We start from the raw sequence: 56,989 nt of genomic DNA, 5'->3' as shown, positions 1-56,989 counted from the left end.
GCTCGGTCCCGGGCCCCTCGCAGGTGACGAGGGGGGCGACGTACCGGGGAGCGGCAGGCGGGGGCGGCGGGTCCGACGGCGGACGCATCGGCTCGGCGTCGGGTACGGAGTCGACGGCCTCGGGCATCTTCTGCTCCAGCCGGTGCCGCAGGAACCCCACGGCGCACCGGACCCCGTCCTGCGGCAGATTGCTGCTCAGCACACGGCGCAACTCGCCCCCGGAGACCCCGCGCCGCAGCCACTCCACCGTCTGCGCGAGGAGCGAACGAGCCTCGGCGACACCGAGGCGGAGCCCGTGGCTCGCGTGCCGCAGCGACAACAACACCCGTTCGGCTTCGACTTCTTCGGCAGTCAGCGGTTCCGGCGTCCGTGCCGCGTCAGCGTCGGGGGCTTCGGTGGGTGGGTGGGAAGAGTTCTCCTCCCGTTCTTCGTCCACCGGTAGTTGATGACCGACGGTCCGACCCCTCGGCCGACCGGCGGTCGGATACCGCGCACTCGGAGACGGCGCGGCAGCGGCATCGAGACCCGCGTCGCACCACAGCCCGAGGACCTCGGCCTCGGCCAACGGCACGTTGGCGAACAACTGCTGCGTCGCCCAACGCCCCCGCTCTCCGCAGACCCGCCGCTCATGCACGAACCCGCACATGACCAACTGCTCCTTGACCCGCTGGAACGCCCGCCCCTTGATGCCCAGCTTCCGGGCGTGCTCGGACAGAGCCAGATCTGTGCCGCCGTCCGGCAACCCCTGAACGTAAAGAATCAGAACCTTCGCGTCACTGCACAGACGCGGATGACGCACGACATCGTGCGAAGCCTTCGTGTAGCGCCGAGACGGCGCGATAGCATGCCAAAGCATCCCGGTGGGACCTGTGCTTTCCACTAGTTGGGTGAAGGCCCTCGGCTCGGTGCTGTGAACACCACCGGGGGCCGCCCCATGTGCGGGTACACACAGAGCGTGATGACGCGATCACGGTACCGCAGCCGGGAAGGCGCAAGGACCAAAAGGCGGAACACCCCACCCGACCAGGTGACTTACTGGTTCCGTGGGCACATGCGCGACGACGACCACCCACCCGGAACGCACCCCACGCGTCCCTTGCTCCTCCTGGACGTGGACGGCGTGCTGAACTCCTTCGACGAGCTTCTGGGCGGGAAGCCGTAGCGATTCCAGCGCGTGCGGAACACGGTCCGTGCGGGCGGAGATCGCGTGCCGCTACCGCGCCCTGGCGTACGTTCGGACCCATGACGTGCACCCTGAGATCCCGGCCGGTGGCCCAGTGAGTGGCTGGTGGGCCTACCTGGAGGAACGGACCCGCCATGAGGTGGATGCCGACGTGCTGCGCGACCGTCGGCTGTCGGCGGTCAAGTCCGTCTGGCTGGCGCTGCGCCCGCTGGGGGTCGGCCTGCACGAGGCCGAGTTGGTGGTCCAGGAGCGCTATGAGGCTCTGGGCGACCGGGTGCGGTACACGCCGCCCGATCCGCTGGACCTCCCCTCGCTCGCAGCCCGGGTCGCAGCTCTTCCCGGCCGAGTGGCCGCGGTGGAGGCGGTGTGGGACGGCGACACCGTGCACGGCTGGTTCGTGGACCTGGTCGCGGTCCTGGACGCTCCGGAGGGAGAGAGCCGCCTCGCGACCGTCTACCACCGCTCTGACAGCCCTCCTCCTGCCATTGCCGCCGCCGAGGCCGGGCGGGCGCTGGCCGGCCACCTTCAGGTGCCCTTCCACTTCGCTTCTCCGGACGACCCGGATGACCAGGCCCCGCGCTGGAGGGCGAGCCAACGGTTGGCGGAAGGGCCATGAGAGGGCACCGGGTCGCCCCCGCCGTCACTTCCGCCAGAACAGGTGATGCGTCATGCCGCTCGGACTCGGAACGACCTCCAGGTGGTACCGGTCGAGCAGCTCGTCGGGCGACTCCCACAGGCGCAGGCCGGTCCCCAGCTTCACCGGTGCGACCGCCACGTGCAGGGTGTCGACCAGGCCCGCGTCGAGGAACTCACGGATCGTGGTGACGCCGCCGCCGAGCCGCACGTCCTTGCCGCCGGCCGCTTCCCGCGCCCGGTCGAGGACCGACGCCGGTTCGCCGTCCACGAAGTGGAACGTGGTGTCCGACAGCGTGAGCGACGGGCGCTCGTGGTGGGTCATCACGAACACCGGGGTGTGGAAGGGGGGTTCCTCGCCCCACCAGCCCTGCCACTCGTGGTTCTCCCAAGGCCCGCGCTGGGGGCCGAACTTGTTGCGGCCCATGATCTCCGCGCCGATGTTGTGGGCGAAGTCCCGCGTGAGGTAATCGTCCAGGCCCCGGCTGCCGCCCGGCTCCGTGCGGTTCGGCCAGCTCGCCGTCGCCCCGGCCCAGGAGAAAAGCCGCTCGGGGTCGACGTGACCGAACGGCCGTTCCAGCGACTGTTCCTCACCGGCCGCGATGCCGTCGCTGGAGACGGTGAAGTTCTGGACTTTCAGCAGCTGAGTCACGGGCTTCTCCTGCTTGTGTTCGGTCAACGACGGTGGTGTGACCCCATGGAGAGGGAAAACTCATCGGTCGGGGGGCAGAGCTCAGCTCAGCTCAGCTGAGCTCAGCTCAGCTCAGCTCAACTCAGCTCAACTCACTTCACGTCACCTCACCACACCGTCCGCGCATCAGCGATCCAGGAGAGTCCTCGTGAGCGATCAGTCCGGCCGCCCCGCCCACAAGCCGTTCCTGTACGTCGTCGTCTGCGCGGCCGGGGTCGCCCGTGACGCCGACCGTCTGTTCGCCGCCGCGCAGGACGCCGGGTGGGAGGTGGGCGTCATCGCCACCCCGCAGGGGCTCGGCTTCCTCGACGCGGCGGCCGTCGAGGCGCGGACCGGGTATCCGATCCGCTCCGGCTGGCGCGCCCCGGGCGACCCCCGCCCGTTCCCGGACCCGGATGCCATCGCCGTCGCGCCCGCCACGTTCAACACCGTCAACAAGTGGGCGGCCGGGATCTCGGACACCCTGGCCCTCGGCATCCTCTGCGAGGCGTACGGGCTCGGCGTCCCCATCGCCGTCCTCCCGGCCGTGAACTCCTCCCTCGCCGCGCACCCCGCGTACGTCGAGAGCCTGCGGAGGCTGCGCGGCATGGGCGTCCTCGTCAGCCACCGCACCCCGCACACGCCCAAGTCCGGTGAGGCGGCGCCCTTCCCCTGGGAGGACGCCCTGGAGCTGCTCGCGCCCGTGCTCTCCGCGCATACCTGAGCGGCGATCCGGTGGACGCCGGGCGGCGGGCTCGGCCGGCACGCCGCCCCGTCCCCTCCCGCGTACGCGAACCGAACGACCAGGGCGATTTTCGGCCAGGGCGGCCAGTGCGGCGAGGCCGGCCACGGCGCTGGCTCGTGTGATCACCCCGTCCTACCTGCCCGATACCCGCCCGATACCCGCCCGCACGGCTTACGGCCTCGGCCCCCCGGCGGATTTTCGCCGCCCGATAAGGTAATGGCCGGATAAAGAGATCGCCAAGTGCGCGCACCGCCGCGCGTCTCGGGAGGAAGTCATGGGAACCCGCCGCACGTCACTGCCCGGAGTGGGCGCTCAGTACGACTTCACGACCGAGACGGGCCAGCACATCTCGGTCGTCGTCCACCACGACGGCCGCCGGTTCATCGGGTTCTACGAACAGGACGACCCTGATTCGTGCCAACTCTCCGTCCCCCTGACGACGTCCGAGGCCACCGCGCTCGCGCACCTCATCGATCCGGCGCCCATCGACGCCGTACGGACCGATGGCATCGACCTCGTCACCGAGCACATCCCGCTCGGGTCCCGCTCCCCGTACGGCGGGCGGCTGCTGGGGGAGACGCGGGCACGGACACGGACCGGGGCGTCCATCGTGGCGGTGCTGCGCACCCACAGCGCGCACCCGTCGCCGGAACCGGATTTTCGACTGGCCATCGGGGACACACTCGTCGCCGTCGGTACGCGTGAGGGCGTCGACGCGCTCTCCGAAATCATTGCGGAGGGCTGACCGTGCACGACACGACTGCGTTGCTGGTGGAGCTGGGAGCCGTCATCCTCGGGCTGGGGCTCCTGGGACGGCTCGCCGGGCGGATAGGCCTCTCCCCGATCCCGCTCTACCTCCTCGCCGGGCTGGCGTTCGGACACGGCGGGCTGATTCCGCTCAAGGCCAGCGAAGAGTTCACCATGGTGGGCGCCGAGATCGGCGTCATCCTGCTGCTTCTCCTGCTGGGGCTCGAATACAGCGCGTCCGAGCTGGTCACCAGTCTGAAGACGCAGTATCCGTCCGGCGCCGTGGACTTCGTGCTCAACGCGACGCCCGGCGCCGTCGCGGCGCTGATCCTCGGCTGGGGCCCCGTGGGTGCGGTCGCGCTCGCCGGTGTCACCTGGATCTCGTCGTCCGGGGTGATCGCCAAGGTCATGACCGACCTCGGTCGGCTCGGCAACCGCGAGACACCCGTCATCCTCGGCGTCCTCGTCATGGAGGACCTGGCGATGGCGGTGTACCTGCCGCTGCTCACCGCCATGCTCGCCGGGGTCAGCCTGGCCGGCGGCAGCCTCGCGCTGGTGATCGCGCTGGGGGCCGTCGGATTCGTCCTCTACCTGGCGCTCCGACACGGCCGTCTGATCAGCCGCGCGGTCTCCTCCGACAACCCGGAGATGCTGCTCCTGGTCGTCCTCGGCCTCACCGTCCTGGTCGCCGGTGTCGCCCAGCAGCTCCAGGTGTCGGCGGCCGTCGGCGCGTTCCTCGTCGGCATCGCGCTCTCCGGCGAGGTCGCCGAGGGCGCCCGCAAGCTGCTCACCCCGCTGCGGGACCTGTTCGCCGCCGTGTTCTTCGTCTTCTTCGGGCTCTCCACGAACCCGGCCGACATCCCGCCGGTGCTGCTGCCCGCGGCCCTGCTGGCCATCGTCACCACCTTCACCAAGATCGCCACCGGCTACTACGCGGCCCGGCGCGCCGGGATCGGCTCGCGCGGCCGCTGGCGGGCGGGCGGCACCCTCGTCGCGCGCGGTGAGTTCTCCATCGTTATCGCCGGTCTGGCCGTGGCCACCGAGCCGCGCATCGGCCCCATCGCCACCGCGTACGTCCTGATCCTCGTCATCCTCGGCCCGCTCACCGCCCGGTGGACGCAGCCCCTCGCGGCGAGGATCGAGGCCCGTCGCGGCGGCGGCGACGGGAAGAGCAAGGGCGTGAGCGGCGCGGAGAAGGAGCCCGTCGCGAAGTCCGCTCCCGAGCGCCGGCTGCCGTCGCACGACGACCTCACCCCCGAACCGGCGGTCGAGACGCGCACGCGCGAGTAGCCGCCTTACGGCCCTGCCGCTCGCGGCCCACGGCGAAGCCCCCGGACACCCTCACCGTCACCGTGTCCGGGGGCTTCGGCGTTTCCGGGGGCTTCGTGGGGAAAGCGCCCCGCGCCCCGCTGTCAACATCTACACGCCTGTAGAGTTACATCCGTTCCGGCCCCGGCTCCGGCTCCGACCGCGGTTCCGGTTCCGGTTCCGGATTCGCACCGCAACGTAGGGAGACGTCATGGCTCTGTGGGATCGCATCAAGGAATCCGCGTCGTCGATGCAGACGCAGCTGGAGGCGAAGAAGAACGACCTGAAGTCGGGGTCGTTCCGGGACGCGAGCATGGCCATGTGCGCCCTCGTCGCCGCCGCCGACGGTTCCATCGACCCGTCGGAGCGTCAGCGCGTCGCGACACTCATCTCGACCAACGACGTCCTGCGGAACTTCCCCGCGGACGACCTGCAGCGCCGCTTCAACGGCTACGTCGACCAGCTCACCACCGACTTCGCGTTCGGCAAGGTCAGCGTCCTCCAGGAGATCGCCAAGGCGAAGAAGAAGCCGACCGAGGCCCGTGCCGTGGTCCAGATCGGCATCGTCATCGGCGGCGCCGACGGTGACTTCGACCCGTCCGAGCAGGCCGTCGTGCGGGAGGCGTGCTTCGCGCTCGACCTGCCGCCGCACGAGTTCGACCTGTAGGGCCCACCAGGACCGCCGGTGCGGTCACGTGGGCAGGCCGACCACCGGCCCACGTCCCCTCCCCACCGGCAGGCCGGGGGTGCGTCACCCCCCTGAGCACCCCCGGCCACATCTTCCGTCCCCCGCCCCCAGCCCCTCCCCGGGCGGCCGTCACAGCTCCTTGGCCGGCCAGTCCAGCAGCCGGGCCCCGATGACCGCCGTCTGCAGGCTGTAGCGGTGCACCGGGTCCGAAGGGTCGGACCCGGTCAACTGGTGGATACGCTCCAGGCGGTACGTCAGCGCCCGCACGCTCAGCGCCAGTCGGCGGGCGGTCTCGGCGGCGACACAACCCGCGTCGAAGTAGACAGCCAGGGTGTTCAGCAGCGGTTCCGCGCCGCCCCGCGCCTTCTGGAGCGGGCCCAGCTCGCTGCGCACCAGATCGGCCATCGCCTGCCGGTCCCGGGTCAGCACCGGGTAGACCATGAGGTCCGAGGCGTACAGCACGGGGTCGTCCATCCCCATCCGGTCCGCCAGGTCGAGGGCTTGCAACGCCTCGTCGTACGAGTGGACCACCCCGCCGGGACCCTTGTGCGGGCGGCCCACCGCGACCTGGCCGCCGTCCGTCGCCGCGTGCGCCTGCTTGGCGAAGTAGCGCAGGACGTCGGGCTGACTGCCCGGTGCGATGCAGACGATCCGGCCGTCCTTCGTCGTCAGCAGGATCTTGCGACCGCTGAACCGCGCCAGCAGCGCCGCCTCCACGCTGCGCGGCACCACGTCCGTCTCCGTGTACGCCTCCGGGCCGGACGCCACAGCCACCGCGTGCGCCCGGGAAAGCCGCAGGCCGAAGCGGGTCGCCCGCTCCGCGAGGCGCACCAGATCGCTGCGCCCGTAGAGCAGGTCGTCGATGAACTCCCGGCGCGCCGCCTCCTCCCGCCTGACGGTGAGCCGCTGGGCACGCTCGAAGCCCTCCGCGAACGCGTCGACCGCCTGCTCCACGGCGGCCAGGACGGCGTCGATCGTGGCAGGGGAGTTTCCGGCAGCTCCGCGCGGCCAGGCCTCTCGGGTCTGCGCCAGATGCATCGTCACCAGAGCGCGGAGTTGATGCCCCGCGTCCGCCGCAGCACGGCCCAGCGCACGACGAGCTTCCAGTTCATCCCGGGTCAAGCGACGGCCGGTGAGGGCGACTTCGCCCAGAATGTAGGCATAATTGCCCAACATTTCCTCGGGAATCCTCAGCTCGGCCACGCACTCTCCTTCAGCCTTGCACCAGTCTCGTCATTTCCTCAACGCACACGGGGCGGTGCCGGTGCCCGGCATTAGTGAAGCGTAAAGATTGCCGAGTTCCGGCAGTGCACTGGGCCGGTACCGGATGGCACGATCAGGTCAGCAACAACACGGGGGAAGCACGGGGGAGCAAGGGAAACGGGGCGGGACGGAAGCCCCTCCCGGAGCCCGAAGCCCGGAGCCCGGTTCCCGGGCCGTCCACGGGGGATCAGGGACGGCCCGGGAACCGGAATCCGGAATGCGGCGGCGGGAGCCCTGAGGGGGCGTCCCGGCCGCCGCGGCAGGCTCGGACAACGCCGCGGCGCCGGGCCCCGCCACCCGACCGCCGGGCGACCGATCGCCGCCCCCGTGCCGAAGGACACGGACGCGCACCGCCTCAGGGCCCGTGCGCAGAACCGCAGGGGGTGCGACCGATCGGCGAGTTCCTGAGCGCGGCACTCGGATTCCCCGCCGTCGTCTTCGGCGCCGCTCTGGTGGTCGTCGTCTGCTTCTGGCGGCTGGTGCTCGCCGGGGCCGCCGGCCACGACACCTTCGACGCGGACCTCGACACCGGCCCGGCCGGTCTCGGCGGCGTCCCCGTCCCCGTCCCCGTCCCAGTCCCCGTCTCCGTCTCCGTCTCCCTGCTGGTCGTCTTCGCCTGGTTCGGCAGCGTGACCGGCACGGTCCTGCCGCACCGGAGCGACACCGGCAGCACCACCCGCGCCGTGCTCACCATCGCCGTACTCGCCGGGTCGCCGCTCCTCGCCTGGGCGGCCGTCCGCCTCCTCGTCCACCGCTTCCGCCGGTACTTCCCGGCGGAACCTCCGCCATCGCAGCTGGACTTCGTCGGCAGCTGCCCATAAACAGCGATCGTCGGCGTCATGTCCCGTACGCCGTGGGCGAGGTCGCCCGGACCGGCAACGACGACCTGGTACGAGGGATCTCCGAATGTCTCGCGCTAGCGAGCGGCCCCCAGGGACCGGCGGGCGGACCCCAGGGCCCGGCGGGCGGCACGCATGCGGCAGCGGGAGGCACGCAGGGGCCGGTGGGAGGACCCCAGGGCCCGGCCGGCGCTCTCAACGGCCGGGCGGTTCCGAACCACCTTGCGAAGATCGCCAACTCCCAACGCTGAGCGGGGAGACCGAGCCGGAAGGATCACGGCATGCTGGGTTTCGTGCCTCCACTTCCTCAGCAGCCGGGACGCCCGCCGTCGGCCGGCCACATGATCGTCTGCGGTGACGACGCCCTGGCGCGCCGGCTCGCCGTGGAGCTGCGCTACGTCTACGGGGAACGGGTCACCCTGCTCCTGCCCCCGGGCCGGGACGCGAACAGCCCGGAGACGCCGCTGACCCAACGGGGGCGCGCGGCGGCCCTGTTCGGCCGGATGTCGGCGGCGATGAACCGCGCGGGCAACGGCAACGGGGCGGCCGGGGGCGGCAACGGAACGGCCGGGGGCGGCAGTGGCGACACCAACGCCGGGGTCGAGGCCGTCCGCATCATGGAGGCCCCCGAACCGTCCGACGACGTACTGGAGGAGGCGGGCGTCGACCGGGCCGCCGCCCTCGCGCTCGTCTACGACGACGACGAGCGCAACATCCGCGCCGCCCTGACCGCCCGCCGCCTCAACCCCCGTCTGCGGCTGGTGATCCGGCTCTACAACCGCAAGCTCGGGCTCCATCTGGAGGAGCTGCTCGACCAGGCGGCGGCCGTCGCCATGCCCGGCATCGACCCGGCGCTGCTGGACGCCTCCACCACCGTCCTGTCCGACGCCGACACCGCCGCCCCGGCCCTCGCCGCCACCGCCCTCACCGGCAGCAGCAAGATCATCCAGGCCGAGGGGCTGCTCCTGCGCGCCGCCGAACGCCCGCCGCCGAGCCCCGGCGAGACGGCCGACCCCGGCCTGTGCACCCTCGCCCTGCTCTCCTCCACCACCAACGACCCGGCGGGCGCGGAGGGTTCGGACAGCAGTGGCGACGAGGCCCCGCAACTGCTGCCCGACGAGAGCGCCGTCGCCGCCGCGACCGGCCGGGGCACGGTGGTCCTCGAAGCGGTCAGCCGGGCCGACCCGGCCCGTCCGGCCACCCGGATGGGCGGCAGGGGCGCCCCGCTCTCGCAGGTCTTCTCCCGCAGGCTGCGCTGGTCGGCCCTCGGCGTCGCGGCCGCCGCACTCGCCCTGGTGATCGCCTCGGTCCTGACCACCAAGGACACCGCGATCCACTCCACCTACCTGACCCTGCTCGACCTGCTGGGCATGAACGACCCGGCGGAGAAAGCGCCGCCGGCCCGCCAGATCATCCAGCTCCTCTCCGGCATCGCCGGGCTGCTCCTGCTCCCGCTGCTGCTCGCCGCCGTGCTGGAGGCGTTCGGCACCCTGCGCACCGCCTCCTCGCTGCGCCGCCCACCGCGCGGTCTGTTGGGGCACGTGGTGCTGCTGGGGCTCGGCAAGATCGGCACGCGCGTCCTCGTACAGCTCCGCGAACTCGACGTCCCCGTGGTCGTCGTCGAGGAGGACCCCAACGCGCGCGGCATCCCGCTGGCGCGCTCCCTGCACGTGCCGACCGTCATCGGCGACGTCACCCAGGAAGGCGTCCTGGAGGCGGCCAAGATCCGCCGTGCCCGCGCCCTCCTCGCCCTCACCAGCATCGACACCACGAACCTGGAAGCGGCGCTGTACGCCCGCTCGGTGAAGCCGGACCTCAGGGTCGCGCTGCGGCTGTACGACGACGAGTTCGCCACCGCCGTCTACCGCACCCTGCGCACCGCGCACCCCGGGGCCCTGACCCGCTCCCGCTCCGTCTCCCACCTGGCCGCCCCGGCCTTCGCCGGCGCCATGATGGGCCGCCAGATCCTCGGCGCGATCCCGGTCGAGCGCAAGGTCATGCTGTTCGCGGCCCTGGAGGTGGCGGGGCACCCGCAGCTGGAGGGTCACACGGTCGAGCAGGCCTTCCGCGCGGGCGCCTGGCGGGTCCTGGCCATCGACGCCACCCCGCCGGCCGACCGGACCCCGGACCTCGCCGCGATCCCGCCGTACGGCCTGGAGGGCGACGCGGCCGCCCCGCCCTCCGGCCTGGTCTGGGACCTGCACCCCGGCTACCTCCTGCGCGCCACGGACCGGGTGGTGATCGCCGCCACCCGCCGGGGGCTCGCGGAGCTGCTGCGACGGCAGCGGACGGTGGCCCCGAGACGGTAGGAGCCCCGGGCCGGCAGGGGGCGGCGGGGGACGTCGGGCGGCAGGGGCCCGACGCCGCCCGGCTACCAGGACCCGGAACCCGGCTACCGGCACCCGGTAACCGGCTACCGGAACGCGCCCATCGCCTCCCGTACCTCGTCCAGCGTGGCCTCCGCCAGTGCGTTCGCCCGCTCGTTGCCCGCGCGGAGCACCGACCGTACGTACGTCAGGTCCTTCGCGTACTCCGCCCGCCGGGCCCGGAACGGGGCCAGATGGCCGTTGACCGCGTCGGTCACCGTCCGCTTGAGAGCGGCGGCTCCGCCGTCACCGATTCCCGCCGCGACCTCGTGCGGGTCCCGCTCCAGGCAGAGGGCGGCCAGCAGCACCAGGGACGAGACGTTGGGGCGGGCGTCGGGGTCGTAGGTGATGTGCCGGTCGGCGTCCGTGGTCGCGCCCTTGATGAGCCGGGCCGTCTCGTCGGCGGTGGCGCCGAGCGGGACGGAGTTGGCCCGGCTCTTGCTCATCTTCGTACCGTCCGTGCCGAGCAGCAGGGGCGCGGCGGAGAGCATGATGTCCGGTTCCTGGAAGACGTCGCCGTACCGCTCGTTGAAGCGGCGGGCGATCGTCCGGGTGACCTCCAGGTGGGGCGCCTGGTCCCGGCCGACCGGAACGAGGTTTCCCTTGCAGGACAGGATGTCGGCGGCCTGGTGGACCGGGTAGGTGAGCATCAGCCCGCTGACCGTGGACTGCCGTGAGTGCGTGATCTCGTCCTTGACCGTGGGGTTGCGGTTCAGCTCCGCGACGGAGACGAGGCTGAGGAAGGGCAGCATGAGCTGGTTGAGCGCGGGGACGGCGCTGTGGCAGAAAACGGTGGACCGGGCGGGGTCGATACCGAGGGCCAGATAGTCCAGGAGCAGCCCGTCGGTGTACTCCCCCAGCCGCTCCGCGGTGTCCCGGTCGGTGATCACCTGGTAGTCGGGGATGAGGACCAGGACGTCCACGCCGAGGTTCTGGAGGCAGACCCGGTTGAGCAGGGAGCCGAAGTAGTGGCCGAGGTGGAGGGGCCCGGTGGGGCGGTCCCCGGTGAGGACCCGGAAGCTGCCGGGGTCCTGCGCGATGCGGCGCTCGAGCTCGGTGCTGTGGGGCTCGGTGCTGTAGAGCTCGTGGCTGTGGAGCGGCTCGGCGCTCCGGGGCTCGGAGCTGTGGGGCTCGGAGCTGTGGGGCTCGGCGGTGGTCGTGCTCATGGTGGGTGTCTCTCCTCGCGTGAGTGATACGTGAGGGACGGCCCCGCCGGTGAGCGCCGCTGCGCTTCGTCTCCGTGTCCGCGCCGTACGAGAACGCTTTACGGGGGCAGCGAAAAGGGCCGTCCATATCGAACGGCCCTGGTTCCGTGCAGATGCGGTGGCCGCTCCTAGGAGGAGCGCCACCAGTTTCGGCACAGGACGGAGGTCATGGGCCGAGTGTAGCGGCCATGGGCGGTACGGAGGAGAGGGGCGCGGGGCCGCGGGGAAACAGGCAGGAATAGGCAGGAGGGGGGTCCCGTTGTAGGGTGTAGTTCAACGTTCAACCAAATCGGTCAGGGCTTCGAGACAGAGCTTCGGAACGGAGCTCGGAACCACGGCCGGCACTCAGGAAGGCGGACGCCATGCAGTTCGGGATCTTCACCGTCGGGGACGTCACGACCGACCCGACCACCGGCCGGACCCCCACCGAGAACGAGCGGATCAAGGCGACCCTGGCCATCGCGCAGAAGGTCGAGGAGGTCGGTCTGGACGTCTTCGCGACCGGTGAGCACCACAACCCGCCGTTCGTCCCGTCCTCCCCGACGACCACCCTCGGCTACATCGCCGCCCGCACCGAGAACCTGATCCTGTCCACGTCCACCACGCTGATCACCACCAACGACCCGGTGAAGATCGCCGAGGACTACGCCACCCTCCAGCACCTCGCGGACGGCCGCGTCGACCTGATGATGGGCCGGGGCAACACCGGGCCGGTCTACCCCTGGTTCGGCAAGGACATCCGCCAGGGCATCCCGATGGCGATCGAGAACTACGCCCTGCTGCACAAGCTGTGGCGCGAGGACGTCGTGGACTGGGAGGGCAAGTTCCGTACGCCGCTCCAGTCCTTCACCGCCACCCCGCGCCCGCTGGACGGCGTCCCGCCGTTCGTCTGGCACGGCTCCATCCGCTCCCCCGAGATCGCCGAGCAGGCCGCTTACTACGGCGACGGCTTCTTCCACAACAACATCTTCTGGCCCATGGAGCACACGAGGAAGATGGTCGACCTCTACCGGCGCCGCTACGCCCACTACGGGCACGGCACCGCCGACCAGGCCATCGTCGGACTCGGCGGTCAGGTGTTCATGCGCAAGAACTCGCAGGACGCGGTACGGGAGTTCCGCCCGTACTTCGACAACGCGCCGGTCTACGGCCACGGCCCCTCCCTGGAGGACTTCACTCGTGAGACCCCGCTGACCGTGGGCTCCCCGCAGGAGGTCATCGAGCGGACGCTGGGGTTCCGGGACGCGGTCGGCGACTACCAGCGCCAGCTGTTCCTGATGGACCACGCGGGGCTCCCGCTGAAGACGGTCCTGGAGCAGCTCGACATCCTCGGCGAGGAAGTCGTGCCGGTGCTGCGCAAGGAGTTCGCCAACCTGCGGCCGGCCGGAGTGCCGGAGTCCGCGCCCGTCCACCCGGCGGTCGCCGCCGCCCGAGCCTCTGGAAAGGAGGGCTGACCCCGATGTTCGCCACCACCCCCCTGCGCATCGTCGCCGTCTCGGCCGGGCTCAGCCAGCCGTCCTCCACCCGGCTGCTGGCCGACCGGCTGGCCGCCGCCGCCCGCGAGCGCCTCGCGGCCGAGCAGGACCGGAACGTCGAGGTCCAGGTCATCGAGGTCCGCGACCTCGCCGTGGACATCGCCCACCACCTGCTCAGCGGCTTCCCCTCGGCCACGCTGCGGGAAGCGATCGACGCGGTGACGGAGGCCGACGGGCTGATCGCCGTGACGCCGGTGTTCACCGCCTCGTACTCCGGCCTGTTCAAGTTGTTCTTCGACCTGATCGACAACACCGCGCTGACCGGCAAGCCCGTGGTGATCGCCGCGACGGGCGGGACGGCCCGGCACTCGCTGGTCCTGGAGCACGCGCTGCGCCCGCTCTTCGCCTATCTGCGGGCCGTCACCGTGCCCACCTCCGTCTACGCGGCCTCGGAGGACTGGGGCTCCTCGGGCGACGAGTACACCGAGGGCCTGCCGTCCCGGATCCGGCGCGCCGGCGGCGAGCTGGCCTCCGCGGTCCTGGGCCGTACGGTCTCCGGCGCCTCCCGGGCCCCGGGCCTGGACGACGGGGAGGACGCGGTCGTCCCGTTCGAGCAGCAGCTCGCGGACCTGCGGCTGGACTGATGCCGTGGGGGTGGTTCACCCCGAACCGCCCCCGCTTGTCCGATGTGACTACAGTGAGATCGAACGCTGTACAAGCGGGACAGAACAGACCGCACCGTAGGGACTCACCGGGCTGTACCGAGCTGGAAGCAGGCAGATATGGGCAGGATCGTTGTGGGCGTCGACGGCTCCGACTCCTCGATCAAGGCGCTGCACTGGGCGGTGCGCCAGGCCGAGCTGACCGGCGCCTCGGTGGAGGCCGTGAACAGCTGGGAGTACCCCGCCACCAGCTGGGCGTCGATGATGCCGGGCATGCCGGAGGACTTCGACCCGCAGGCCCTGGCCACCGTCTCCCTCACCGAGGCGCTGGAGGAGGCCCTCGGCGCCGAGGGGGCCGCCGCGGTCACCAAGGTCGTGGTCATCGGCAATCCGGCCCAGGCCCTGCTCGACCGCACCCAGGGCGCCGACCTGCTCGTCGTGGGAGCCCGCGGCCACACCGGCCTGAAGGCCACCCTGCTCGGCTCGGTCAGCCTCCACGTCACCCAGCACGCGCCGTGCCCGGTGACGGTCGTACGCGACTGAGACGTCTCCCCGGCCGTACGCGTCCGAGCCGCACCTCCGGCCGCACACGACCAGGCCGTACCTCCGACCGTTACGCGCCGCACCTCCGGCCGCACACGACCAGGCCGTACCTCCGACCGTTACGCGTCCGAGCAGCACCTCCGGCCGTAAGCGACCGAGCCGCACCTCCGCCCGTACGTGTCCGAGCCGACTCAGCGGTCGCAGGCGTCCGAGCCCACTCAGCGGTCGCAGGCGTCCGAGCCGACTCAGCGGCCGTACGCGTCCGAGCCGTCCCCCCGGTCAGGAGACGGAGGGGCCGTTGTCAGTGGCTACTCCTATCGTGTGGTCATGACCCCTGCTCTCTTCGGGCGCGACCACCCCGCAGGCGTTCTCCGCTCGGAGATCGCCCGGGCCACGGGCAGCCACGGCGGTCTCGTGCTGGTCACCGGCGAGGCCGGAATCGGCAAGAGCACGCTCGTCACCGACGCCGCCCACGAGGCACGGCGGCGCGGAGCGCTGGTGGTCGGAGGCTCCTGCTGGGACTCGGACAACACCCCCGGCTACTGGCCCTGGGTCCAGATCCTGCGCGGCCTGCGCCGGTCCGCCACCGTAGCCGAGTGGGCAGCGGCCCAGGAGGCGTCGGACGGCCGGCTCGCCGCGCTCCTCGGCGACCCGGTCAGGGTCGCCATGGGCGGTACGGACGGCCCCAGCATGCCTCCGGCTCCGGCTCCGGGACCTCCCCCGGGCGCCGCCGGTGGTCCGGGCCCCGACGGGGCGCACGGCGGCGGGCCCGGCGCGGAAACGGGCACGACCCCGCCGGGCGACGGTTCGCCGGAGGGGGCCGAGGCCTTCGGACTCTTCGACGCGGTGACCACGGCCCTCGTCACGGTCTCCCAGAGCCGGCCGCTGGTGGTCGTCCTCGACGATCTGCACAGCGCCGACCCGGCCTCCCTGCGCCTGCTCGAATTCGCCGCCCAGCACGCCTGGTTCGAGCGGCTGCTGCTGATCGGCACCTACCGGGACGTCGAGGTGGAGGCCCCCGGGCACCCGCTCCAGCAGCTGATCCTGCCGCTGGTCTCGCGCGCCGCCGCGACCCTCACCCTGACCGGCCTCGGCCGGGACGAAGTGGGGGCGCTGATGACGGTGACGACGGGCCGCGAGCCCACACCGCGGCTGGTCGACGAGGTCCACCGGCGCACCGGCGGCAACCCCTTCTTCGTCGAGCAGACCGCCCGGCTCTGGCACAGCGGGAGCCCGGTGTCCACCATTCCGCCCGGCGTGCGGGAAGCGGTCCGCCGGCGGCTCGCCCTGCTGCCCGAGCCCGTCGTCTCCCTGCTGACCAGCGCCGCCCTGCTCGGCCGGGAATTCGGCCGTCAGGTCCTGGCCGTGGTGCACAGCGCGCCGGTCCCCCACGTGGACCGGCTGCTGGAGCCCGCCGTCGTCGCCCGTGTCGTCGTCCCCCGCCCCTCCGGGCAGTACGCCTTCGCCCACGACCTGCTGCGCGAGACGCTGTACGCCTCGCTGGACGAGGCCGAGGGCCGTGAACGCCACGCCGCCGCCGTACGGTCCCTGGACGCGCACGGCGGCCTCGACGACGCGGTACGGCCCGGCGACCTCGCCCGGCACGCCCACCTCGCCGGCGAGGCCCTGGACCGCGACCGCCGGATCGACCTCCTGCTGGCGGCCGCCCGGGACGCCTCGGGACGCCTCGCCGACGAGGAGGCCTTCGGCCACTACCGACGGGCCCTCGCGGTGGCCGGGGCGGACCCGGCGGGTGCGGAGGGCCGGAGTCCGGACCTCCGGCGTGCCGCGCTGATCGGTCTCGACCTCGCAGGACAGCTCCGGCACGCGGGGGAGACGGCCGAGGCGGAGCGGCTGCTGGACCGGTCGGTCGCCCTGGCCCGGGAGCTGGGCGAACCGGAACTGCTGGCCCGGGTGGCGATCACCATCCACCGGGACGGGTCCTTCGGCGGCCACGGCGGGGCCACGATGGGCCTCCTCGCCGAGGCACACCGCGGGATCACCGGCAAGGAGGGCCAGGAGGGGCTCTCCGACGACCGGCTCGCCCAGGAACTGGCCATCCACATCATGGCGCTGGCCCGGAGCGGCTCGGACGACGAGGCGCTCGCCTTCTCGCTCTGGGCGCGCCACGACTCCGTGTGGGGTCTCGGCTCGGCGGTGGAGCGGCTCGGGCTGACCGACGAGATGACCGTCGTCGGCCGGCGCACCCAGCACCAGGACATGGAACTGAACGCGACGTCCATGCGCTGGGTGACGCTGCTGGAGCTGGGCGACCCGGCCTTCCTCGACCAGTACCGGGCGTTCGTCCGGCTCGCCGAGCTGACCGAGCTGCCCCGGTTCGCCCTCGGGGTCGCCGTCGACACCAGCCTGATCGCCTCCCTGCAGGGCCGGTTCGCCGAGGCGTCCACCGCGCTGGAGGACGACGCGCTCAACCAGGAGAACAGCGACCACGCTTCCTTCGGCTTCATGGGGTACCACCTGCGCTGGGCGATGCACCTGCTCCGGGGCCACTTCGCCGAGGCCGAGGAGACCCTCGGCGAGCTCCCGGGCTCCGGGTATCCCTATCCCGGGCTGCTGGAAGCGGTCACCGCGGCGGAGCAGGGCGACGCCGCTCCCGCGCTGCGCCTGCTCGCCGAGCACGCGGACCGCGCCGCACCCTATCCGCGGGCGTTCATGCCGCTGTGGCTCCGGCTGCTGGCCCAGACGGCCGCGATCACGCGCGACCCGCGGCTCATCACCCGCGCGGAGGACGAGCTGACGCCCTACACGGGCCAGTGGGTCGTCTCGCTGTACGGGTGCGACATCGCCGGCCCCGTCGACCTTTGGCTCGGGATGCTCGCCGCCGCGCGCGACGACCAGGACGCGGCGGTGGCAGCGCTCACCGAGGCCGCCGCCTCATCGGACCGCCTCGGCGCCCGCCCCTGGGCCGTACGCGCCCGGCTGTGCCTGGCCCGCTCCCTGCTCGCCCGCGCCGACGCGGCCGGAGCCGGGACAGCCGGTGACGGAGCAGCTGATGCCGGGGCAGCTGGTGACGCCGGGCAGGCCCATCGGCTCCTCGGTGAAGTGGAGCGGGAAGCAGGCGAATTGGCCCTGGCCCACATGGAGGCCGAGGCCGCGGCCCTCCGCACGGCCCCGCCCACCACGGCCCCCACCGCTGCCACCGCTACCGCGATCGACGCCTCCACCGGCCCCCGCCCAGCCACCCTCACCACCACCGCTTCCGGTCCCGCCGCCCCGCAGGCCCTGGACCTGGGCCAGGACCAGGGCCAAGGCCAGGACCAAGGCCAAGGCCAAGGCCAGGTCGCGGCCCCGGGCCCGGGCCGGGGCACGGCCGGCTCGTCGGCGGCGGCCCGGGCGGTGCCGTCCGCCGAGTTCCGGCGGAACGGGCCGGTGTGGCAGCTGCGTTGGGCCGAGGTGACCGTGCACGTCCCGGACGCCAAGGGCCTGCGGGACCTGCACAGTCTGCTGGGGCTGCCCGGCGCCGACGTCCCGGCCGCCCGGCTCCTCGCGCCCGAGGGCGGGGACCTCGTGATCGCCGCCGGGCAGCTCGGCGGCGATCCGGTGCTCGACGAGGAGGCCAAGCGCCGCTACAAGGAACACCTGGCCCGGCTGGACGCCGAGATAGACCGAGCCGCCGCCCGGGACGACGCCCGGGGGGTCGAGAAATACGACCGGGAGCGGCAGGCCCTCCTCGACGAGCTCCGCACCGCGGCCGGACTCGGCGGCCGGACCCGCCGACTGGGCGACCAGACCGAGCGGGCCCGCAAGACGGTCACCGCCCGGATCCGCGACACCCTGCGGAAGCTGGACACCCTGCACCCCGCGCTGGCAGCCCATCTGAAGGCCTCCGTGACGACCGGGACCACCTGCGCCTACCGTCCCGAGCACACCCCCGACTGGCGACTCTGACCCGCGCCGCTACGCCTTGCGCGGCTACTCCTCTTCGCCGCTACTCCTCCGCTCCTCGACGGCGTCGGCGACGACGCACGCCACGTTGTCGGGTCCGCCCGCCTCGCGGGCCAGGCCGACCAACCGGCGTACGGCCTCCTCCGGGTCCTCCGCCGCGATGACCGCGGCCCTCAGCTCCGCCTCGTCCACCACTGCGGACAGCCCGTCCGAACAGAGCAGATAGCGGTCCCCGGCCATCACCTCCCGCAAGCTGACGTCGGGGCGGCTCGCCACGGCCACCGGGGCGGACCGCGCCTCCCCGACCAGCGCCTTCAGCAGCAGCGCAGGCGCCGGGTGGGAAGCGGCCTCCTCCCTGCCCAGCGAACCGTCATCGATCATCGACTGGACCAGGCTGTGGTCATGTGTGATCCGGAACAGCTCCCCGCCCCGCAGCAGATAGGCCCGCGAGTCCCCGATGTGCACGAGCCCGAGCCGCGATCCGGTCCACAGCATCGCGGTGAGCGTGGTCCCCGAACCGTCCGGGGCCGCGCAGGACGCGACCGCGTCCCGGACCGCCCGCGAAGCGGAATCCGCCGTGTCCTCCAGGGCGTTCAGCAGATCCGCCGCGGACAGCGCACCCTCCCGGGCGCCCCACGCGGAGGGCTTGAGCGCCTCGATCGCCGCCACACTCGCCTCGGCCCCGCCCTCCCCGAAACCATCGGCGACCGCCAGCAGCCGTGGCCCCGCGAACGCCACGTCCTGGTTCGCCGTACGCACCGCCCCGGTATCGGTCAGCGCCGCACACCGGATCACGAGCGGCACCGCCCCCACACTGCCACCTGTGACTCCTGTGATTCCTGTGCTGCCCGCACTCTCCGTGTTGCCCGTGTTGCCCGCGTTGCCCGATATCCGTGACATGGCCCTGCCCTCCGCTGACAGATGGTCGACGAGGTACATCGCCAGATCGCGCCGGGCCGCCGTCTCGGCCTCCACCCGCGCCCAGTAGGTCCGGATCTCCACGGCCGCGGTGCCCGCGTCGAGCGCCACGACCCGGCCGATCCGGCTCAGGGGCATGCCGATCCTGCGCAACCACGCCACGAGCCGGGCCCCCTCCGCCTGCGCCGGGTCGTAGTACCGGTAACCGTTCACCGGGTCGACCAAGGCGGGCCGGAGCAAGCCCATCTCGTCGTAGCGCCGGAGCGCCTTGGCGGAGAGGCGGGACAACCGGGCGAACTCCCCGATCGTCACCAGCTCTCCGCTCGCGGCGCCCACCGCGCGGCCTTCGCGTTCCACCCCGTACCTCCTCGTACCGGGCGCCTTTCGCCCGGCCCCACGGATCCTGGGGCTTCCCCTGCGGGGAAGGTCAAGGGCGCACGCGGCGGAGGCGTCCGAGACGCACGGGCAGGCGAACCTGCCCGTGCGTCGCGGGTCACTTCCGGTTGTAGAGCCGCATCGTCACCGCACCGAACACCACCAGGAGCACCCCGGACCAGCCCAGCGTCCAGGCGATGTCGGAGGCCGGCCAGTTGCCCTGCATCAGCTCACGCACCGCCGTGCCGAGGTGGGTGACCGGGCTGTTGTTCACGAAGACCTGGAGCCAGCCCGGCATCGTCTTCGGGTCGACGAAGACATTGCTGAGGAACGTCAGCGGGAAGATCACCATCATGCTGACGCCCATCACCGACTTCTCGGAGCGCAGCAGCAGCCCGAACATGGTCCAGATCCAGGAGAACGAGAACGAGAACACGACCAGCAGAGCGACACCGGCCAGCACACCGAGCACACCGCCGTCCGGACGGAACCCGATGATCATGCCGACGGCGAGCATCACCGCCGACGCCAGCAGATAGCGCAGGACGTCGCCGAGCAGATAGCCGACCATCGGAGCGGGCCGCCAGATCGGCAGCGTGCGGAACCGGTCGAAGACGCCCTTGGCGATGTCCGTGTTCACCGCGATACCCGTGTACATCGTGATCATCACGACGCTCATCACCATGATGCCGGGCAGCAGGAACTGGATGTACTCCTCCGTGGAGCCGGCCAGTGCCCCTCCGAAGAGGTACGTGTACATCAGGACCAACATGATCGGGAAAGCCGTCACGTCGAAGAGCTGTTCCGGCACGTGTTTGATCTTCAGCATGGCGCGCCAGCCGAAGGTCATCGATGCCGACAGGGCGCTGGGCCTCGGTGGGCGCTCCTGGCCCACCAGGAGCGCCGAGAGGCGTTCCTGGTCCGGCGCGGCGAGCTCGACGCCCTCCAGCTCCGTCTTGGCGGTCGCGGTGCTCATGCCGCCACTCCCTTCTTGTCCGTGAGTGCGAGGAAGACCTCGTCGAGGCTGGGCTGTCCCAGCGAGAAGTTGTCGACCGTGATGCCGCGACGGGCCAGTTCGGCCAGGGCACGCCCGGCCTGCTCCGCGGCCCCCTGCTCGGTGCTCTGCCCGTCGACCCGGGCGGTCAGCGCCACCGGGTCCGCGTCCAGCTGGATCTCCGCGTTCAGCGCGAGCGCCAGCACCTGCTGCGCCTCGGCCCGCTGTTCGGCGTCCCGCAGCCGCAGATGGACGGTGCCTGCGCCGACGGACGCCTTGAGCTCGCCCTTCGTTCCCTCGGCGATGACCTTGCCGTGGTCGATCACCGCGATCCGGGAGGCCAGCTGGTCGGCCTCGTCCAGATACTGGGTGGTCAGCAGGACCGTGGTGCCGTGGGCGACGACCGCCCGCACGATGTCCCACACCTGGTTGCGGCTGCGGGGGTCGAGTCCGGTGGTCGGCTCGTCCAGGAACAGCACGTCCGGGGTGTTCAGGATAGACGCGGCGATGTCGATGCGCCGCCGCATGCCTCCCGAGTAGTTCTTCACCTGCTTGCCCGCCGCCTCGCTCAGCCCGAATCCTTCGAGCAGCTGGGTCGCCCGGTCGTGGGCCGCCGGCTTGGAGTGGCCGAGCAGCCGGGCGAGCAGGACGAGGTTCTCCGCCCCGGTCAGGTCCTCGTCCACCGAGGCGTACTGCCCGGTCAGGCTGACCCGGCTGCGGACCGCGTCGGCTTCCTTCACGACGTCCTTGCCGAACACCCGGGCCGTGCCGCCGTCGGGGCGCAGCAGGGTCGCGAGCATGCGGACGGCGGTGGTCTTCCCGGCGCCGTTGGGTCCGAGGACGCCGTAGACGGTGCCGGTGGGGACGGCGAGGTCGATGCCGTCCACCGCACGGTTGTCGCCGAAGACCTTCACCAGCCCCGTGGTCTCGATGGCCAGTTCAGTGCTCATGATCCATTCCTTGTCGGTCGTCGGAGGAGGTCGGTGATCCGCGTCTGGTTCCGGGAGCTCAGGAGACGTACGGGCGGACGGCGCGCGCCTCGCGCAGGGCCCAGCCCCACCAGCCCAGCTGGTCGAGCATCAGCCCCACGGACCGGTCCCGGCCGCTGTCACCGGGGTGCCCCTCCAGCGGCTGCCGGAGGAAGTCGAGCGCGACCCCGTTCCTCAGGGTCACCGTGTGCAGCTCGGTGAAGACCGTCCTCAGCTGCTCCACGGCGTACAGCCCGGCGGAACCGTGGCCGTAGCTCACGAACGCGACCGGCTTGGTCTGCCACTCCTCGTAGGCGAAGTCGATGGCCTGCTTCAGGGAGGCGGGGAACGAGCGGTTGTACTCGGGGGTGACCACGACGAAGGCCTCGGCCCTGGCGATCTCCTCGGTGAACTCCGTCATCTGCTCGGTCGCCCGCCCGGGATAGTGCACGGGGAAGTCGTAGTCGGCGAGATCCAGCACGGCGAGGTCCAGCTCGCTCCGGTCCTGGGCCCGCTCCATGAACCAGCGACCGACCGCATCGCCGATGCGGCCCTCGCGGGTGCTGCCGATGATCACCGCGACACGCAGGGGGAAGCTGCCTCCCGCGCCCCGACGCCCGTCGGTGCTCTCGTCCGCGCTCGCACCGGTGCTTCCGTCCGTCGTCATCACTCGCTCCTCCTCCCGCGACCTCCGCCGCCTCCCGGACCTCCGGGGCCTCTCGTCCGGCCCGGCCCGTTCCGCTCCCTCACCTCTTGGGCGCCAGACGCGGGGGCGCGGCCGCCAGATTGAATCTGGCGGCCGCGCACGCGGTCGGAGAGGACCGGAACCCTGTCCTGGACGGCGGACGGGATTCAGGTCTCCCGCGTGTAGAAGGCGTAGAACGAGACGCAGAGGACTCCCGCCCCGACCACCAGACCCAGAACGGTCGACCTCAGCACGCTGGTGTCGGTGAGGCTCACCAGGAAGCCGATGGCGCACGCGGTCAGCGCGCCGTACGCCGCTGCCCGCAGTTCGCGCGGCAGCGAGCGCTGGATCCGACCCAGCGCGAAGCAGAGGACCGCCAGAGCGACACCGGAGACGAGCCCCAGCAGGACCTGCCCGCCGGTGCTGGGACCGCCGTCGCGGCGGATGAACGCCGCGTAGAAGCCGTAGGCCAGGCCGAGCGCCAGGGGCAGTGCCCAGGCGAGCGGGGTGTGGTGGCGGGGCCGCGCATGGGCGCGGGAACCGCTTCGGCCGGGCATGGCTGCGTGTGTGGCCATCGCGGACAGCTCCTTCCGTCGCCCCCGTCGCACGCCCCCGTTGCTCCCCGTTCCTCCAGAGCACACCCGACCGCGCCGCCCGGCAACTCGAATGGCGTACGGCTGGGAGCGGCTCGGCCCCGTACGGGATTCCCTGGAGGGGTGCGGACCTCTCCCTCGGCGATCCCGGCGTCCACCGCGGCCTTCTCGGCGCTCCTGCTCGTTCTGCTCGCCGTCCTCGTGCCGCTGAGCGCGCTCTCCGCCTGGGTCGATCTGGAGATCGACGACACCGACCGGTACGTCGCCGCCGTGTCGCCGCTCTCCTCCGACCCAGCGGTGCGGAGCACCGTCGCGGACCTGGTCACCGAGGAGGCGATGCGGCAGATCGACCTCGGCCCGCTCCAGGACACGGTCCGCGAGTTCCTGCACGAGACCGTGCGGTCGTTCACCACCACCGAGGCCTTCCGGAACGCCTGGGACACCGCGAACCGGACCGCCCACAAGGCCGTGGCAGCCGCCCTGGACGGCGACAGCGGGGAGGCCGTGACGATCGATCTGGCTCCGGTGATCGATCAGGTCAAACAGGATCTGGTCCGTGACGGCGTGCCGTTCGCCGACCAGATCCCGGTCGAGCGGACGGAGATCACCGTGCTCGGCCCCGGTCAGGCCGACGACCTCAGAAGCTCGTTCCGCTGGCTCCGCTACTGCAGCATCTGGCCGGCCGTCGCCACGCTGGTGTTCCTCGTCCTGGTGGTGGGCATCGCCACCGTACGGCGTGGGCTGCGGGCCGGACTGTGGGCCACCGCGACCGTGGGCGCCGGGTTCGTGCTCGGTGCGATCGTGCTCCGGGTGCTGGTCGCGGTCGGCCGGAGCCGGGTGCTGGACGAGGTGCCGGAGAGCGAGCGGGACGCGGCCGCCGCCGTGGTCGACGCTCTGACCGCCTCCCTGCGGACCACGGCGTGGGCGGTGCTGGCGGTCGGTGCGGTCCTGCTCGTGGGTGCGGTGCTGGCCCGGGTGCTCCTGCGGAGCAGACGGGCCGCGGCCGAAACGCGGTGAGACGGCGCCGGCGACCAGAGCTGACCAGGGCCGGCCCCGGGGCGCGCGTGGGCAGAGGGCCCGGGCGCACGTGGGTAGAGGTCCGGGGTGCGCGTGGGCAGAGGGCCCCGGGGGTGCGCGTGGGGCGGCTGTGCCGGTGTTTCACGTGAAACACACCGGGTGGGTGCCTCAGCGCTCCGGCGGCTGCCCCTGAAGGCGTTCCATCTCCCGGCGGTCGCGCTTGGTCGGACGGCCCGTGCCCCGGTCCCGTACAGGGACCTGGATGGCGATCTCGCGGGGCGGCGGGGGCGGACTGTTGTCGACGAAGCACTCCACGGCCACCGGCGGGCCGACCCGCTTCTTCACGATCTTCGAGACGACGACCACCCGGTCCCGCCCCGCGTGCCGGAGCCGCACCTCGTCGCCGACGCGCACGGCCTGGGCGGGCTTGGCCCGCTCACCGCCGACCTTCACATGTCCCGCCCGGCAGGCGGCGGCCGCTTGGGCACGGGTCTTCGTCAGCCGGACCGACCAGATCCACACGTCGACCCGGACGCTTCCCTCCGCCTGCGGCACATCACCGGAAACCATGGGTCCGACTGTAGTGCGGAGCGGTGGTGGGCGGGCGGCAATATAGCCGCCCGCCCAGCGGGCCTCACACGCCGATGTCGCGCCCGTCCCTGCGCCAGACGGCGACGACCGAGGGCCGGACGATCTTGCCCGGGCCGTCGGGCCAGACGCTCGCCGGCTTCTCGACGGAAGCCCCGTCGATCTCGCCCGGGTGCTGGACCGCGACCAGGACCCGGCGGTCCTGGATGACCGGACCGCAGGTCTCGGCCCCGGCCGGGACGGTCAGGAACTGCTTCAGCTCGCCACGCCGGTCACCCTGGGTCGCCACGCCGAACAGGCCGTCGTGCGAGTCGAGCTTGTTGCCGTCCGTGGAGATCCACAGGTTGCCGTGGTCGTCGAACGCCACGTTGTCCGGGCAGGAGATGGGGCTGACGTTCTCCTTGGGGAAGCCGGCGAAGTACGTCGACGGGTCGTCCGGGTCGCCCGCCACGAGGAACAGCCGCCAGGCGAATCCGTCACTCGCCGGGTCGTCCCAGTTCTCCGCGAGCTCCAGGATCTGCCCGTGCTTGTTGTCGTTGCGCGGGTTCGCCTCGTCCGCAGCGGCCTTGCCCGCCTTGCCACGGTCCGTGTTGTTGGTGAGCGCCACGTACACCCGGCCGGTGCGCGGCGAGGGCTCGACGTCCTCGGGGCGGTCCATCTTGGTCGCGCCGACCTTGTCACCGGCGAGGCGCGTGTAGACGTACACCTCGTCGGCGGTCATGCCGGGCACATGCGACGTGGTGCCGGTGGCCAACGGGATCCAGACACCGCTGCCGTCGAACTCCCCGTCGCCCGGCAGCTTTCCGGTGCCGTCGATCTCGGTGACCGGCGAGTCGCCGCTCAGCTTGGCGACGTACAGGGTGCCCTCGTCCAGCAGCGTCAGGTTGTGCTCGCGGGCTGCCCGCGAGTTGCCCTTCTTCATCCGCTTGCTGGAGACGAACTTGTAGAGGTAATCGAACTTCTCGTCGTCGCCCATGTAGACGACCGGACGGCCGTCGGAGGTGAGCCGGGGCTGTGCCGCCTCGTGCTTGAAGCGGCCCAGCGCGGTCCGCTTGCGCGGGGTGGAGTCCGGGTCGTACGGGTCGAGTTCGACGACCCAGCCGAAGCGGTTGGCCTCGTTGGGCTCCTTCGCCAGGTCGAACCGCCGGTCGAACCGCTCCCACTTGCGCTCGGAGGCGCTCGTGCCGATCCCGTACCGCTTGTGCATGTCGGTGGTGCCGTTGGCGAAGTACTGGTTGAAGTTCTCCTCGCCGTGCAGCGTGGTGCCCCACGGAGTGGTGCCGCCGGCGCAGTTGTTGAGGGTCCCGAGCACCTTGCGGCCGGACCGGTCCGCCGAGGTGCGCAGCAGGGTGCTGCCCGCGGCCGGGCCCGTCATGCGGAACTCGCTGGTCGCGGTCAGACGGCGGTTCAACGGGTGCCGGTTGACCGGACCCAGCCTGCCGGTGCGGTGCTCCTCCTGGACGACGACCACGGAGAGTCCGTGCGCCGCCCAGGCGATCTCCACCTGCTCACGGGTCGGGTTGGCCGGATCGTAGCCGCGGAACATGAGGATCTCGTCCGTGTACTCATGGTTCGCGACCAGGACCTGCCGGCCGCGCTCGCCGCGCAGCGGGAGCAGGGAGAGGAAGTCGTTGTTGTAGCCGAACTGGCCGGCCTGGGCCTTCGCCGTCTGCTTGTCCGGGTTGAAGGCGGGCGCGCCGCGCAGGATCGGCTCGCCCCAGCGGATCACCACGTTCTGGGCGTATCCGTCGGGGATGGTGACCTTGTCGTCCTTGTTGGGCGCGACCGGAGAGAACCGCAGGCCACGCGCACCGGACGGGGCCGGTTTGTGGGGGTGGCCCGGTTTGTGCCCGTGTCCGGCGAGCGCGGCGGCCTCGGCCTGCGGGGCGCTCGGGCCGGTCAGGACCGCGGTGCCGGCGGCGGTGGCGACGGTGACCACGGCGGCGGCGCGCATCATCGAGCGGCGCGACACGGCACCGGCGATGATGTCGCCGGCGTACTCGTTGTCGCTGTTGTTGGGCGTCTCCTTGAAGCAGGCGTCCCCACAGCGGAAGCGGCAGGTCAGCGCGGAACGCCCACCGGGATGCGAGCTGATGAACGGCAGCAGGTTGCGCACGTGGATTCCCTCCGTCTGGTGTCGTGCGTGACGGTATGTGTGCCCCCACGCGGTCCGAGGGACTCCCGGTGAACGGGGGGTGAAGTCCGGGCCACCGCTGTTCCCTCGGGGGGCCGGTGGTGGACACCGTCGTGGACTCGGTCCGGGAACGGTTTCGGCTCGGTTGACGCAGGGGTGGGCCGCACCGGCGAACGGCCGGATCCGGCCGCTAACCTTACGTATCCGTCCTGGCCAGGGATGAATTCACCCAGGTCGGACATTCACCGCACCCAACTCATGCGAAAGGCCTCGCCCATGGGCATTCGGAGCTTGCTGCGTAAGGTGTTCGGCCGCACGGAGCAGGACGAGCCGACCACGGCCACCGTCCCGCCCCAGGCCGAGCGCGTTCAGCCCAAGGAGACGGCGACGGAGACCACTTCGGCGGCCGAACCCGCGGCGGAGCCGAAGGCGTCGATCCCGGCCCCGGCCTCGCCCTCGTCCCCCATCTCGTCCTCCACGCCCTCCGCGTCCGCCACGGAGACGCCGTCCACCGCGTCCACGGCTTCCCGCGCCACCGACTCCACGGAGCGTGACGACTCGCCGGCCTCCGACCTGGTGGCGGAGGCCTTCGACAAGGCGGCAGCCGCGCCGTCGCCGACCGTCCCCGCGCAGAAGTCGGCCCCGGAAGACGCACCGAAGGCGGCGAAGCCCGAGGCACCGGTGACCGCCGAGGAGCCCGTCGAGCCCGAGGCCCCGGTGGCCGCCGAGGAGCCCGCCAAGGCCGAGGAGCCCGAGTCGACGCCGGAGCCGATCACGATCGACTTCGACCTCGACGAAACCCCGGTGCCCGCACCGGAGCCGCAGGCGAAGCCGGAACCGGCAGCGAAGGCGGAGGCAGAAGCGAAGGCTGAAGCGGAAACAGAGACGAAGGCGGAAGCGGAAGCCACCCCGGAAGCAGCGGAGGCAAAGACCCCTGAGACCGCCCCCGAGGCGCCTCAGGCCGCCCCTGAGGCACCCGAGGCCCCTCAGGCACCCAAGACCTCAGTGGCTCCGGCACCCACCGAGGCCCCGGAGACCGCAGAGACGCCGGCCGTCGCAGCGGCCCCGGCGGCCCCTGCCACCCCGGAGCCCGACGCCACCGCATCCGAACCCGTCGTCGCCACCCCGGAGCCGGTCGCCGCCACCGCGCCGGAGGCCGCCCCCGGCAAGCCCGCCACCCCGCTCGCGCGGGTCAAGTCGCGTGCTCCGCAGCTCGTCGCCCCGTACAAGGCGGCGCAGACGGCGCTCAAGGCGCACGGGCTGACCGGGCTCCGCGCCCGCGTCTATCTGGTGCTCGACCGCTCCGGCTCGATGCGGCCGTTCTACAAGGACGGCAGCGCCCAGCACCTGGGCGACCGGACACTCGCGCTCGCCGCGCACCTGGACGAGGACGCCACCGTGCCGGTCGTCTTCTTCTCGACGGACATCGACGGCACCGGGTCCATCGAACTCTCCGGCCACGAGGGCCGCGTCGACGAGCTGCACGCGGGCCTCGGTCGCCTGGGCCGGACGCACTACGAACGTGCGGTCGAGGAGATCGTCGCGCACTACGAGAAGACGGAGGCCACCGGTCCGGCTCTCGTGATCTTCCAGACGGACGGCCCCCCGGACGCCAAGCAGGCCGCCCGGCAGGCCCTCACGGAGGCGGCGCGGCTGCCGCTGTTCTTCCAGTTCGTCGCCTTCGGCGAGCAGGACGCGAAGGGCTTCGACTTCCTGCGGAAGCTCGACGCCCCGAACACCGGCTTCTTCCACGCGGGCCCCGCGCCCCGCGAGGTCGCGGACGCCGAGCTCTACCGCGAGATCCTCGCCGGACTGCCGGCCTGGACCGCCGGGCGCGCGGGCGGCTCCGAGGCCTGATCGACCGGCAGCCGTACGGTCACGGCGAGACCGCCGCCCTCCGGGCCCGGTATCGCCGTGACCGTACCGCCGTGGGCCACCGCGATCGACCGGACGATCGAAAGACCGAGGCCCGACCCCGGGCCCATCCGGTCCCGGCCCTCGCCTCGTCGGAACGGCTCGAAGAACCCCGCGATATCGGCCTCCGAGACCACCGGCCCGGTATTGCGCACCAGCAGGGCCCCCTCCCCGGTCAGCGAGACCTCCACCGAGCCGCCCGGCACGTTGTACGTGACCGCGTTGGCGAGCAGATTCGCCACCAACTGGGCGAGCAGCAGCCGGTTGCCGCGTACGGAACAGGCGGCCACCACGACGTTCACCGCCGGCCCGCGGCCCGGCCCCGGGCCCTCCGGTCCTCCGCACTCCGGGGCGCCGGTCGCGCCCCGTACCGCCGGACGGCGGGCCGCCTCCTCCTTGACCACGTGGTCGAGACGGACCGCCTCGCGCTCGTCCGCTGCCAGTCCCCGTTCGCTGCGGGCCAGCACGAGCAGCCCTTCGATGAGCCGCTCGCTGCGCCGGTTGGTGTCCAGCAGGGTCTGCCGGGTGCGTACGAGGTCCTCGGGGGACGGATCGTCCAGGCCGACCTGGATCGCGGCGCGCTGGGTGGCCAGCGGGGTCCTCAGCTCGTGCGAGGCGTTCGCGATGAATCTCTGCTGGCTGTCGAACGCCTTCTCCAGCCGTGCCAGCAGGGCGTCCAGCGTCTCGCCCAACTCCTTGAGCTCGTCGTCGGGCCCGGTGGGCGCCATGCGCTCGTGCAGGGTGTGCGCGGAGAGCCGACGAGCCTTCTCGGTCATGTCGTGGACGGGGCGCAGCACCCGCCCGGCGGTCCACCAGCCCACCGCGACCGCGCAGCCCGTCATCACGAGCAGGGCGGCGATCGACCAGTACAGGAGCTGCTGCCCCGCCGCGTTGCTGACGTTGTCGGTGAGGTCGTAGACCGTGGGCGGCCCCAGGTGCCGACGGGAGATCAGCGGGCCGTTCACCGCGTAGCCGGGCTGGGCGACGGCGGCGGACGAGGCGATGGAGCGTGCCTCGGTCTCCGTGCCGGCGCGGGAGGCCAGGTTGACGGTGGCCAGCAGCGCGGTGCCGAGCACCAGGAAGACCCCGCCGTACACGAGGGCGATCCGGGTCCGGATCGTCGAGTGCGGCAGCTTCGAGGCGTCCACCAGCCGCCGCAGGGACGGCCGCTTCACAGGGCGTACCCGACGCCCTGCACGGTGCGGATCAGCGCGGGCTCGCCGAGCTTGGCGCGGAGCTTGCTCATACAGACGCGCACGGCGCCCGTATGGGGCCTCCCCTGCTCGAACGGCAGTTGAGAGCTTGGGGAAGGGTCGGCGTTGGCGTCCCAGGCCCGCTCCAGCAGCTCTTCGGCGCTGACCGTGCCGCCGTCTGCCTCCAGGAGCAGTTGCAGCACGGTGAACTCCTTCGGTGAGAGGTCCAGGTCCCGGCCGTCGCGGAGCGCGGAGCGCCGTACGGTGTCGAGGCTGATGCCGTGGCGCTCCAGCTGGGGCGGTACGGGTCTGGCGCTGCGGCGGCGCAGGGCGCGTACCCGGGAGACCAGCTCGGGGAACTCGAACGGCTTGGCCACGTAGTCGTCGGCCCCCAGATCGAGCCCGGCGACCCGGTCCTCCATGGTGCCGGAGGCGGTCAGCATCAGGATCCGGGTGCGGGAGCCGGAGGCGACCAGCCGGCGGGCCACGTCGTCGCCGTGCACCCGGGGGAGGTCGCGGTCGAGCACGACGACGTCGTAGTCGTGCAGGCCGAGATAGGCGAGGGCCGCGTCCCCGCTGTACACCGTGTCGACCGCGAAGCCGGCGCGGCGCAGTCCGGTGGCGACCAGCTCCGCGAGGATCTCCTCGTCCTCGGCGACCAGTACCCGCATGGTGATGTCCCCTGCCTCGTGCACGCTTGTCCGCTCCCTCCCAGGATGCGACTCTCCTACGGGAACCATTACGGGAACGGATGTTTCGCAAAGCTCTCCACCGAATGCGCCGGGCCCTCCAACGGAGGCCGCCGCTCCGCCCGCGCGGGGTCCCCCGTTTATCGATGTGAGTGGATCTTGATCTGGCCGTTAGGATTTCGACCATGGCGGCCACTGGATCCGAGAAGCAGGGGGCGAAGGCGTACTACGTCTCGACCCCCATCTACTACGTCAACGACGCTCCTCACCTGGGCCACGCCTACACGACCGTCGCAGGCGACGTGCTCACGCGCTGGCATCGCCAGCGCGGCGAGAAGGTGTGGTACCTCACCGGCACGGACGAGCACGGTCAGAAGATCATGCGCACGGCCGAGGCGAACGACGTCACGCCGCAGGCCTGGTGCGACAAGCTCGTCGAGGAGGCGTGGAAGCCCCTCTGGGAGCACCTCAACATCGCCAACGACGACTTCATCCGGACGACGGAGAAGCGGCACACCGACCGTGTGCAGGAGTTCGTGCAGGACCTGTACGACAAGGACGAGATCTACAAGGGCGGGTACGAGGGCCCGTACTGCGTGGGTTGCGAGGAGTACAAGCTCCCCGGCGATCTGATCGACGGCGAGGGCGAGTTCGCCGGGCAGAAGCTCTGCCCGATCCACAAGAAGCCGGTGGAGCTGCTCAAGGAGGAGAACTACTTCTTCAAGCTGAGCGAGTACGGCCCGAAGCTGCTGGAGTTCTACGCGGCGAACCCCGGCTTCATCCAGCCCGAGTCGGCGCGCAACGAGGTCGTGAACTTCGTCGAGCAGGGTCTCCAGGACCTGTCGATCTCGCGCTCGACGTTCGACTGGGGCGTCCCGGTTCCGTGGGACGACAAGCACGTCATCTACGTGTGGATCGACGCGCTGCTCAACTACGCGACGGCCGTGGGCTACGGCGCGAACCAGGAGAAGTTCGACGGTACGTTCCCGGCGGACGTGCACCTGATCGGCAAGGACATCCTCCGCTTCCACTCGGTGATCTGGCCCGCGATGCTGATGGCGCAGGGCCTGCCGCTGCCCGGCAAGGTCGTCGCCAACGGCTGGCTGATGGTCGGCGGCGAGAAGATGTCCAAGTCCAACCTGACCGGCATCAAGCCGCAGGACCTGACCTCGCACTTCGGCGTGGACGCGTACCGCTGGTACTTCCTGCGGGCCATCGCGTACGGCAGCGACGGGTCGTTCTCCTGGGAGGACTTCACCGCCCGTTACACCTCCGAGCTGGCCAACGACTACGGCAACCTCGCCTCGCGGGTCGCGGCGATGGTCGGCAAGTACTTCGGCGGTGCCCTGCCGGAGGCGACGGCCGCCGGTGACGCCGAGCGGGCCGTGCGGGAGGGCCTGGCGAAGGCCGTGGCGACCGCCGACCGGAAGATCGGTGAGGAGCTGGACTTCCAGTCCGGCATCCTGGCGGTCTTCGACTTCGTGAAGCAGGTCAACGGCTACATCACGGAGCAGGAGCCGTGGAAGGTGGCCAAGGACACCAGCCCTGAGGGCCAGGCCCGCCTGGCGACCATCCTGTACACGGCCGCCGAGTCCCTGCGCGGGGTCGCGGTCCTGCTCAACCCGGTGATGCCGGAGACCTCGCAGAGGCTCTGGGAGTCCCTGGGCGCCGAGGAGTCCCTGGGCGCGCTGGCCGACCAGAGGGTCCAGGACGCGGGCGCCTGGGGCGTACTGCCCGTAGGCGCGACGGTGACGAAGGGCGCGGTGCTGTTCCCGCGCCTGGAGGAGAAGCCGGCGTAACGCTTGCTTACGCGCGAGGAGCCCGGGACCGTGAACAACGGTCCCGGGCTCCTCGTGTTCCGGCTTCGGGTCAGCGCGTCCAGTTCTTGAGCGGCTCGGTGTCCAGCTCGATCCCGACCGGGTCGGGAAGGGTGACGGTCTTGCCGTACGGAACCGTCACGACCTGCTCGTAACGCACGCCGTCGGGCCCCGAGTGGACCTTGACCTCGCAGCTGTCCCGGTCGATCAGCAGATAGACGGGGATGCCGGTCTCGGCGTACGCACGCGGCTTCTCGACACGGTCGCGGCGATCGGTGTCCTCGTCGTACGAGGTGACCTCGACGACCATGAGGACCTCGTCGGGGCTGGCCCACTCGCCCTGGCCGACGAAGGCGTCGATGGGAGCCAGACTCGCATCGGGACGGGCGTTGCCCTTGCGGTAGGACTCGACACGAAGGCCTTGTTCGCCGAAGAGCCATCGGCTCGGATCCGACTGCATGCAGATCTGCGTCAGCCAGGCGATGATCCGCCCGTGGTCCCCGTCCGGCGCAGCCTTGACCCCCAGTTTCCCGTTCACGAACTCCAGCCGCAGTGCCTCCTCGGCACGTATGGCGCTACGGGCCAGCTCTTCGAAGACGTCCTGCGTCAGGACGCGGTCCTCGACCACGATCACAACGACCTCCTCCTGCACCGGGCCACCGGGTCACTTGCACCGGGAACGTCTTCAGCGTATGGCCAAGGCTCCCCGCTCGTACGCCCGATCAGTGGCTCACCGCCCCAGCGTCGCCGCGTCCCCCATGACGATCACCGGGTTCATCGCCGGGTCCAGCGTGCGCAGCAGCTCCTCCATGCGCTCCTCCGGGATGGAGACACAGCCCTGGGTGGGGCCGCCGTGGTCGACGTGGATCCAGATGCCGCCGCCGCGTTCGAGGCCGAGCGGGCGGGTGCGGTCCAGGGGGCTGACGCCCGCCGTGCGGTTGTAGTTGATCGCGACGACGTAGTCGAAGGAGCCCTCCAGCGGTTCTCCGAGGAAGCCCTCGCCGTCCAACGCGAACCGGGGGTGCTCGTCGTACGGCAGCAGCGCTCCCGGGTCGGGGAGCCGCCCGCCCGCGTCGGTGAGGGCGTAGACGCCCGTGGGGGACCTCAGGTCGCCCGCCACATGGTGGTCCGTCCAGCCCTCCATGCCGTTGTGCGCCGGCCAGGGCCCCAGGACCGGCTGCCAGCTCTTCGCCGGGCCCTCCCGGCTGTACAGGACCGCGCCGGCCTGGTGGGAGTCGGCCTCCTCGCCGGTCACGACGAACACCTGCCGTGCCTCGGCGGGGACCTGGGCCAGGGTCCGCGGCCCCAGACCGGGGATCCCGGCGGGGCTCGGCGTGGGCTCCGGGCTGGGCGATGCCCGGCTTACGGAGGCGGCGCCGGACTCCGGACCCGCGGCGCCCTGCCCCGGAGCTCCTACGGGAGCCTTCGCGGGAGGGGCGCCGGAGGCACAGCCGGCGAGCAGCAGGGCCAGGACGAGAAGCGGTGCGGCGAGCAGGGCGGGCGGGCGGCGTGGGACGGACACGGTGGCGGGCTCCTCGGGTGGCGGCGGACGGCGCGACGCGGCAAGGGGTGTGAGAGGGGTGTCTCGGTGCCAGTCTTTGCCGGGCCCGGCCCCGCCGAACCCGAACCGGGGCCATCCGGCTGTACCGCGTCGCCCTGACCGCGTAGCCCTGCTGTCACCGGCGCTCCGCCGCTTGCAACGAAACAGCCCCCGATCAGGTGATCGGGGGCTGTTTCACGTGAAACATCCGTGGAGCGGGGTCGTGCGGGCTACTTCTCCGCGGGCTTCTCCGACGCGCCCGCGCCCTTCGCCGCGACCGGCTTGCGCAACTGGATGTTCAGCTCGCGCAGGCGGGTCTCGTCCAGCTCGGTCGGGGCGCCCATCATCAGGTCCTGGGCGTTGCCGTTGAGCGGGAAGGCGATCGTCTCGCGGATGTTGGGCTCGTCGGCGAGGAGCATCACGATGCGGTCGACGCCCGGGGCGATGCCACCGTGCGGCGGAGCGCCGAGACGGAACGCGCGGAGCATGCCCGCGAACTCGTGCTCGACGGTCTCGCGGTCGTAACCGGCGATCTCGAAGGCCTTGAGCATCAGCTCGGGCTCGTGGTTGCGGATGGCGCCCGAGGACAGCTCGATGCCGTTGCAGACGATGTCGTACTGCCAGGCGAGGATGTCGAGCGGGTCCTTCTCCTCCAGGTCGGCGAGGCCGCCCTGGGGCATCGAGAAGGGGTTGTGCGAGAAGTCGATCTTCCCGGTCTCCTCGTCCTTCTCGTACATCGGGAAGTCGACGATCCAGCAGAACCGGAAGACGCCCTCCTCGAAGTGACCGGCGCGCTTGGCGGCCTCGACCCGGACGGCCGACATGATCTTGGAGACCTCGTCGAACTCGCCCGCGCCGAAGAAGATCGCGTGGCCCGGGACCAGCGAGAGGCGCTCGGTGAGCGTCTTGACGTCGGTCTCGGTGAGGAACTTGGCGATCGGTCCGGCCAGCGTGCCGTCCTCGCCCACGCGCACCCAGGCCAGGCCCTTGGCGCCGTGCTCGACGGCGTACTCGCCGAGGCCGTCGAAGAACTTCCGGGACTGGCCCGCGGTGTCCGGGACCGGCAGCGCGCGGACGTGCTTGCCGGCGAACGCCTTGAACCCTGAGTCGGCGAAGACGTCCGAGATGTCGACGAGCTCCAGCTTGGCGCGCAGGTCCGGCTTGTCGTTGCCGTACTTCAGCATCGACTCGCGGAACGGGATGCGCGGGAACGGCGAGGTGACCTCGCGGCCGTTGCCGAACTCGGTGAAGAGCTCGGTCATCAGCCTCTCGATCGGCTGGAAGACGTCCTCCTGCTCGACGAAGGACATCTCGACGTCGAGCTGGTAGAACTCGCCCGGGGAGCGGTCCGCGCGGGCGTCCTCGTCGCGGAAGCAGGGCGCGATCTGGAAGTAGCGGTCGAAGCCCGAGATCATCAGGAGCTGCTTGAACTGCTGCGGGGCCTGCGGCAGCGCGTAGAACTTGCCGGGGTTCAGCCGGGACGGGACGACGAAGTCACGGGCGCCCTCGGGGGAGGTCGCGGTGAGGATCGGGGTCGCCATCTCGTTGAAGCCGAGGGCCACCATCTTGGAGCGGATGGAGGCGATCACGGCCGAGCGCAGCATGATGTTGCGGTGCATGCGCTCGCGGCGCAGGTCGAGGAAGCGGTACTCCAGGCGCCGCTCCTCGTTGACGCCGTCCTCGGTGTTGATCGTGAAGGGCAGCGGGCCGGCCTCGCCGAGCACCTCGACCTCGGTGACCTCGATCTCGATCTCGCCGGTCGGCAGCTCCGGGTTGACGTTGTCGGCTCCGCGGGCGGAGACCTTGCCGTCGATCCGGACGACGGTCTCCTTGGTGAGCTTCGCCAGGGCCTCGTTGCCGGGGGTGCCGGGGCGGGCGACCAGCTGCACCAGACCGTAGTGGTCGCGCAGATCGATGAAGAGGATGCCACCCAGGTCTCGGCGATTGTGCAGCCAGCCGCTCAGCCGGACGTCGGTGCCGACGTCAGAGGCGCGGAGCTCGCCGCAGGTGTGGGACCTGTACCGATGCATCGTCGTTCATCCAGTCTTCGCGGTTGGGGGTGGATTGAGCTTCCCCAGGCTACCGCCCGGGGGCGGGCCGCTTCATTTCCCTTTACGTCGCCGTACCCGCCCTGCCCCCGGGGCAGGTGGCGGCCCCTCGGTGGCGTCCGCCGAGCACATCTTCCTAAAGTGGGGCAATGCGCACCGAGGAAGTCCTGGCCGCGATCGCGACGGGCCTGTGGCGCTGGGACAACGCAGCCGGCACGGTCACGCTCGACGCGGAGGCGGCCCGGCTGCTCGGGCTGCCCGCCGAGCCGGGCGACTACCGGGAGTCCACGGTGCGCTCCCGCTTCCACCCGGTCGACTGGAACGAGATCTACGCGGTGGTGAACCTCGCGGTCACCGAGGGCACTCTCGCCGAGGCACGGCTGCGGATCGTGGACGAGCGCGGCCGGGTGCTCCGTATCGTGCGCAGCCGGTCCAAACCGGTCGTGCCGCCGGACCGGGGCGCCGACAGCTACGTCCTCTTCGGCACGCTCCAGGAGGTCGCCGAGGCGCAGCCCGGCTCCACCGACGCCGCCCACACGCCGATCACCGGGGACTGGCGCCGGTCCCGGGAGGCGTTCCTGCTGGACGCCGGGCGGGCGCTGGCCGAGGCCCGGTCCACCGCGGAGGTGCTGCGGGTCGCGGGTTCGCTCTCCATGCCCGGCTTCACCCCGGACGGCCTCGCGGTCTTCGGCTCCGCCGGGGAGCGGCTGACGATCATCGGGCACCACGGGCACAGCTCGGAGGACGAGGAGCCCTTCACCGACATGCCCCTGGAGACGGACTACCCGGCCGCCGAGGTCGTCCGCACGGGCCGGGCGATCTATCTCCCCTCCCCCGACGAGTACCGCCGCCGCTACCCGGCCACCTGGCCGCTCGCCCGGCGCTTCGGACGGCAGTCCTGGGCCTTTCTGCCCCTGGTGTCCTCCGGCCGCACGATGGGCGCCTGGATGGCGGGGTTCCGGCACCCGGTGGGGTTCTCCCCCGACGAGCGCGCGGTGCTCTCGACGGTCGCCCGCATGCTCGCCCAGGCCCTGGCCCGCGCCGGGGTGGCCGAGACGGAACGCGAGCTGTCACTCGGGCTCCAGCGCTCGATGATGCCGACCCTGGGCCCGCGGATCCCCGGCATGACGGTGGCCGCGCGGTACGTGCCGACCGGCGGCGGGCTCCAGGTGGGGGGCGACTGGTACGACATGATCCCGCTGCCCAACGGCCGCATCGCCCTGGTCATCGGCGACGTCCAGGGCCATGACGTGCGGGCCGCTGGGCTGATGGGCCAGCTCCGCATCGCGCTGCGCGCCTACGCCTCCGAGGGGCACCGCCCGGACGCCGTGCTCGCCCGGGCCTCGCGCTTCCTGTCCGGGCTCACCGACGCGTACGAGAGCGTCGAGGGCGACCAGCAGCCCGCGACGCCCCGCTTCGCGACCTGCCTGTACGCGGAGGTGGACCCGGAGGCCGGGACCCTGGACATCGCCCGCGCGGGCCACCCCGACCCGGTGGTGATCGGCGCCGACGGGACCGCGGTGATCCGGCAGACGGCCGGCGGGCTGCCGCTCGGGATCGAGACGGACTCCGACTACCCCACCACCCGGGTGGTCCTGGAGCCCGGCGAGACGATCATGCTCTGCACGGACGGTCTCATCGAGACCGGCGGGCACGACATGGCCACCGGCTGGGACCGGCTGCGCCCGGTCCTGGAGGAGCCCGTCGAGGACCTGGAAGTGCTGGCCGACGCCCTGGTCCAGGCCGTGCACGGGCCGACCTCGCACTACACGACGGGGCCGCTCGCGGACCGGCGGGAGGACGACATCGCGGTCCTGGTGCTGCGGCGCGAGAGCGTCTCCGCCCGGCGGACGCCGCCGCGCCGCAGCGTCATGACCATCGCGCAGGCCGAGCCCGAGCGGGTCTCGGTCGGCCGGCAGCTCGTGCGCGAACTGCTCCACGACTGGCGCGACCCCGAGCAGGTCGACTCGGCGGTCCTGATGGTCTCCGAGATGGCCACCAACGTGCTCGTCCACACCGACGGGGACGCGCTGATGGTGGCGGAGATCTCCGGCGAGCAGGGGAAGCGGCGGCTGCGCGTCGAGGTCGCCGACGCCAGCGACGAACTGCCGCACAAGAGGCGGCCGGGCGAGATGGCGTCCAGCGGGCGGGGGCTGGTGCTGATGGAGATGCTGGCGGACGCGTGGGGGGTGGATCCGCGCGGGGAGGGGAAGTCGATCTGGTTCGAGCTGTACGAGTCGCCGGCGGAGAACACGCTCCGGCCCGACGCCTAGGCCCTGTCGTCGAACTCCCGTCGTCGCCCGGAGGGCGGCCCTGCGGGGTCAGGTGCGTGCTCTCGGCGTGCCGGGCTCACGTCCTCGTACTGGGCGTACTCGGGCGTGTGCCCGGTGCGGCGAGAGTGCGTGCATGGCGCCGCGGGGCAGACGGGAGTTCGACGACAGGGCCTAGGGCGCCCCGCCCAGCCCGGCGGCACATCTCGGCCTGCCCTCCCGGGAATCCGGTCCGTCGAACGGTGTACCCCTGTTTCGTCCTGCGGGGCGAGGACGGGCGCACGCTCCGTTTCTACGCTGGTCAAGACCTGTCAACGGCGCCCCGGCGCCCGTTCGAAGGAGAGTGGCCGCGCATGACGAAGGCGTCGAAGAATCTGCTGGAAGGTGTCATCACCTTCGCCGCGGGTCTGGCCCTACGGTTGTTCACGGAGGGCGTGGAGACCCCCGTCATCACCCTGACGAAGGTCGGCGTCGTCCTGATGGTCGTCGGCGGGGTGTTCATCGTGCTGGGCCTGTTCCAGTCGATGCGCGGGTCGAACGCCGCCAAGCGCTCGTAGGCCCTGCCGTCGCCGGCCCCGGATCGGGACGGCCCCCGTGCCCCCGGCCTCCGGAGCGCGTGGGCCCACCTCCGTAACGGTTCCGCCCTCAGACGCCGGGCGGGCCGAGATGGCTACCACCGCCGGACGGGCCGGGGTCAGGATCGCCGGGAACGCCGCCGGGCGGCCCGGAAGAAGGCCCGAAGCCGTTGCGCAGCTCCCCCAGGACGCCGAAGGCCGCCGCGCACAGCGGCACGGCCAGCAGCATGCCGAGAAGGCCCGCCACGCTCGCGCCCGCCGTCAGCGCGATCATGATCATGGCGGGGTGCATCTGGACCGTACGGCTCTGGATCATCGGCTGGAGCACATGGCCCTCCAGCACCTGGACCGCGAGGACCACCCCCAGGGCCCACAGGGCGATCACGAACCCCCGGTCGGCCAACGCGACCAGCACCGCCACCGCGCCGGAGAGGAACGCCCCGAGATACGGGATGTACGCGCCGACGAACACCAGCGCGCCGAGCCCCACCGCCCCGGGAACATCCAGGATCAGCAGGCCCACCGTGATGCACACGGCGTCGATCAGGGCGATGAACGTGGTGCCGCGCATGAAGCCCTCGACGGCCTCGAACGCCCGGCGCCCCATGGCCTCGACCAGGTCCCCGGTGCCGCGCGGGGCCACCGAGTGGGCCAGATCGACCGCCCGGTCCGAATCGCGCAGGAAGAAGAAGGTCAGCAGCAGGGCCAGCACACTGGTCGCCACCAGCGAACCGACCAGGCTGATGCCGCTGAGCAGACCGCCCGCCGCGCTCGCTCCGAACTTCTCGACCAGGTTCTTCGCGTTGTCGGCCAGGTCGTCGACGTCCGTGGCCCCCGCGATGTCCAGATGGTCCACGACCCACTGGCCGGCGTCCTTCAGCGAGTCGACGATCTGGGCGCCGGAGTCGACGAGAGCGGTGACGACGATGTACCCGGCGCCCCCGACCACCGCGATCAGGGCCGCACAGGTCAGCCCCGCGGCCAGCGACCGGTTGAGCCTGCGGGCGATGAGCCACCGGTGGACGGGGCCGAGCAGCGCGGTGCCGAGCAGGGCGAGCAGCACCGGGGTGACCGCGGTCTTGAGGACGACGACCAGCCAGATCGCGACGGCGGCGACGCCCACGACGAGCAGGACGACACCGCACCAGGCGGCCGCGCGGCGGGCGCTCTCGGGAAGGAGGGGCTTGGGTGCGGGCACCCTCCCACCCGAACACGGGGCACGGCGGTCGGCCCGTCCGCCGCCCCCGTACGGGTGACGGGGAGTCACCTGACGGAAGCGGCGGGAGGAGTCACATGCCGTGGACCGCGGGGACCGTGCCCAGGCGGCCGGCCTGGAAGTCCTCGAAGGCCTGCTTCAGCTCGGCCTGACTGTTCATCACGAACGGTCCGTAGTGCGCCATCGGCTCCCGGATCGGACGGCCGCCGAGGAGGACGACCTCCAGGTCCGGGGTGTTGCCGTCCTGCCGCTCGTCCGCGCGGACGGTCAGCGAGCCGCCGGCGCCGAACACCGCGGTCTGGCCCATCGCGACGGGGCGGCGCTCCGCGCCGACCGTGCCGCGCCCGGCCAGGACGTAGGCGAGACCGTTGAAGTCCTCGCGCCACGGCAGGGTCACCTCGGCGCCGGGCCGGACGGTGGCGTGGATCATCGTGATCGGCGTGTGGGTGATGCCGGGGCCCTCGTGGCCGTCGAGCTCACCAGCGATGACCCGGAGCAGCGCACCGCCGTCGGGGGAGGCGAGGAGCTGGACCTCGCCGCCGCGGATGTCCTGGTAGCGCGGGGCCATCATCTTGTCGGCCTTGGGCAGGTTCACCCAGAGCTGGAGGCCGTGGAAGAGCCCGCCGGACATGACGAGCGACTCCGGCGGGGCCTCGATGTGCAGCAGGCCGGATCCGGCGGTCATCCACTGGGTGTCGCCGTTCTCTATGGTGCCGCCGCCACCGTTGGAGTCCTGGTGGACGAAGGTCCCGTCGATCAGGTACGTGACCGTCTCGAAGCCGCGGTGCGGGTGCCAGGGGGTGCCCTTCGGCTCGCCCGCGGCGTACTCCACCTCACCCATCTGGTCCATCATGATGAACGGGTCGAGGTGCCGGTAGTTGATCCCCGCGAACGCGCGGCGGACCGGGAAGCCCTCGCCCTCGAAGCCGCTCGGCGCGGTCGTGACGGTGAGCACGGGACGGGCCGCGGCGTCACGGGAAGCGGCCACCTTGGGCAGGGTCAGCGGGTTGTCGACGGTCACTGCGGGCATGGAAGCCACCTCCGGGCGAGTGTTCTGCGATCAATTTAGTTGAATGATGAACATCCCGCAAGGCGTGGTCCATTCCCGGGCGGCCGCGCCGGTGGGACCGCCCGTGCCCCCAACAGCGAGAAGGGCCCGCGCCACTTTCGGCACGGACCCACGCCCGAACAACGAAACAGCAGGTCAGCGACCCACTTGAAGATCACCCCGCCACGAAGGTCACCTCGCCGCGTAGGCCCCTACCCGTACATGCGGCGCATCGCGAAGTCGACCATCTGCTCGACGGCCTTGGCGTCGAAGACCATCCGGTGATCACCCTCCATGTCCAGGACGAAGCCGTACCCCGTCGGCAGCAGGTCGATCACCTCGGCCCCGGTGATCACGAAGTACTTGGACTCCTTGCCCGCGTACAGCCGCAGCTCCTTGAGCGTGGTGAACATCGGGATGACCGGCTGCTGCGTGTTGTGCAGCGCGAGGAAGCCCGGGTTGTCGCCGCGCGGGCAGTAGACCTTCGACGTGGCGAAGATCTGCTGGAAGTCCTCGGCGGAGAGGGAGCCGGTGGTGAAGGCCCGTACCGCGTCGGCCAGGGAGGGCGGCGACGGTTCGGGATACAGCGGCTGCTCCCCGTAGCCGCCGCCCATCTGACCCATCTGGCCCATCTGACCCATCTGCTGCTGAGCACCAGGGTTCTGGTCGTAGCCGTACATGCTGCAAAGAGTAATCGGACACATCTACGGCTTGAGGGGTTGCGCCTTATTACTGACGGGTAGCATCATCGTAGAGGTCAGCTGATGGACCTACGCCTGCCTGTCGCCCGACCCGCATCACTCCCCGGGGCGCTGTGCGCCACTGCTATTGATTACGGAGCCTTCCCATGGGGCACTACAAGTCGAATCTCCGCGACATCGAGTTCAACCTCTTCGAGGTCCTCGGGCGCGACAAGGTGTACGGCACCGGTCCGTTCGGTGAGATGGACGTCGACACCGCGAAGAGCATCCTGGACGAGGTCGCGCGCCTCGCGGAGAACGAGCTCGCCGAGTCCTACGCGGACGCCGACCGCAACCCGCCGGTCTTCGACCCGGAGACGAAGACCGCCCCGGTGCCGGCGAGCTTCAAGAAGTCGTACCAGGCCTTCATGGACTCCGAGTACTGGCGCCTGGGCCTCCCCGAGGAGATCGGCGGCACCACCTCGCCCCGCTCCCTGATCTGGGGCTACGCGGAGCTGCTGCTCGGCTCGAACCCGGCCGTGTGGATGTACTCCTCCGGCCCGGCGTTCGCCGGCATCCTCTTCGACGAGGGCAACGACGAGCAGAAGAAGATCGCGGAGATCGCCGTCGAGAAGCAGTGGGGCTCGACGATGGTGCTGACCGAGCCGGACGCCGGCTCCGACGTCGGCGCCGGCCGGACGAAGGCCGTGCGGCAGGACGACGGCTCCTGGCACATCGAGGGTGTGAAGCGCTTCATCACCTCGGGCGAGCACGACATGTCCGAGAACATCATCCACTACGTGCTGGCCCGCCCCGAGGGCGCCGGACCCGGCACCAAGGGCCTCTCGCTCTTCATGGTCCCGAAGTTCCACTTCGACTGGACCACCGGCGAGCTGGGCGAGCGCAACGGCGTCTACGCGACGAACGTCGAGCACAAGATGGGCCTCAAGGCCTCCAACACCTGCGAGATGACCTTCGGCGACCAGCACCCCGCCAAGGGCTGGCTGATCGGCGACAAGCACGACGGCATCCGCCAGATGTTCCGCATCATCGAGTTCGCCCGCATGATGGTCGGCACGAAGGCCATCGCCGCCCTCTCCGCGGGCTACCTGAACGCGCTGGAGTACGCCAAGGAGCGCGTCCAGGGTCCGGACCTGGCGAACTTCATGGACAAGACGGCGCCCAAGGTCACCATCACGCACCACCCCGACGTGCGCCGCTCGCTCATGACGCAGAAGGCGTACGCCGAGGGCATGCGCTCCCTCGTGCTGTACACCGCCTCCGTCCAGGACGCGATCCAGGAGCAGGAGGCCGCGGGCGAGGACGCCAAGGCGCTCAACGGCCTCAACGACCTGCTGCTGCCGATCGTGAAGGGCTACGGCTCCGAGAAGTCCTACGAGCAGCTCGCGCAGTCGCTCCAGACGTTCGGCGGCTCCGGCTACCTCCAGGAGTACCCGGTCGAGCAGTACATCCGGGACGCCAAGATCGACACCCTCTACGAGGGCACCACGGCGATCCAGGGCCAGGACTTCTTCTTCCGGAAGATCGTCCGCGACCAGGGCGCCTCGCTCAACACGCTCTCCGAGGAGATCAAGAAGTTCCTGGCGGGCGCCCACGGCAACGAGGAGCTGGCCCCGGCGCTGGACTCGCTCGCCAAGGCCGCCGTGGACCTGGAGGCGATCGTCGGCACGATGATCACCGACCTCACCGCCACCGGCGAGGACGTCAAGAACATCTACAAGGTGGGCCTCAACACGACCCGCCTGCTGATGGCCTCCGGCGATGTCGTCGTCGGCTACCTGCTGCTCAAGGGCGCGGCCGTGGCGGCCGAGAAGCTGCCGACCGCCTCCGCCAAGGACGTCCCCTTCTACCAGGGCAAGATCGCCGCCGCGAAGTTCTTCGCCGCGAACGTCCTGCCGGGCGTCTCGACCGAGCGCGCGCTCGCCGAGTCGATCGACAACTCGCTGATGGAGCTGGACGAGGCCGCGTTCTAGGGAATCGCCCGCCTGTTTCGTCAACACGCGCCGCCATCCGGAATTCGTTCGGGTGGCGGCGCTGTCGTATCAGCTGGGTACGCTGAGTGCACGGGCCAGGATCCCTTCCATGGGAGGAACCATGACCGCCGAGGCACAGTCCGAAGCGTCGCGGCAGCGGCGCTCCAACCCCGGGTGGCCGGTCCCGCCACCGGACGGCTACACCGTGGACGATTTCTTCACGCTTGACGACCTCCCGCCGCACACAGAGCTGATCGACGGGAGCCTGGTTTTCGTGAGTCCGCAGCGAGACTTCCACACGCTGGCGATGTATCTGCTGGAGCAGGGGCTGCGGCAGCACGTGCCGAACGACCTGCGCGTGCGTCGCGAGATGGCGATCGTGCTGGGCAAGAGAAACGCTCCGGAACCCGACCTCGTCGTAGTCAAGGCGGAAGCGATCAAGGGCCGCCGCCAGACCCGCTATGAGGCCGCCGACGTCCTCCTCGCCGTCGAGGTCGTCTCCCCCGACTCCGAGGACCGCGACCGCGACACCAAGCCGCACAAGTACGCGGCTGCGGGCATTCAGCATTTCTGGCTGGTCGAGATGACCGGTGAGATGGACCGCCCCATGGTCATCACCTACGAGCTCGACCCGGTCAACAAGACGTACGTCTCCACCGGCGTCCACCACGACCGGCTCAAGCTCTCCGCCCCCTACGACATCGACATCGACCTGACCGCGATCGACGAGCTGTAGGGCCGCGGATCTCCTCGGTCACCGGATACCGGACCCCGAGTCCTCGTTACAGTGAAGAACATGAGTTCCCCTCTCCGGTTCGACCGCGCGCACACCGATGACCTGATGTCCTTCCTGGCGGCGAGTCCGTCCCCGTACCACGCCGTGGCGAACGCCGCCTCGCGGCTGGAGGAGGCCGGCTTCCGGCAGGTCGAGGAGACCGCCGCCTGGGACGCGTCGGCCGGCGGGAAGTACGTGTTGCGCGGCGGGGCGATCGTCGCCTGGTACGTACCGGAGGGCGCCGAGGCGCACACCCCGTTCCGGATCGCCGGGGCGCACACCGACTCCCCGAACCTGCGGGTGAAGCCGCTGCCCGACACCGGGGCGCACGGCTGGCGCCAGATCGCCGTCGAGGTCTACGGCGGCACCCTGCTGAACACCTGGCTCGACAGGGACCTGGGCCTGGCCGGGCGGATCTCCCTGCGGGACGGCACCCACCGGCTGGTCAACATCGACCGGGCGCTGCTGCGGGTGCCGCAGCTGGCCGTGCACCTGGACCGGTCGGCCAACACCGAGGGGCTCAAGCTCGACCGGCAGAAGCACATGCAGCCGATCTGGGGGCTCGGCGAGGTCCAGGAGGGCGACCTGATCCGCTTCGTCGCCGAGGAGGCGGGCGTCGACGCGGAGGACGTCACCGGCTGGGACCTGATGCCGCACGCCATCGAGCCGCCCTCGTACCTGGGCCGGGACCGGGAGCTGGTGGCCGGGCCGCGGATGGACAACCTCCTCTCGGTGCACGCCGCGACCGCCGCCCTGGCCGCCGTCGCGGGGCAGGACGACGCCGACACCCCGTACATCCCGGTGCTCGCCGCCTTCGACCACGAGGAGAACGGCTCGCAGTCCGACACCGGGGCCGACGGGCCCCTGCTGGGCTCGGTGCTGGAGCGCTCGGTGTTCGCGCGCGGCGGCACGTACGAGGACCGCGCCCGCGCCTTCGCCGGCACGGTCTGCCTCTCCTCCGACACCGGCCACGCCGTGCACCCCAACTACGCGGAGCGGCACGACCCGACGCACCACCCGGTCGCCAACGGCGGGCCGATCCTCAAGGTCAACGTCAACATGCGGTACGCCACCGATGGCAGCGGCCGTGCGGTGTTCGCCGCGGCCTGCGAGAGGGCGGGCGTGCCGTGGCAGAGCTTCGTGTCCAACAACGCGATGCCCTGCGGCACCACGATCGGACCGATCACCGCGGCCCGGCACGGCATCCAGACCGTGGACATCGGCGTGGCGATCCTCTCGATGCACAGCGCGCGTGAGCTGTGCGGCGCCGACGACCCGTACCTGCTGGCGAACGCGCTCGCCTCGTTCCTCGCGGGCTGACCCGCCCGCCCAACCGACTTCTCATACATGGTTGTTGCCGGGCCGGGTACGCGACCCGTACACCGACCCGGACTCACCGGGCGGTCGAGGAGGCGGGATTCATGGGACTCGGAGGATGCATTCTCCTGATCGGTGGGGGCGCGATCCTGGCGTTCGCCACGGACTGGAAGATGGACACCGTCAATGTCGACGTGGTCGGCTGGATCATGATGCTCGTCGGCCTCGTGGGGGTCTTCGTCTACATGAGCATCGCGCGGCGCCGCCGTATGGTCGTGCCGCCCACCACCACCGTCGTCTCGGACGACGAGCACCGCTACCGCTGACGGCCCGCACGACGGCCGGTCCTCGTCGGCGCTGAACGGCCCGCGCGGCGACCGGTCCGCGGGGGCGGCCGAAAGCCGTCACGGGTCGGCCGGCTCTGCGCGGGACCTGCGGAACCCCCGATATTCTGGGTCGGATCCCGCGCCCCACCGTGGGCGCGTCCGGCCCGGAAGGGGAGCCGCCCGTGGAGTTCCGGCTGCTCGGCACGGTCTCCGTCGAAACGCTCACCGGGCCCCTGCCGCTGGGGCCTGCCAAACGGCGCAGTCTGCTCGCCGCTCTGCTGCTGTCCGCCAACACCCCGGTCTCCATCGGGCGGTTGACGGAATGCCTGTGGGACGACGAGCCGCCGTCCCAGGCCCGGGGCGTCATCCAGGGGCACGTCTCCCGGCTGCGCGCCCTGCTGGCGGGCGCGGACGCGGAGGCGTACGGAGTGGAGCTGGCCACCCTCGGCGACGCGTACGTGCTGCGGGCGCCGGAGACGCTGCTGGACTCGCAGCGGTTCGAGGAACTGCTGATGCTCGCACAGGAGCAGCGCCGCCCTGCCGATGCCGTGCTGATGCTCAAGGAGGCCCTGTCCCTGTGGCAGGGCCCCGCGCTCAGCGGGGCGTTCGCCGGTCCGCCGCTCCGGGTGGCGGCGCACTCCCTGGAGGAATCGCGGCTGGCGACGGTCGAGCAGCTGTCCCGCGCGTACGGGGCGCTCGGGGAGCACCACCGGGCCGCCGCCCTGTTGACGGCGGAGACGGCGGCGCATCCGCTGCGCGAGTCGCTGGCCGCGGAGTTGATGCTGGCGCTGTTCCGGGCGGGGCGTCAGTCGGAGGCGCTGGACCGTTTCCACCGTACGAGGCGACTCCTCGCCGACGAGCTGGGCATCGACCCGGGGCACGAGCTCGCCGACGCCTACGCGCTGATCCTGCGCGGCGCCCCCGTGCCGCCCACGGCCACCGCTCCGTCGGAGGCCGCCGGTCCCTCACCCGCCGTCGGTCCCTCGCCCTCCGCCGGTCCCTCACCTGCCGTCGGTCCGTCACCCGCCGCCGGGCCGCCCGGTGACGGGGGCCGCACCGGCGCCGGGGTGCCGCCCGGCGGCGAACCGCACCCCGTCGATCTGCTGCCGCGCGCGCCCCGCGGCTTCCACGGGCGCTCCGCCGAACTGGCCGCGCTCAGCCGGTCGGCGGCGGGCGAGGCGCCCGTCTGTCTGGTCACCGGTCCGGCCGGGGTCGGCAAGACCGCGCTGGCCCTCCAGTGGGCGCACCGCAACCCCGCGCTCTTCCCGGACGGGCGGCTCTTCGCCGATCTGCGCGGGTTCAGCACGGCCGGGGAGCCCGCGCTCATCGACGTCCTGCGGGAGTTCCTGCTCGCGCTCGGCGTCTCCCCGCGCCGCGTTCCGGAGTCCGTGCCGGCCGCCGCCGCCCTGTTCCGCTCGCTGACCGCCCGGCGCGGGCTGCTGGTGGTCCTGGACAACGCGCGCGACTCCGCCACCGTCAGGACCCTGCTGCCGGGCGGTGCCGACTGCGTCACGCTGGTCACCAGCCGCCACCGGCTGGAGGGGCTCATCGCCTCGGACGCCGCCCGGCCGGTCCCGCTCGACACCCTGGAGACCGACGACGGCACGGCGCTGCTCGCCGGCGTGCTGGGGGAGGAGCGGGTCCTCGCCGAACCGGTGGCGGCCCGTCGGCTCTCCGAGCTGTGCGGGGGACTGCCCCTCGCCCTGCGCGTCACCGCGGCCCGCCTGGCGGGACGGCCCGGCTGGACGCTGGCCACGCTCGCCGGGGAACTGGCGGACGAGCGCGGCCGGCTGGCGTATCTCGACGTGGACGACACCGGGGTCGCCGCCGCGCTGCGGCTCACCGTCCAGCAGCTGCCGCCCGGGGCCGTCCACCAGTTCGCGCGGCTCGGCCACCACCCGGGCGGCCACTACGACCCGTACGCGGCGGCCGCGCTCGCGGGGACGGACCCGGTCACCGCGCGGGCTGCGCTGGAGCGACTGGCCGCCGCCCACCTCGTCACCGAGACCGCCCCCGGGCGCTGGGTCCTGCACGACCTGGTGCGCCTCTACGCCCGGAGCCTGGACCCGGCGTCCGCGCGCGAGGCCCTGATCGGGGTGCTCGACCACTGCATCGCCACCGCCCTGGCCGCCGCCGACACTGCGGAGCCCGGCGGCGAACCCTGTTTCGTGCTCCCGGAGGACTACCGCCGGCCCAGCGCCGTACAGGACTTCGCCGACCGCGCCGAGGCGATGCGCTGGCTGGCCACCGAACGCGAGGACCTGGCGCTGACCGCCCACGCGGCCCGCGAGGCGGGGCTCGACGACCGGGCCTGGCGGATCATTCTGCTCCAGTGGCCACAGATGGTGTGGCGGGCGCGGGACGGCTGGTCCCCGCTGCTGGAACTGGCCCTGGAGTCGGCACGCGCGGAGAAGGACGCGTACGCGGAGTCGAGGGTGCTCACCCTGCTGGGCTGGGTGCTGACGGAGGAGGGCCGCACCGCCGAGGCCGCCGCGCTGCTGGAGCGCTCGCCCGCGCTCGCCCGGGAGGCCGGCGACCCGCTGGGCGAGGCGACCGCGCTGATCAACCTGGCGGTCGTCCAGGCCGAACTGGGCGAACTGCCCACCGCGCTGGAGAACTGCGCACGCGCCGTCGAACTGGCCCGCCGGGAGGGCGACCGGCACACGGAGATGCTCACGCTCCAGCACCTCGCCCGGATGCACCTCACCGCGCACCGCCCCGAGGAGGCCCTCTCCTGTGCCCGGGCCGCGCTCGATCTGGGACCCGAGCACGAGGAGGCGGCTCGCCGCTCCCTGCTGCTGGCCGTCTGCGGCGAGGCCCGACTGGCGCTGGGCGACGAGGAGGACGGCGTACGTCTGCTGGACCGGGCCGCACAGGAGGCGGAGCGGGACGGCTACGACGAGGGGGCCGTACGGGCCCTGGAGGCGCTGCTGCGGGTGTCCGCGCGGGCGGAGTTCCGGCGGCGGCACGACGAGGCGCTGCGACGGCTCGCGGCGGAGAGCTGAGCGGAGCTGCGGCCCTGGGGCGCCCGACGTCAGCCGGACGTCAGCGGGACAGCAGCGATACGTGAGCGGCGGCGGGCAGAGTCGTTCCCGTAAGCCGCTCACGGGCGAGCGTCTTGACCGGGCGTCCGCCTCACCGTCACCTCGGGGGAATCTCCATGCGCACCTTCCGCGCCCGCACCACCGTCCTGGCCGCCGCGACCACGGCCGCTCTGGCTCTCACGCTCACGGCCTGCGGTGACGACGGCACCGGCACCCGCTCGGAGGGCCCGGCGACCAGCGACTCCGCGACCCTCGCCGCGTCGGCCGCCGAGGCCGGGACCGCCGACGACGCGGCGGAGTCCGGCACCACGGGCTCCACCGGCGGCGGCACCGGTACCGCGCAGGCCGCGGGCACCACGCAGAGCTCCGAAGTCTCCGGAACCACCGGCGGCACGTCCGCCGAGGCCTCCGCCCCCCTGTGCACGGCGAAGGGGCTGACGATCACCGCCGAGCGCCAGGACGGCCCGCCGTACACCCACCTCACGCTGAGCGCGAAGAACACCTCCGGTGCCGGCTGCGAGATGAGGGAGTACCCGCACATCCACTTCCTGGACAACGCGCGGGGCATCGTTCCGCCCGTCGCCAAGAGCAAGCCGGAGGCTCCGGTGATCCTGGAGCCCGGTCAGTCGGCCCATGTCGCGGTGCGGATGTCCGAGGGCGGCCGGAAGGAGAGCACCGAGACGGTGAAGGAGTTCACGGTCACGCTGAAGGCCAACGGCGGCGGCATGGCGGTCGTGCGGTCCCCCGCCCCCGAGGGCCTCTCCGTCAACCCGCAGAAGTGGGCCACGGGCTACTGGACCAGCGAGCTGCGCAACGGCGCCGACGACTTCTAGGCAGAGCGGGCGGGCATCCCGGTCCCCGGAGGCGGTCCGGAAGGGCGGCCGCCTGTGGGACTGCCTCAGCCCTGCTCGTCCATGCCCGCCAGCACCAGCGGCAGCCGGGGCGTTCCCTTGGCGGTCACGCGGACGGGGACGCCCCAGTCCTGTTGGTGCACATGGCAGGCCGGGTACTCGTTGGCCGGGTCGTCGTCGCAGGACGCCGCCATCGCGGAGACGTGCAGCACGCCCTCGGTGACCCCGTCCGCGAGGACCAGGTCGCGCCCGAGGTCCGTCCCCGGGCCGGAGCCCTCCGCCAGCAGCTCGGGCGGGGTCGCGGAGACCAGCAGCCGGGTCGAGGGGCCGTAGCGGGTGTCCAGCTTCTGGCCCACGGGCGCCTGGAAGACGACGTCGAGGCGGAGGGTGCCCGGGGCGATCTCGGTCGCGGCCCGCTGGGTGCGGTGCGCCTGGTCGGCGACCCGGACCGCCTCCTCCGGCAGCCGGAGCCGGGTCAGCCGGTGGCGGGCCGACTCGACGACGACCAGATCGCCGTCGACCAGCACCGCGTCGCTGGGCTCGCGGACGTCGGTGGCCAGGGTGGTGACCTCGCCGGAAGCCGGGTCGTACCGGCGCAGGGCGTGGTTGTACGTGTCGCTGATCGCGACGGACCCGTCGGGCAGGGCGGTCACGCCGAGCGGATGCTGGAGGAGTGCCTGGTCGGCGGCCCCGTCGCGGTGGCCGAAGTCGAAGAGGCCGGTGCCGACGGCGGTGCGGACGTGCTCGTCGCGGTCGACCCAGCGCAGCGCCGAGGTCTCCGAGTCGGCGACCCAGAGCCGCTCCCCGTCGGCGGAGACGGCGAGTCCGGACGGCTGGGCGAACCAGGCCTCGGCGGCCGGCCCGTCGACCAGGCCCTCGTTGGTGGTCCCGGCGGCGACGCGTACGGTCGCGCTCTCCGGGTCGTACGTCCACAGCTGGTGCACGCCCGCCATGGCGATCCACAGCCGGCCGCCGAACCAGGCGATGTCCCACGGCGAGGAGAGGTCCACCTCGCGCGCCGGGCCGCTGGTCGCCGTCCCCTGCCACCACTGGCGGCCGGTCCCGGCGAGGGTGCTGGTCGCACCGGTCGTGAGGTCCAGGGCGCGGATGGCGTGGTTGACCGTGTCCGCGACGGCGACCCGGCCGTCGGGCAACACGGCGAGCCCCTGCGGTTCGCTGAAGCGGGCCTCGTCCGGGCCGCCGTCGTGCAGACCGCGTTCGCCCGTGCCGAAGTGGCGGCGTACGGTCTCGCCGTCGGCGTCCAGCTCGACGAGGCGGTGCCGGGTGGTGTCGGAGACCAGGAAGCCCCCGTCCGGCAGCAGCAGGGCCTTGCCGGGGAAGCGCAGATGCGTGGCGACGGGCTCGGGCGCCACGTAGGGGCCGTCGCCGCGGCGGAGCGTGCCCTTGGCGGCGTGCTCTGCCTCCAGCTCCTCGACGAGCTTCTCGATGGCGTGCGCGTGGCCCTCGCCCGCGTGCTGGGCGACGACGTAGCCCTCGGGGTCGACCACGACGAGCGTCGGCCAGGCGCGTACGGCGTACTGCTTCCAGGTGGCCAGCTCGGGGTCGTCGAGGACGGGGTGGTGGACCTCGTAGCGCTCGACGGCGTCAACGACGGCCTGGTGCTCGGCCTCGTGGACGAACTTCGGCGAGTGGACGCCGATGATCACCACGGTGTCGCGGTGCTTCTCCTCCAGCTCGCGCAGCTCGTCCAGGACGTGCAGACAGTTCACACAGCAGAACGTCCAGAAGTCGAGGATGACGATGCGGCCCCGCAGGTCAGCGAGGGTGTACTGCCGGTCGCCTGTATTGAGCCAGCCGCCCTTGCCGATGAGTTCGGGAGCGCGGACGCGTGCACGTGATGCCATGCCACCAGTCAACACCGTGACCGCCTGCACGCATTCCGCAGGACCCCGGGGGAACCTGTGGCACATGAGACTCCTCGTACGTGAGCGGCTGTTCTCCATCGGCGACGACTACTGGATCGAGGACGACGGGGGCCGCAAGGTCTTCCTGGTCGACGGCAAGGCGATGCGGCTGCGCGACACCTTCGAGCTGAAGGACGCCGACGGCCGGGTCCTGGTCGAGCTGCGGCAGAAGCTGGTCAGCCTGCGCGACACGATGCTCATCGAGCGGGGTGGCGAGGAGCTGGCCAAGGTCAAGCGCAAGCGGCTGTCGCTGCTCCGCAACCACTACCGGGTGACGCTGGTGGACGGCACGGAGCTGGACGTCAGCGGCAGGATCCTGGACCGCGAGTTCGCCATCGAGTACGACGGTGAGCTGCTGGCCCAGATCTCGCGCCGTTGGCTGACCCTCCGGGACACGTACGGCATCGACGTCGTCCGCGACGACGCCGACACCGCGCTGCTCATCGCGGTGGCGATGTGCGTGATCGTGCTGTCGGACAAGGAGAACGAGGGCTGAGCGCCTGCCCGCTCGTGAGGACTGAGCGCCCGCCCGGACGCGAGAGTTCGTTGTTTCACGTGAAACGTGGAGCCCGGGCGGCCTGGTGCGGCAGTAGCTCATCCCGCCTGTCGCGCGGCCGCCCGTCGGTCCGCCTGGACGAAGGCCGCCGCCGCGAAGGCGACGGTAGCCGCGAAGGAGACCGCGAGGGCCGGGTTGAGCCAGGAGGGGACGACCCTGCTGGTGAACTCCCTGCCGTCGGTGGTGCGGCACAGGACGCGCAGCGGGAGGAACCGTATCTGGTGCGCCTCCACCAAGGCGCCTTCCGGCCGGTCGAGCGCGTAGCGGCACTGGTGCATGGGCGTCGAGTCCGCTCCAGAGCCGACCTCGCTGACCGCGAGGCCGGCTAGGAGCAGGCCGAACAGGTAGAGGACGACCGTGACCGATGCGGCGAAGATCGCCGTGCCACGGAGCAACGTCGATTCGGCGACGCCGTGTTCAGCCATGGCGCTCACTGTAGACAGGGCGTCCCGCCCGCCCGCACCGGGCAGCCCTCAGAGCGGCGACGCGAGCCCCAGCCGGCGGTCCTTCAGAGCCGGGAACTGCTCCCGGGTCTCGTGCACCTTCGCCGGGTCCAGCTCGACGGTCAGGACCTCCTCGTCCGCGCCCGCCTGGGCCAGCACCTCGCCCCACGGGTCGACGACGATGCTGTGCCCGGCCTGCTGGATATCGCCGTGGGTGCCCGCCGTGCCGACGGCGAGCACGTACGCCTGGTTCTCCACGGCACGGGCCTGCGCGAGGAGCGTCCAGTGGGAGCGGCGGCGCTCGGGCCAGCCCGCCGCGACGACCAGCGTCTCGGCGCCCGCGTCGACGAGCCCCCGGAACTGTTCGGGGAAGCGCAGGTCGTAACAGGTGGCGAGGCCCAGGGTGGTGTCGGGCAGGGCGACGGTCACCAGCTCCTCGCCCGCGCCCATCATCGCCGCCTCGCCCTTGTCGAAGCCGAAGCGGTGGATCTTGCGGTAGACGGCCGTGCGCTCGCCCTGGGGCGAGAAGACCAGGCTGGTGTTGAAAAGGGTGCCGTCGGCCGCCCGTTCGACGAAGGAGCCGGCGTGCAGCCAGGTCCCGGCCTCGGCGGCGGCCTTCGCCATCACCTCGTGCGTGGGGCCCTCCAGGGGCTCGGCCTCCGCCTCGAAGGCGGTGTAGGCGAACGCCCCGACCGGCCATAGTTCAGGGAGAACCACCAGGTCAGCGCCGCGCTGGGCGACGACCAACGAGGCCGCTCGTGCCCTGCGGGCATCGACGGATTCGTCCGGGTCCACTGCGATCTGGATGAGCGAGGCGCGCACACTACCACCGTCCTGGCATTCGAGCCGTCAACACGGGCCTACGATCGTCACACCAAAGCACTGCCGGGGTGCCTGCTCGCAGCGTAACTTGGACCCACCGCCGGTGGGTCCGGCGGTCGAACCTCCCACGCAGCTCGCCGACAGCGCCGTCAGTGCCAGCCCATCCGCCAGCACTCCTGCTCTCCAGCCCATGCACCGCAGAACCGCACGAGGGGTCCCGTGACCGTCCATCCCAGCCTCCAGCCCTACACCGACGCCGCGACCCACTCCATCGAGGCGATAGCCGAGCTGGTGAAGCCCCTCCCCGAGGGCGAGTGGAACCGCCGAACGCCCTGCCCGGGATGGTCGGTGCGCGACATCGTGTCGCACGTCATCGGCATGGAGTGCGAGATGCTCGGCGATCCCCGGCCGATCCACACCCTGCCGCGCGACCTCTACCACGTACAGAGCGACTTCGCCCGCTACATGGAGATGCAGGTCGACGTCCGGCGGCACCACACCTCCCCGGAGATCACCTCCGAGCTGGAGTACGTCCTCATCCGCCGGGCCCGCCAGATCCGCAACGAGTCGCGCAGCCCCGAGACCAAGGTCCGCGCGCCGCTGGGCGCCGAGCAGACCCTCGAAACAGCGCTGAATTTGCGGGCGTTCGACGTCTGGGTGCACGAGCAGGACCTGCGCGCCACGCTCGGGCAGCCCGGCAACCTGGACTCTCCCGGCGCCCTGATCACCCGGGACATGCTGCTCGCCGGGCTGCCGAAGGTGGTGGCCAAGAAGGCCGGCGCCCCGCGAATTCGGCGGTCGTCTTCGACGTGCACGGGCCGGTGGAGTTCCTGCGGACGGTACGGGTCGACGCGGAGGGCCGCGGTTCCGTGGACGGCGCGCCCTCGCTCGGCCCCGCCGTGACGCTGTCGCTGGACTGGGAGACGTACGTCCGGCTCGCCTGCGGCCGGGTCCGTCACACGGCGGTCGCCGACCGCCTCAAGGTCGAGGGTGACCAGGAGCTGGCCACCGCGATCCTGGACAACTTCGCCGTGACCCCGTGACGCCCTGACCTCGTGACCTCGTAGCACCGCCCCGGCCCCCGGCGGTGCCCGTCCCGGACCATGGGCGACGGGCGCGCCGCCGAGCGCGAGGGAGACGGTTACGCCGGTACGTGCACGGCCTCGACGCGGCTCACCACGTGGTGCTCACGCTCCCTGAGCGCCGCCCGGCGGCGCAGCCGCAGGATCTGGGTGACGCCGAGCGCCTCCAGGACGAAGACCGAGGCGAACGCGGCGCGGTAGTTGTCGCCCGTGGCGTCCAGCAGGACCCCGACGGCGAACAGGGTGGTCATCGAGGCGATGAAACCGCCCATGTTGACGATTCCGGAGGCGGTGCCCAGCCGCTCGGGCGGATTGGCCGGCCGGGCGAAGTCGAAGCCGACCATCGAGGCCGGTCCGCAGGCGCCGAGCACCACGCACAGGACGACCAGCAGCCACATCGGCGTGTGGTCGGCCGGGTAGAAGATCGCGGACGCCCAGAGGAGGGCCGTCGTGGCCACCGTGCCCAGCGCAATGGGAACCCGTGCCTCGTGGTGGCGGGCGATGATCTGCCCGTAGACGAGCCCCACCACCATGTTGGACAGCACCACCAGGGTGAGCAGCGTGCCCGCCGTGCCCCGGCTCAGCCCCTGCGCCTCGACCAGGAACGGCATCCCCCACAACAGCAGGAACACCATCGCCGGGAACTGGGTGGTGAAGTGCACCCACATCCCGAGCCGGGTCCCCGGCTCCCGCCAGGCGTCGGCGATCTGCCGGCGGACGTACACGGCCCCGGCGTGCTCGGCGGGCGGCGGCTCGTGGCCCTCGGGGTGGTCCTTGAGGAACAGCAGGAGCGGAACCAGCACCAGGACACCGGCCAGCGAGCTGCCGACGAACGTCGCGGTCCAGCCGTAGTTGTGCAGCGCCCGCGCGATGAACAGCGTCGAGACGAGGTTGCCCGCCATCCCGAACAGCGCCGCGACCTGACCGATCAGCGGTCCGCGCCGGGCCGGGAACCAGCGGCTGCCGAGCCGCAGCACGCTGATGAACGTCATCGCGTCACCGCAGCCGAGCAGCGCGCGGGCCGCCAGCGCCATGCCGTACGACGGGGAGAGCGCGAAGCCGATCTGCCCGACGGTGAAGAGAACGGCCCCGATGGTGAGGACCTTCTTGGTGCCGAGCCGGTCGACCATCAGGCCGACGGGTATCTGCATGCCCGCGTAGACGAGGAGCTGGAGGATCGAGAACGTGGACAGCGCCGAGGCGCTGACGTCGAACCGGTCGGCAGCATCGAGTCCGGCGACGCCCAGGCTCGTACGGAAGATGATCGCGACGAAGTAGACGGCGACACCGATGCCCCAGATCCAGCCGGCACGCCGGCCGCCGGGCGGGTCACCGGGCAGGGACAGAGTGGGCGCGGCCGCCGAGCTCACCGGTCCTCCCCCCGCACCAGCACCCGCACCCGGCTGACGTGACGGCGCACGACCAGGGCCGCCCCGTCGGCGTCCCCGGCGCGGATCGCCTCCAGCAGCTCACCGTGCTCGGTGATGTTGGCCTCGATCCTGCCCGGGTGGGCCTCCATCACCGCGACGCCCATCCGCAGCTGACGGTCGCGCAGCTGGTCGTAGAGGCGGGAGAGGATCTCGTTGCCGGCGTTCTTCACGATCTCGGCGTGGAAACAGCGGTCCTTGACGGCCACGGCGGCCAGGTCCCCGTCCTCCGCCAACTGCCGCTGCTCCTCCAGGAACTGCTCCAGCCGGGCGATCAACTGCGGGGACGCGGGAACCGCCTTGCGCGCGGCGAACTCCTCGACCAGCAGCCGGGTCTCCACCACATCCTTGATCTCCTGCGCGGAGACGGCGAGCACGAGGGCGCCCTTCTTCGGGTAGAGCTTGATCAGCCCCTCGACCTCCAGCCGCAGCAGCGCCTCGCGCACCGGCGTCCGCGAGACGCCGACCGCGTCCGCGAGATCCCCTTCGGTGAGCAGGGTCCCGCCCTCGTAGCGGCGGTCCAGGACGGCTTCCTTGATGTGCGTGTAGACGCGCTCGGCGGCGGGCGGGCGCTTGAGGGAGGCGGTCGGCGGCTGTACGGGGGCGGCAGGTGCGGCAGGCATGCGCACAGCATAGATACAACATGGACGCATGTGGGAGCGGCGTCCGAATTCTGGACCTTCGATGGGGCGACCCAAAGAACCCATCGATTCAGGATTCTCTGAATTCAGGATCTCCTGTACCGTCACTCCCATGCTGACCGTCGCCTCCGACATCGAGGTCCTCGCGCGGTTCGGCCGCGCGCTCGCCGACCCGATCCGCTGCCGCCTGCTGCTCGCGCTCCGCGAGGCCCCGGCGTACCCCTCCGACCTCGCCGACGCGCTGGGCATCTCGCGCACCCGGCTCTCCAACCACCTGGCCTGCCTGCGGGA

49 protein-coding genes and 1 pseudogene (2 of these 50 running past the window's edge) are annotated in these 56,989 nt (G+C 71.7%); 26 read left to right on the top strand and 24 right to left on the bottom strand.

Annotation, left to right across the window (positions count from 1 at the left end):
• Positions 1 to 856: the 5' portion of a hypothetical protein gene (locus AC3CH1_RS14815; RefSeq protein ID WP_488463319.1), read on the bottom strand. Its footprint begins 257 nt before the window's first position; 856 of the gene's 1,113 nt are visible here — the first part of the coding sequence; the start codon lies at positions 854 to 856; its stop codon lies off the left edge, out of view.
• A gap of 421 nt (positions 857 to 1,277) precedes the next feature.
• On the opposite strand from AC3CH1_RS14815, the gene AC3CH1_RS14810 reads away from it, so the two are divergent.
• A complete protein-coding gene (locus AC3CH1_RS14810) occupies positions 1,278 to 1,799 on the top strand; it encodes a hypothetical protein (RefSeq protein ID WP_488463318.1) in 522 nt (173 codons plus the stop codon).
• A 24-nt stretch (positions 1,800 to 1,823) separates the two neighbouring features.
• Here the strand turns inward: AC3CH1_RS14810 and AC3CH1_RS14805 are convergent, their stop codons facing one another.
• The gene (locus AC3CH1_RS14805; RefSeq protein WP_488463317.1) at positions 1,824 to 2,468 is read right to left on the bottom strand and encodes a dihydrofolate reductase family protein; all 645 of its coding nucleotides are present in this window, start codon (positions 2,466 to 2,468) and stop codon (positions 1,824 to 1,826) included.
• 187 nt (positions 2,469 to 2,655) lie between these two features.
• Between AC3CH1_RS14805 and AC3CH1_RS14800 the strand changes: the two genes are divergently transcribed.
• The 4 genes from AC3CH1_RS14800 to AC3CH1_RS14785 all read left to right on the top strand — a co-directional run bounded on the left by AC3CH1_RS14800 (position 2,656) and on the right by AC3CH1_RS14785 (position 5,953).
• Entirely contained in the window at positions 2,656 to 3,210 is a 555-nt protein-coding gene (locus AC3CH1_RS14800) for a flavoprotein (protein WP_488463316.1), read from the top strand.
• 295 nt (positions 3,211 to 3,505) lie between these two features.
• A complete protein-coding gene (locus AC3CH1_RS14795) occupies positions 3,506 to 3,976 on the top strand; it encodes a cation:proton antiporter regulatory subunit (protein WP_403912360.1) in 471 nt (156 codons plus the stop codon).
• Positions 3,977 to 3,978: 2 nt separating this feature from the next.
• Complete coding sequence (locus tag AC3CH1_RS14790) at positions 3,979 to 5,268, top strand: cation:proton antiporter (protein ID WP_488463315.1); 1,290 nt, start codon at positions 3,979 to 3,981, stop codon at positions 5,266 to 5,268.
• 229 nt (positions 5,269 to 5,497) lie between these two features.
• Positions 5,498 to 5,953 (top strand): tellurite resistance TerB family protein, encoded by a 456-nt coding sequence (locus tag AC3CH1_RS14785; RefSeq protein ID WP_488463314.1) that lies wholly within the window; start codon positions 5,498 to 5,500, stop codon positions 5,951 to 5,953.
• A gap of 150 nt (positions 5,954 to 6,103) precedes the next feature.
• Here AC3CH1_RS14785 and AC3CH1_RS14780 read toward each other — a convergent pair whose 3' ends face one another.
• A complete protein-coding gene (locus AC3CH1_RS14780) occupies positions 6,104 to 7,177 on the bottom strand; it encodes a PucR family transcriptional regulator (protein WP_488463313.1) in 1,074 nt (357 codons plus the stop codon).
• Between the two features lie 452 nt (positions 7,178 to 7,629).
• Here AC3CH1_RS14780 and AC3CH1_RS14775 point away from each other — a divergent pair.
• Positions 7,630 to 8,049, top strand: a pseudogene (locus tag AC3CH1_RS14775) (hypothetical protein); the annotation flags it as partial.
• Between the two features lie 308 nt (positions 8,050 to 8,357).
• Positions 8,358 to 10,385 (top strand): NAD(P)-binding protein, encoded by a 2,028-nt coding sequence (locus tag AC3CH1_RS14770; protein WP_488463312.1) that lies wholly within the window; start codon positions 8,358 to 8,360, stop codon positions 10,383 to 10,385.
• Between the two features lie 104 nt (positions 10,386 to 10,489).
• On the opposite strand, the gene trpS is transcribed toward AC3CH1_RS14770, so the two are convergent.
• Positions 10,490 to 11,608, bottom strand: a complete 1,119-nt coding sequence (trpS, locus tag AC3CH1_RS14765; RefSeq protein ID WP_488463311.1) for a tryptophan--tRNA ligase — start codon at positions 11,606 to 11,608, stop codon at positions 10,490 to 10,492.
• A 401-nt stretch (positions 11,609 to 12,009) separates the two neighbouring features.
• Here trpS and AC3CH1_RS14760 point away from each other — a divergent pair, with 401 nt between their 5' ends.
• From AC3CH1_RS14760 to AC3CH1_RS14745, 4 genes are all read left to right on the top strand, one after another.
• Positions 12,010 to 13,101 carry an LLM class flavin-dependent oxidoreductase gene (locus AC3CH1_RS14760; RefSeq protein WP_488463310.1) on the top strand — a complete coding sequence of 364 codons (1,092 nt, stop codon included), beginning with the start codon at positions 12,010 to 12,012 and terminating at the stop codon, positions 13,099 to 13,101.
• Between the two features lie 5 nt (positions 13,102 to 13,106).
• A complete protein-coding gene (locus AC3CH1_RS14755) occupies positions 13,107 to 13,766 on the top strand; it encodes a CE1759 family FMN reductase (RefSeq protein ID WP_488463309.1) in 660 nt (219 codons plus the stop codon).
• A gap of 138 nt (positions 13,767 to 13,904) precedes the next feature.
• Positions 13,905 to 14,327 carry a universal stress protein gene (locus tag AC3CH1_RS14750; RefSeq protein WP_488463308.1) on the top strand — a complete coding sequence of 141 codons (423 nt, stop codon included), beginning with the start codon at positions 13,905 to 13,907 and terminating at the stop codon, positions 14,325 to 14,327.
• Positions 14,328 to 14,654: 327 nt separating this feature from the next.
• A complete protein-coding gene (locus AC3CH1_RS14745) occupies positions 14,655 to 18,236 on the top strand; it encodes an ATP-binding protein (RefSeq protein ID WP_488463307.1) in 3,582 nt (1,193 codons plus the stop codon).
• Between the two features lie 24 nt (positions 18,237 to 18,260).
• On the opposite strand, the gene AC3CH1_RS14740 is transcribed toward AC3CH1_RS14745, so the two are convergent.
• From AC3CH1_RS14740 to AC3CH1_RS14720, 5 genes are all read right to left on the bottom strand, one after another.
• On the bottom strand, positions 18,261 to 19,508 hold the full coding sequence (locus AC3CH1_RS14740; protein WP_488463306.1) for a MerR family DNA-binding transcriptional regulator: 1,248 nt from the start codon (positions 19,506 to 19,508) through the stop codon (positions 18,261 to 18,263).
• A gap of 136 nt (positions 19,509 to 19,644) precedes the next feature.
• Positions 19,645 to 20,502: an ABC transporter permease gene (locus tag AC3CH1_RS14735; RefSeq protein ID WP_488463305.1), complete on the bottom strand. Its 858-nt coding sequence runs from the start codon at positions 20,500 to 20,502 to the stop codon at positions 19,645 to 19,647.
• Positions 20,499 to 21,470: an ATP-binding cassette domain-containing protein gene (locus AC3CH1_RS14730; protein WP_488463304.1), complete on the bottom strand. Its 972-nt coding sequence runs from the start codon at positions 21,468 to 21,470 to the stop codon at positions 20,499 to 20,501. The genes AC3CH1_RS14735 and AC3CH1_RS14730 overlap by 4 nt, the downstream gene beginning before the upstream one ends.
• Positions 21,471 to 21,528: 58 nt before the next feature.
• On the bottom strand, positions 21,529 to 22,155 hold the full coding sequence (locus AC3CH1_RS14725; RefSeq protein ID WP_488463303.1) for an NADPH-dependent FMN reductase: 627 nt from the start codon (positions 22,153 to 22,155) through the stop codon (positions 21,529 to 21,531).
• Between the two features lie 185 nt (positions 22,156 to 22,340).
• The gene (locus tag AC3CH1_RS14720; RefSeq protein ID WP_488463302.1) at positions 22,341 to 22,748 is read right to left on the bottom strand and encodes a hypothetical protein; all 408 of its coding nucleotides are present in this window, start codon (positions 22,746 to 22,748) and stop codon (positions 22,341 to 22,343) included.
• A 141-nt stretch (positions 22,749 to 22,889) separates the two neighbouring features.
• Here AC3CH1_RS14720 and AC3CH1_RS14715 point away from each other — a divergent pair, with 141 nt between their 5' ends.
• Entirely contained in the window at positions 22,890 to 23,783 is an 894-nt protein-coding gene (locus AC3CH1_RS14715) for a hypothetical protein (protein ID WP_488463301.1), read from the top strand.
• 168 nt (positions 23,784 to 23,951) lie between these two features.
• Here AC3CH1_RS14715 and AC3CH1_RS14710 read toward each other — a convergent pair whose 3' ends face one another.
• Together AC3CH1_RS14710 and AC3CH1_RS14705 are read right to left on the bottom strand one after the other, a co-directional pair.
• Positions 23,952 to 24,353, bottom strand: coding sequence for an RNA-binding S4 domain-containing protein (locus tag AC3CH1_RS14710; protein WP_488463300.1), 402 nt, complete (start codon positions 24,351 to 24,353; stop codon positions 23,952 to 23,954).
• Between the two features lie 64 nt (positions 24,354 to 24,417).
• Positions 24,418 to 26,487 (bottom strand): PhoX family protein, encoded by a 2,070-nt coding sequence (locus AC3CH1_RS14705; RefSeq protein ID WP_488463299.1) that lies wholly within the window; start codon positions 26,485 to 26,487, stop codon positions 24,418 to 24,420.
• Positions 26,488 to 26,781: 294 nt separating this feature from the next.
• Between AC3CH1_RS14705 and AC3CH1_RS14700 the strand changes: the two genes are divergently transcribed.
• On the top strand, positions 26,782 to 28,362 hold the full coding sequence (locus AC3CH1_RS14700) for a VWA domain-containing protein (protein ID WP_488463298.1): 1,581 nt from the start codon (positions 26,782 to 26,784) through the stop codon (positions 28,360 to 28,362).
• Here the strand turns inward: AC3CH1_RS14700 and AC3CH1_RS14695 are convergent.
• A complete protein-coding gene (locus tag AC3CH1_RS14695) occupies positions 28,296 to 29,594 on the bottom strand; it encodes a sensor histidine kinase (protein WP_488463297.1) in 1,299 nt (432 codons plus the stop codon). The genes AC3CH1_RS14700 and AC3CH1_RS14695 overlap by 67 nt on opposite strands.
• Positions 29,591 to 30,283, bottom strand: a complete 693-nt coding sequence (locus AC3CH1_RS14690; protein WP_488463509.1) for a response regulator transcription factor — start codon at positions 30,281 to 30,283, stop codon at positions 29,591 to 29,593. Before AC3CH1_RS14690 ends, AC3CH1_RS14695 begins: the two co-directional genes overlap by 4 nt.
• Before the next feature lie 203 nt (positions 30,284 to 30,486).
• Here AC3CH1_RS14690 and metG point away from each other — a divergent pair, with 203 nt between their 5' ends.
• Positions 30,487 to 32,100, top strand: coding sequence for a methionine--tRNA ligase (gene metG / locus AC3CH1_RS14685; RefSeq protein ID WP_488463296.1), 1,614 nt, complete (start codon positions 30,487 to 30,489; stop codon positions 32,098 to 32,100).
• A gap of 70 nt (positions 32,101 to 32,170) precedes the next feature.
• Here the strand turns inward: metG and AC3CH1_RS14680 are convergent, their stop codons facing one another.
• The 3 genes from AC3CH1_RS14680 to aspS all read right to left on the bottom strand — a co-directional run bounded on the left by AC3CH1_RS14680 (position 32,171) and on the right by aspS (position 35,688).
• Positions 32,171 to 32,752: a Uma2 family endonuclease gene (locus AC3CH1_RS14680; protein WP_488463295.1), complete on the bottom strand. Its 582-nt coding sequence runs from the start codon at positions 32,750 to 32,752 to the stop codon at positions 32,171 to 32,173.
• Positions 32,753 to 32,848: 96 nt separating this feature from the next.
• The gene (locus AC3CH1_RS14675) at positions 32,849 to 33,640 is read right to left on the bottom strand and encodes a L,D-transpeptidase family protein (protein WP_488463294.1); all 792 of its coding nucleotides are present in this window, start codon (positions 33,638 to 33,640) and stop codon (positions 32,849 to 32,851) included.
• A gap of 248 nt (positions 33,641 to 33,888) precedes the next feature.
• Positions 33,889 to 35,688: an aspartate--tRNA ligase gene (aspS, locus tag AC3CH1_RS14670; RefSeq protein ID WP_488463293.1), complete on the bottom strand. Its 1,800-nt coding sequence runs from the start codon at positions 35,686 to 35,688 to the stop codon at positions 33,889 to 33,891.
• Between the two features lie 167 nt (positions 35,689 to 35,855).
• On the opposite strand from aspS, the gene AC3CH1_RS14665 reads away from it, so the two are divergent.
• Both AC3CH1_RS14665 and AC3CH1_RS14660 read left to right on the top strand, forming a co-directional pair.
• On the top strand, positions 35,856 to 37,979 hold the full coding sequence (locus AC3CH1_RS14665; protein ID WP_488463292.1) for an ATP-binding SpoIIE family protein phosphatase: 2,124 nt from the start codon (positions 35,856 to 35,858) through the stop codon (positions 37,977 to 37,979).
• Positions 37,980 to 38,329: 350 nt separating this feature from the next.
• Entirely contained in the window at positions 38,330 to 38,533 is a 204-nt protein-coding gene (locus tag AC3CH1_RS14660) for a DUF5708 family protein (RefSeq protein ID WP_488463291.1), read from the top strand.
• 88 nt (positions 38,534 to 38,621) lie between these two features.
• On the opposite strand, the gene AC3CH1_RS14655 is transcribed toward AC3CH1_RS14660, so the two are convergent.
• The 3 genes from AC3CH1_RS14655 to AC3CH1_RS14645 all read right to left on the bottom strand — a co-directional run bounded on the left by AC3CH1_RS14655 (position 38,622) and on the right by AC3CH1_RS14645 (position 41,495).
• Complete coding sequence (locus AC3CH1_RS14655) at positions 38,622 to 39,749, bottom strand: AI-2E family transporter (RefSeq protein ID WP_488463290.1); 1,128 nt, start codon at positions 39,747 to 39,749, stop codon at positions 38,622 to 38,624.
• Between the two features lie 91 nt (positions 39,750 to 39,840).
• On the bottom strand, positions 39,841 to 40,797 hold the full coding sequence (locus tag AC3CH1_RS14650; protein ID WP_488463289.1) for a pirin family protein: 957 nt from the start codon (positions 40,795 to 40,797) through the stop codon (positions 39,841 to 39,843).
• A 230-nt stretch (positions 40,798 to 41,027) separates the two neighbouring features.
• Complete coding sequence (locus AC3CH1_RS14645) at positions 41,028 to 41,495, bottom strand: SseB family protein (RefSeq protein WP_007447855.1); 468 nt, start codon at positions 41,493 to 41,495, stop codon at positions 41,028 to 41,030.
• A 167-nt stretch (positions 41,496 to 41,662) separates the two neighbouring features.
• On the opposite strand from AC3CH1_RS14645, the gene AC3CH1_RS14640 reads away from it, so the two are divergent.
• The 6 genes from AC3CH1_RS14640 (at position 41,663) to AC3CH1_RS14615 (ending at position 49,784) form a co-directional block, all read left to right on the top strand.
• On the top strand, positions 41,663 to 43,489 hold the full coding sequence (locus tag AC3CH1_RS14640) for an acyl-CoA dehydrogenase (protein WP_488463288.1): 1,827 nt from the start codon (positions 41,663 to 41,665) through the stop codon (positions 43,487 to 43,489).
• Between the two features lie 109 nt (positions 43,490 to 43,598).
• Positions 43,599 to 44,225 (top strand): Uma2 family endonuclease, encoded by a 627-nt coding sequence (locus AC3CH1_RS14635; RefSeq protein WP_488463287.1) that lies wholly within the window; start codon positions 43,599 to 43,601, stop codon positions 44,223 to 44,225.
• Between the two features lie 60 nt (positions 44,226 to 44,285).
• Positions 44,286 to 45,584 (top strand): M18 family aminopeptidase, encoded by a 1,299-nt coding sequence (locus tag AC3CH1_RS14630; RefSeq protein WP_488463286.1) that lies wholly within the window; start codon positions 44,286 to 44,288, stop codon positions 45,582 to 45,584.
• Positions 45,585 to 45,685: 101 nt separating this feature from the next.
• Positions 45,686 to 45,907: a DUF6458 family protein gene (locus AC3CH1_RS14625; protein ID WP_488463285.1), complete on the top strand. Its 222-nt coding sequence runs from the start codon at positions 45,686 to 45,688 to the stop codon at positions 45,905 to 45,907.
• Between the two features lie 182 nt (positions 45,908 to 46,089).
• Positions 46,090 to 48,912, top strand: coding sequence for an AfsR/SARP family transcriptional regulator (locus AC3CH1_RS14620; protein WP_488463284.1), 2,823 nt, complete (start codon positions 46,090 to 46,092; stop codon positions 48,910 to 48,912).
• Positions 48,913 to 49,067: 155 nt separating this feature from the next.
• Entirely contained in the window at positions 49,068 to 49,784 is a 717-nt protein-coding gene (locus tag AC3CH1_RS14615; RefSeq protein ID WP_488463283.1) for a DUF4232 domain-containing protein, read from the top strand.
• A gap of 65 nt (positions 49,785 to 49,849) precedes the next feature.
• Here AC3CH1_RS14615 and AC3CH1_RS14610 read toward each other — a convergent pair whose 3' ends face one another.
• A complete protein-coding gene (locus AC3CH1_RS14610; protein WP_488463282.1) occupies positions 49,850 to 51,667 on the bottom strand; it encodes an NHL domain-containing thioredoxin family protein in 1,818 nt (605 codons plus the stop codon).
• A 64-nt stretch (positions 51,668 to 51,731) separates the two neighbouring features.
• Between AC3CH1_RS14610 and AC3CH1_RS14605 the strand changes: the two genes are divergently transcribed.
• The gene (locus AC3CH1_RS14605; protein ID WP_488463281.1) at positions 51,732 to 52,223 is read left to right on the top strand and encodes an LURP-one-related/scramblase family protein; all 492 of its coding nucleotides are present in this window, start codon (positions 51,732 to 51,734) and stop codon (positions 52,221 to 52,223) included.
• A gap of 98 nt (positions 52,224 to 52,321) precedes the next feature.
• Here AC3CH1_RS14605 and AC3CH1_RS14600 read toward each other — a convergent pair whose 3' ends face one another.
• Both AC3CH1_RS14600 and AC3CH1_RS14595 read right to left on the bottom strand, forming a co-directional pair.
• The gene (locus AC3CH1_RS14600; protein ID WP_488463280.1) at positions 52,322 to 52,708 is read right to left on the bottom strand and encodes a hypothetical protein; all 387 of its coding nucleotides are present in this window, start codon (positions 52,706 to 52,708) and stop codon (positions 52,322 to 52,324) included.
• A gap of 48 nt (positions 52,709 to 52,756) precedes the next feature.
• Entirely contained in the window at positions 52,757 to 53,548 is a 792-nt protein-coding gene (locus AC3CH1_RS14595; protein WP_488463279.1) for a carbon-nitrogen family hydrolase, read from the bottom strand.
• Between the two features lie 219 nt (positions 53,549 to 53,767).
• Between AC3CH1_RS14595 and AC3CH1_RS14590 the strand changes: the two genes are divergently transcribed.
• Together AC3CH1_RS14590 and AC3CH1_RS14585 are read left to right on the top strand one after the other, a co-directional pair.
• Positions 53,768 to 54,451: a maleylpyruvate isomerase family mycothiol-dependent enzyme gene (locus AC3CH1_RS14590; protein WP_488463278.1), complete on the top strand. Its 684-nt coding sequence runs from the start codon at positions 53,768 to 53,770 to the stop codon at positions 54,449 to 54,451.
• Positions 54,358 to 54,591: an SCP2 sterol-binding domain-containing protein gene (locus AC3CH1_RS14585; RefSeq protein WP_488463277.1), complete on the top strand. Its 234-nt coding sequence runs from the start codon at positions 54,358 to 54,360 to the stop codon at positions 54,589 to 54,591. Before AC3CH1_RS14590 ends, AC3CH1_RS14585 begins: the two co-directional genes overlap by 94 nt.
• A gap of 98 nt (positions 54,592 to 54,689) precedes the next feature.
• Here the strand turns inward: AC3CH1_RS14585 and AC3CH1_RS14580 are convergent, their stop codons facing one another.
• A complete protein-coding gene (locus AC3CH1_RS14580) occupies positions 54,690 to 56,000 on the bottom strand; it encodes an MFS transporter (RefSeq protein ID WP_488463276.1) in 1,311 nt (436 codons plus the stop codon).
• Entirely contained in the window at positions 55,997 to 56,680 is a 684-nt protein-coding gene (locus AC3CH1_RS14575) for a GntR family transcriptional regulator (protein WP_488463275.1), read from the bottom strand. The genes AC3CH1_RS14580 and AC3CH1_RS14575 overlap by 4 nt, the downstream gene beginning before the upstream one ends.
• 130 nt (positions 56,681 to 56,810) lie before the next feature.
• Here AC3CH1_RS14575 and AC3CH1_RS14570 point away from each other — a divergent pair, with 130 nt between their 5' ends.
• Positions 56,811 to 56,989 carry the 5' portion of an ArsR/SmtB family transcription factor gene (locus tag AC3CH1_RS14570; RefSeq protein WP_488463274.1) on the top strand. The gene runs 157 nt beyond the window's last position, so 179 of the gene's 336 nt are visible here — the first part of the coding sequence; its start codon is at positions 56,811 to 56,813; its stop codon lies off the right edge, out of view.

This window comes from Streptomyces sp. MGP-P1 (assembly GCF_057766565.1).
The sequence above is the reverse complement of the archived record's forward strand: the minus strand, read 5'-3'. Positions and strand labels throughout refer to the sequence as shown.

Excerpts from the sequence above, each read along its gene's own strand:
- AC3CH1_RS14700 (WP_488463298.1), top strand. The coding sequence starts at position 26,782 with ATGGGCATTCGGAGCTTGCTGCGTAAGGTGTTCGGCCGCACGGAGCAG.
- AC3CH1_RS14610 (WP_488463282.1), bottom strand. The coding sequence starts at position 51,667 with ATGGCATCACGTGCACGCGTCCGCGCTCCCGAACTCATCGGCAAGGGC.
- AC3CH1_RS14730 (WP_488463304.1), bottom strand. The coding sequence starts at position 21,470 with ATGAGCACTGAACTGGCCATCGAGACCACGGGGCTGGTGAAGGTCTTC.
- AC3CH1_RS14575 (WP_488463275.1), bottom strand. The coding sequence starts at position 56,680 with ATGCCTGCCGCACCTGCCGCCCCCGTACAGCCGCCGACCGCCTCCCTC.
- AC3CH1_RS14625 (WP_488463285.1), top strand. The coding sequence starts at position 45,686 with ATGGGACTCGGAGGATGCATTCTCCTGATCGGTGGGGGCGCGATCCTG.
- AC3CH1_RS14645 (WP_007447855.1), bottom strand. The coding sequence starts at position 41,495 with ATGTACGGCTACGACCAGAACCCTGGTGCTCAGCAGCAGATGGGTCAG.
- trpS (WP_488463311.1), bottom strand. The coding sequence starts at position 11,608 with ATGAGCACGACCACCGCCGAGCCCCACAGCTCCGAGCCCCACAGCTCC.
- metG (WP_488463296.1), top strand. The coding sequence starts at position 30,487 with ATGGCGGCCACTGGATCCGAGAAGCAGGGGGCGAAGGCGTACTACGTC.
- AC3CH1_RS14630 (WP_488463286.1), top strand. The coding sequence starts at position 44,286 with ATGAGTTCCCCTCTCCGGTTCGACCGCGCGCACACCGATGACCTGATG.
- AC3CH1_RS14760 (WP_488463310.1), top strand. The coding sequence starts at position 12,010 with ATGCAGTTCGGGATCTTCACCGTCGGGGACGTCACGACCGACCCGACC.
- AC3CH1_RS14605 (WP_488463281.1), top strand. The coding sequence starts at position 51,732 with ATGAGACTCCTCGTACGTGAGCGGCTGTTCTCCATCGGCGACGACTAC.
- AC3CH1_RS14650 (WP_488463289.1), bottom strand. The coding sequence starts at position 40,797 with ATGCCCGCAGTGACCGTCGACAACCCGCTGACCCTGCCCAAGGTGGCC.
- AC3CH1_RS14750 (WP_488463308.1), top strand. The coding sequence starts at position 13,905 with ATGGGCAGGATCGTTGTGGGCGTCGACGGCTCCGACTCCTCGATCAAG.
- AC3CH1_RS14725 (WP_488463303.1), bottom strand. The coding sequence starts at position 22,155 with ATGACGACGGACGGAAGCACCGGTGCGAGCGCGGACGAGAGCACCGAC.
- AC3CH1_RS14720 (WP_488463302.1), bottom strand. The coding sequence starts at position 22,748 with ATGGCCACACACGCAGCCATGCCCGGCCGAAGCGGTTCCCGCGCCCAT.
- AC3CH1_RS14660 (WP_488463291.1), top strand. The coding sequence starts at position 38,330 with ATGACGAAGGCGTCGAAGAATCTGCTGGAAGGTGTCATCACCTTCGCC.
- AC3CH1_RS14640 (WP_488463288.1), top strand. The coding sequence starts at position 41,663 with ATGGGGCACTACAAGTCGAATCTCCGCGACATCGAGTTCAACCTCTTC.
- AC3CH1_RS14600 (WP_488463280.1), bottom strand. The coding sequence starts at position 52,708 with ATGGCTGAACACGGCGTCGCCGAATCGACGTTGCTCCGTGGCACGGCG.
- AC3CH1_RS14615 (WP_488463283.1), top strand. The coding sequence starts at position 49,068 with ATGCGCACCTTCCGCGCCCGCACCACCGTCCTGGCCGCCGCGACCACG.
- aspS (WP_488463293.1), bottom strand. The coding sequence starts at position 35,688 with ATGCATCGGTACAGGTCCCACACCTGCGGCGAGCTCCGCGCCTCTGAC.
- AC3CH1_RS14710 (WP_488463300.1), bottom strand. The coding sequence starts at position 24,353 with ATGGTTTCCGGTGATGTGCCGCAGGCGGAGGGAAGCGTCCGGGTCGAC.
- AC3CH1_RS14770 (WP_488463312.1), top strand. The coding sequence starts at position 8,358 with ATGCTGGGTTTCGTGCCTCCACTTCCTCAGCAGCCGGGACGCCCGCCG.
- AC3CH1_RS14690 (WP_488463509.1), bottom strand. The coding sequence starts at position 30,283 with ATGCGGGTACTGGTCGCCGAGGACGAGGAGATCCTCGCGGAGCTGGTC.
- AC3CH1_RS14755 (WP_488463309.1), top strand. The coding sequence starts at position 13,107 with ATGTTCGCCACCACCCCCCTGCGCATCGTCGCCGTCTCGGCCGGGCTC.
- AC3CH1_RS14745 (WP_488463307.1), top strand. The coding sequence starts at position 14,655 with ATGACCCCTGCTCTCTTCGGGCGCGACCACCCCGCAGGCGTTCTCCGC.
- AC3CH1_RS14635 (WP_488463287.1), top strand. The coding sequence starts at position 43,599 with ATGGGAGGAACCATGACCGCCGAGGCACAGTCCGAAGCGTCGCGGCAG.
- AC3CH1_RS14735 (WP_488463305.1), bottom strand. The coding sequence starts at position 20,502 with ATGAGCACCGCGACCGCCAAGACGGAGCTGGAGGGCGTCGAGCTCGCC.
- AC3CH1_RS14665 (WP_488463292.1), top strand. The coding sequence starts at position 35,856 with ATGCGCACCGAGGAAGTCCTGGCCGCGATCGCGACGGGCCTGTGGCGC.
- AC3CH1_RS14795 (WP_403912360.1), top strand. The coding sequence starts at position 3,506 with ATGGGAACCCGCCGCACGTCACTGCCCGGAGTGGGCGCTCAGTACGAC.
- AC3CH1_RS14785 (WP_488463314.1), top strand. The coding sequence starts at position 5,498 with ATGGCTCTGTGGGATCGCATCAAGGAATCCGCGTCGTCGATGCAGACG.